Origin of the sequence: Mesorhizobium sp. M8A.F.Ca.ET.207.01.1.1, assembly GCF_004794715.1 — a bacterium.
GTDB lineage: Bacteria > Pseudomonadota > Alphaproteobacteria > Rhizobiales > Rhizobiaceae > Mesorhizobium.
This window is the reverse complement of sequence record NZ_SRUS01000005.1, coordinates 1-44,940: the sequence shown is the minus strand read 5'-3', so window position 1 is coordinate 44,940 and position 44,940 is coordinate 1. Positions and strand designations below refer to the sequence as shown.

36 protein-coding genes and 1 tRNA gene are annotated in these 44,940 nt (G+C 59.0%); 19 read left to right on the top strand and 18 right to left on the bottom strand.

All coding sequences use genetic code 11. The features are described from left to right. On the bottom strand, positions 1–2,106 hold a 2,106-nt coding region (locus EN850_RS36360; protein ID WP_210237989.1), incomplete at its 3' end, for an Ig-like domain-containing protein. Between the two features lie 323 nt (positions 2,107–2,429). Here EN850_RS36360 and EN850_RS15705 point away from each other — a divergent pair. After that, positions 2,430–3,383 carry a transglutaminase-like cysteine peptidase gene (locus EN850_RS15705; protein ID WP_136091732.1) on the top strand — a complete coding sequence of 318 codons (954 nt, stop codon included), beginning with the start codon at positions 2,430–2,432 and terminating at the stop codon, positions 3,381–3,383. A gap of 131 nt (positions 3,384–3,514) precedes the next feature. On the opposite strand, the gene EN850_RS15700 is transcribed toward EN850_RS15705, so the two are convergent. The 6 genes from EN850_RS15700 to EN850_RS15675 all read right to left on the bottom strand — a co-directional run bounded on the left by EN850_RS15700 (position 3,515) and on the right by EN850_RS15675 (position 9,996). Then, positions 3,515–4,156, bottom strand: a complete 642-nt coding sequence (locus tag EN850_RS15700; protein ID WP_127276192.1) for a ribbon-helix-helix domain-containing protein — start codon at positions 4,154–4,156, stop codon at positions 3,515–3,517. Continuing rightward, the gene (locus EN850_RS15695) at positions 4,146–5,435 is read right to left on the bottom strand and encodes an HlyD family type I secretion periplasmic adaptor subunit (RefSeq protein WP_127873135.1); all 1,290 of its coding nucleotides are present in this window, start codon (positions 5,433–5,435) and stop codon (positions 4,146–4,148) included. Before EN850_RS15695 ends, EN850_RS15700 begins: the two co-directional genes overlap by 11 nt. 50 nt (positions 5,436–5,485) lie before the next feature. Continuing rightward, a complete protein-coding gene (locus tag EN850_RS15690) occupies positions 5,486–7,618 on the bottom strand; it encodes a type I secretion system permease/ATPase (RefSeq protein ID WP_136091731.1) in 2,133 nt (710 codons plus the stop codon). A gap of 39 nt (positions 7,619–7,657) precedes the next feature. Beyond that, entirely contained in the window at positions 7,658–9,106 is a 1,449-nt protein-coding gene (locus tag EN850_RS15685; RefSeq protein ID WP_127276186.1) for a TolC family protein, read from the bottom strand. Between the two features lie 343 nt (positions 9,107–9,449). Then, positions 9,450–9,524: transfer RNA gene (locus EN850_RS15680), tRNA-Gln, on the bottom strand. Between the two features lie 127 nt (positions 9,525–9,651). Beyond that, positions 9,652–9,996: a VOC family protein gene (locus tag EN850_RS15675; protein WP_127276184.1), complete on the bottom strand. Its 345-nt coding sequence runs from the start codon at positions 9,994–9,996 to the stop codon at positions 9,652–9,654. A gap of 226 nt (positions 9,997–10,222) precedes the next feature. On the opposite strand from EN850_RS15675, the gene ppdK reads away from it, so the two are divergent. The 3 genes from ppdK (at position 10,223) to EN850_RS15660 (ending at position 15,020) form a co-directional block, all read left to right on the top strand. Then, on the top strand, positions 10,223–12,901 hold the full coding sequence (gene ppdK / locus EN850_RS15670; RefSeq protein WP_127873136.1) for a pyruvate, phosphate dikinase: 2,679 nt from the start codon (positions 10,223–10,225) through the stop codon (positions 12,899–12,901). A 118-nt stretch (positions 12,902–13,019) separates the two neighbouring features. After that, a complete protein-coding gene (locus EN850_RS15665; protein ID WP_136091730.1) occupies positions 13,020–14,123 on the top strand; it encodes a glycosyltransferase family 9 protein in 1,104 nt (367 codons plus the stop codon). Between the two features lie 156 nt (positions 14,124–14,279). Further along, positions 14,280–15,020 (top strand): polysaccharide deacetylase family protein, encoded by a 741-nt coding sequence (locus EN850_RS15660; RefSeq protein WP_135881501.1) that lies wholly within the window; start codon positions 14,280–14,282, stop codon positions 15,018–15,020. Positions 15,021–15,290: 270 nt separating this feature from the next. Here the strand turns inward: EN850_RS15660 and EN850_RS15655 are convergent, their stop codons facing one another. Continuing rightward, entirely contained in the window at positions 15,291–15,680 is a 390-nt protein-coding gene (locus EN850_RS15655) for a DUF427 domain-containing protein (RefSeq protein ID WP_127276175.1), read from the bottom strand. A gap of 127 nt (positions 15,681–15,807) precedes the next feature. Continuing rightward, complete coding sequence (locus EN850_RS15650; RefSeq protein ID WP_127276173.1) at positions 15,808–16,161, bottom strand: hypothetical protein; 354 nt, start codon at positions 16,159–16,161, stop codon at positions 15,808–15,810. Between the two features lie 334 nt (positions 16,162–16,495). On the opposite strand from EN850_RS15650, the gene EN850_RS15645 reads away from it, so the two are divergent. Together EN850_RS15645 and EN850_RS15640 are read left to right on the top strand one after the other, a co-directional pair. Then, entirely contained in the window at positions 16,496–18,124 is a 1,629-nt protein-coding gene (locus EN850_RS15645) for a fatty-acid--CoA ligase (RefSeq protein ID WP_136091729.1), read from the top strand. A 78-nt stretch (positions 18,125–18,202) separates the two neighbouring features. Beyond that, positions 18,203–18,988 carry a DUF1499 domain-containing protein gene (locus EN850_RS15640; protein ID WP_135881498.1) on the top strand — a complete coding sequence of 262 codons (786 nt, stop codon included), beginning with the start codon at positions 18,203–18,205 and terminating at the stop codon, positions 18,986–18,988. 58 nt (positions 18,989–19,046) lie between these two features. Here EN850_RS15640 and EN850_RS15635 read toward each other — a convergent pair whose 3' ends face one another. Continuing rightward, positions 19,047–19,955, bottom strand: coding sequence for an MBL fold metallo-hydrolase (locus tag EN850_RS15635; protein WP_136091728.1), 909 nt, complete (start codon positions 19,953–19,955; stop codon positions 19,047–19,049). Between the two features lie 115 nt (positions 19,956–20,070). On the opposite strand from EN850_RS15635, the gene EN850_RS15630 reads away from it, so the two are divergent. From EN850_RS15630 to rfbD, 7 genes are all read left to right on the top strand, one after another. Beyond that, entirely contained in the window at positions 20,071–20,661 is a 591-nt protein-coding gene (locus tag EN850_RS15630; protein WP_127281119.1) for a biotin transporter BioY, read from the top strand. Positions 20,662–20,755: 94 nt separating this feature from the next. Further along, positions 20,756–21,781 (top strand): NAD-dependent epimerase, encoded by a 1,026-nt coding sequence (locus EN850_RS15625; RefSeq protein ID WP_136091727.1) that lies wholly within the window; start codon positions 20,756–20,758, stop codon positions 21,779–21,781. A gap of 108 nt (positions 21,782–21,889) precedes the next feature. Beyond that, positions 21,890–22,702, top strand: coding sequence for a class I SAM-dependent methyltransferase (locus tag EN850_RS15620; RefSeq protein WP_136091726.1), 813 nt, complete (start codon positions 21,890–21,892; stop codon positions 22,700–22,702). A 206-nt stretch (positions 22,703–22,908) separates the two neighbouring features. Continuing rightward, entirely contained in the window at positions 22,909–23,790 is an 882-nt protein-coding gene (gene rfbA, locus EN850_RS15615; protein ID WP_127873144.1) for a glucose-1-phosphate thymidylyltransferase RfbA, read from the top strand. 1 nt (position 23,791) lies between these two features. After that, positions 23,792–24,346 carry a dTDP-4-dehydrorhamnose 3,5-epimerase gene (rfbC, locus tag EN850_RS15610; RefSeq protein ID WP_127281044.1) on the top strand — a complete coding sequence of 185 codons (555 nt, stop codon included), beginning with the start codon at positions 23,792–23,794 and terminating at the stop codon, positions 24,344–24,346. A gap of 29 nt (positions 24,347–24,375) precedes the next feature. Further along, positions 24,376–25,446 carry a dTDP-glucose 4,6-dehydratase gene (gene rfbB, locus EN850_RS15605; protein ID WP_135929890.1) on the top strand — a complete coding sequence of 357 codons (1,071 nt, stop codon included), beginning with the start codon at positions 24,376–24,378 and terminating at the stop codon, positions 25,444–25,446. Beyond that, positions 25,443–26,357 (top strand): dTDP-4-dehydrorhamnose reductase, encoded by a 915-nt coding sequence (gene rfbD, locus EN850_RS15600; RefSeq protein WP_136091725.1) that lies wholly within the window; start codon positions 25,443–25,445, stop codon positions 26,355–26,357. Before rfbB ends, rfbD begins: the two co-directional genes overlap by 4 nt. A 2-nt stretch (positions 26,358–26,359) precedes the next feature. On the opposite strand, the gene EN850_RS15595 is transcribed toward rfbD, so the two are convergent. The 6 genes from EN850_RS15595 to EN850_RS15570 all read right to left on the bottom strand — a co-directional run bounded on the left by EN850_RS15595 (position 26,360) and on the right by EN850_RS15570 (position 34,315). Continuing rightward, positions 26,360–27,088 carry a hypothetical protein gene (locus EN850_RS15595; RefSeq protein WP_135929863.1) on the bottom strand — a complete coding sequence of 243 codons (729 nt, stop codon included), beginning with the start codon at positions 27,086–27,088 and terminating at the stop codon, positions 26,360–26,362. Positions 27,089–27,269: 181 nt separating this feature from the next. Then, positions 27,270–28,634, bottom strand: a complete 1,365-nt coding sequence (locus tag EN850_RS15590) for a class I SAM-dependent methyltransferase (protein ID WP_136091724.1) — start codon at positions 28,632–28,634, stop codon at positions 27,270–27,272. A gap of 48 nt (positions 28,635–28,682) precedes the next feature. Beyond that, a complete protein-coding gene (locus EN850_RS15585) occupies positions 28,683–31,685 on the bottom strand; it encodes a glycosyltransferase (RefSeq protein WP_189591128.1) in 3,003 nt (1,000 codons plus the stop codon). Positions 31,686–31,705: 20 nt separating this feature from the next. Beyond that, a complete protein-coding gene (locus tag EN850_RS15580; RefSeq protein ID WP_189591126.1) occupies positions 31,706–32,647 on the bottom strand; it encodes an NAD-dependent epimerase/dehydratase family protein in 942 nt (313 codons plus the stop codon). Between the two features lie 104 nt (positions 32,648–32,751). Then, the gene (locus EN850_RS15575) at positions 32,752–33,495 is read right to left on the bottom strand and encodes an ABC transporter ATP-binding protein (RefSeq protein WP_135929891.1); all 744 of its coding nucleotides are present in this window, start codon (positions 33,493–33,495) and stop codon (positions 32,752–32,754) included. A gap of 4 nt (positions 33,496–33,499) precedes the next feature. Further along, positions 33,500–34,315 (bottom strand): ABC transporter permease, encoded by an 816-nt coding sequence (locus tag EN850_RS15570; protein ID WP_245511816.1) that lies wholly within the window; start codon positions 34,313–34,315, stop codon positions 33,500–33,502. A 454-nt stretch (positions 34,316–34,769) separates the two neighbouring features. Between EN850_RS15570 and EN850_RS15565 the strand changes: the two genes are divergently transcribed. From EN850_RS15565 to EN850_RS15550, 4 genes are all read left to right on the top strand, one after another. Then, complete coding sequence (locus tag EN850_RS15565; protein ID WP_189591123.1) at positions 34,770–36,920, top strand: rhamnan synthesis F family protein; 2,151 nt, start codon at positions 34,770–34,772, stop codon at positions 36,918–36,920. 259 nt (positions 36,921–37,179) lie between these two features. Continuing rightward, complete coding sequence (locus EN850_RS15560) at positions 37,180–39,168, top strand: nucleoside-diphosphate sugar epimerase/dehydratase (RefSeq protein WP_246689225.1); 1,989 nt, start codon at positions 37,180–37,182, stop codon at positions 39,166–39,168. A gap of 105 nt (positions 39,169–39,273) precedes the next feature. Further along, positions 39,274–40,206, top strand: a complete 933-nt coding sequence (locus tag EN850_RS15555) for a glycosyltransferase family 2 protein (RefSeq protein WP_136091720.1) — start codon at positions 39,274–39,276, stop codon at positions 40,204–40,206. Positions 40,207–40,326: 120 nt separating this feature from the next. Then, positions 40,327–40,866 (top strand): sugar transferase, encoded by a 540-nt coding sequence (locus EN850_RS15550; RefSeq protein ID WP_127279446.1) that lies wholly within the window; start codon positions 40,327–40,329, stop codon positions 40,864–40,866. Positions 40,867–40,908: 42 nt separating this feature from the next. On the opposite strand, the gene EN850_RS15545 is transcribed toward EN850_RS15550, so the two are convergent. Next, complete coding sequence (locus tag EN850_RS15545; RefSeq protein WP_136091719.1) at positions 40,909–41,856, bottom strand: NAD-dependent epimerase/dehydratase family protein; 948 nt, start codon at positions 41,854–41,856, stop codon at positions 40,909–40,911. 17 nt (positions 41,857–41,873) lie between these two features. After that, positions 41,874–43,175 (bottom strand): O-antigen ligase, encoded by a 1,302-nt coding sequence (locus EN850_RS15540; protein WP_136091718.1) that lies wholly within the window; start codon positions 43,173–43,175, stop codon positions 41,874–41,876. A 481-nt stretch (positions 43,176–43,656) separates the two neighbouring features. On the opposite strand from EN850_RS15540, the gene cysD reads away from it, so the two are divergent. Next, on the top strand, positions 43,657–44,562 hold the full coding sequence (cysD, locus tag EN850_RS15535) for a sulfate adenylyltransferase subunit CysD (RefSeq protein WP_127279443.1): 906 nt from the start codon (positions 43,657–43,659) through the stop codon (positions 44,560–44,562). A 2-nt stretch (positions 44,563–44,564) separates the two neighbouring features. After that, the coding region (locus EN850_RS15530) for a GTP-binding protein (protein ID WP_246689224.1) at positions 44,565–44,940 on the top strand (376 nt) is incomplete at its 3' end.

Genomic DNA, 44,940 nt, shown 5'->3' with positions numbered 1-44,940 from the left:
CACCGTTGCTCCCGAGATCGTCGTGTAGGTCGCGCCGGCGGCATTGGCTTCAAGGCCAAAATAGGCCCGCGTCACCGCACCGCCGACCGCTGCGCCGTCCGCGCCGATGGTGTCGGCATGATCGCCGGCGCTCGCACCGGCCGCGCCGAACACGTTGCCGTCCGTCGAATGGCCAAGCCCTTCCGTCACGCTGTTGGCATCGTTGGCCGCAACCGGGATGTCGTCAGTAACATTGACCTGAACCGTCGCGCTCGCCTGGTCGCCGTCCGAATCGGTAGCGACCACATTGATGCCGGTCAGGTTGATGACATTCTGTCCACCCGCGTCGGGATGCGGGAAATTGTCGAGCAGCGTCACATTGACTGTCGCCGAGCCGTTGGTGCCAGCCAGGATTGGCAGCGACGATGCGACCAGGTCGATATGGATGGCTTCGATCCCGTTGATCGAACCGACTATCTGAGTCGGCCCGGCCAGCGTCCAGACGATGTCGGCGCCGGCAACTCCGTTGACGTCCGCCGTGATCCCGGCGACCGATGTGAAGGCCACCCCGGTGATGTCGTCGGAACCGGCATGGAACGTCACCGTTCCGCTGCCATCCTCGACGTTGGTCGCGGGCGCGCTGCCGGTCGCATTGGCGGTGCCGAGCCCTTCCTCGTCCACCGCGATGACCGCGTTGGTGACCACCGACGGGTTGGCCCCGTCATTGATGGTGATAGTCAGCGTGGTCTGCGAGGTGTCGCCGTCGCCGTCCTTCAGCGTGTAGGTGAAGGTATCGGTCACTGGAGAGGCGTTGCTGATGTTGGAATTGGCCACGTAGCTATAGGTGCCGTCGGGGCTCAGTGTCAGCGTGCCGTACTGGCCGACGACATGGAAGTCGCCGCCCACCACCGTCGTTGCCCCAGAACCCGTCACGCCGCTCACCGCGGCGCCGTCGGCACCCTTGGTGTCGGCGCCGGCCGCATTGCCGTCGCTGCCGACGCCGGTAATCACGTTGCCGCTCGCCGTGCCGCCTTCCGTGACACTGTCCGTGTCGGCAACCGCCGTCGGCACGTCATCGATGATGGCAACGGCAAAGGTCGTGCTCGCGGTGTCGCCGTCGACATCCGTGACGGTGATGCTGAAAGTGTCGGGAACCGTGTCGTTGGCGTCGTATCCGGTCGTGTGAACGGGATGGGTAACCGACTCGGTGACCGTGTAGTCATACTGGATGGCACCCGTGCCAGGATCGAACGACAGGATCGTGATGTAGCCGAACTCGCCCGCGATTTGCTGGTTAACGCCGGTCACGGTGGTGCCGTTGATGACGATCGAGCCGATGCCATCGGGTGCGTCGATGCTGATCATGCCGACGCCGGAGGTTTCGGAGTTGCTTGGTGCGTCGCTGCCCGGCGATTGTTGCGAGCCGCCATCGAGGCCGGTTTCGCTGGCCGCCTGGCCAGGGTCGGTCAGGGACATGGCCACCACGGAGACGCCCCTGTCGACCAAGGAAGGAAACAGCTCGCGATGATCCAGCTGCCCAAAATGCAGGTCAGTCGGCGGCAGCAATGCCGAAAGGCCGAAGCCGTCGCCGATCCCGCCGGCAGGCTGTTCGAAATTGCCGCCGGCGCTCGAGGCCGAACCTCCCGGGCCCGCCGAGATGGAACCATCCGTGCCAAACGCGACATCGACATGGCTCGCTTCCAGCGCGGCGATCAAGGCCACGCGCGGCACTTCGACTTCGCCGATGATGAAGGTCGGCACATTCAGGGCGCCGTCCTTGATGACGATGACCGAGCCGTCCGCCTGCTCGAGCACGAGGTTGTGCCCGTCGACCTTGATGTTGTCGATCGAGACATTGGCGGGAAGTCTGACGACGTTGCTTGCGTCGGCGACGTATTCGTGTGGGGCATTTGCCGCTGGCGGAGCAGCCGCTGGCGCACCGCCGCCGACATCGACGGGCACGGGTTCGGCCGAAGCCGGCGCCGTTTGGGCCGGTGCCGCCGCCTGCTCGGCCGGTGCGGCCTGCGCCACCAACTGGATCGGCGCTGTCAGGTCCTGGTGATCGTTGGAGACGGAATGCTCGTCCCACGAGTTCGAAACGTTGTCCAATTCAATACTGGTCGCCATAGCTTAAACCCCTCCGGCATTTCCCGGAAAGAGACAGGTGGCGCCTCGACTTTGCAACGGTCCATCAATCCATTCTATATATTTGGATATGCCTGCGATAACTTTTTTTACGCTTGGTAAACTGTGAACATATAATCAGTTATATGTTGTCTTGGACGCATGGCGCTTCGCCGCGAGCGATGCGAACAATCCGGTAAATAGAAGTATAAATACGTGTAAAATTTTACTCAAATTAGCAAAACGATTATATAGGAAAGTTATCCACCTTCCTTTCCAGTAATTTGAGACAAGATTGGTAGCGTCCACGGTCAAAGGTGGGCGTCATGAAAAAACAAAAGAATGCTCCGGGGAAGAGCAAGCTCAAGCTGCTTCTGCTGGCAGTGGGGATGGCCGGCTCGGCGCAACCAGCCCTTGCCGGGCCGGTCGTCAGGGATTTCCTGCCCGAAACAGCGCTGCTTGGGACGGTCCAGGCGCCGCATGGTCTCGGCGGTATTTCGCTGCAAAGGTACCAGCCCTGGCAGCCGGCCGCCCCCTACCAGATCAGCCTTGTCCTGAACGGCTACAGTCCCGTTCCAGCGCAAGACGGCTCCAGCGCCTCGACCGCGCAAGAAGGCAGGGGGGTCGACCCGATGCAGACTGCGTCGATTATCCCGGGCGTGTTGGGGTCGGTTGCATTGTCCATGCGCAATTTTCCCGTTTCGGCGCGCTGGGCACCAGTCTACCAGGCCATAACCGGTTGCACCGCGGGCAGTCCCTGTGACCACAAGAGCCCGGCCTTCGCGGCTATGGTCTCGGCCGCCCAAGGCAAGGGCTTTGTCGAAAAACTGTCATTCATCAACAGCGGCATCAACCACCTGATCGCCTACAAGAAGGACAGCGTCGTTTACGGCAAGCTCGACTACTGGGCGAAACCTTCGGAAATCCTCGCCAATCGCGCCGGTGACTGCGAGGACTTCGCCATCCTCAAGATGACGGCGTTGCTGAGGGCCGGCATTCCGGCACGCAGCATGTCGCTCGTCGTTCTCCAGGACCGCAAGCGAGGTTTCTTCCACGCCGTGCTTTCGGTGAGCACTGCAGGCGGCGCTTACATTCTCGACAGTCTCAACAACACGGTGCTCAAGGACAGCGCGCTCCCGGACTACCAGCCACTGTATTCGTTCAGCACCGACCGGGCATGGATCCACGGGTCCAAACCGGGGGCCGCGCAGATGGCCGACGTCAAGGGCGGTTTCGAAACCGTCGCGCCTGGCGAAGGCGCGCTGCTGGAAGTCAAGTAAAGGCAAGGTGGTCGCTTCCTGTCCCGGCTCAATGCCCAGAGCAATTCCGGGAAAAGTGCGCAGCGCTTTGCCATTGGGAATTGCCGTGAAAACAAGGAGATGGAACGGTTTCCGCGAAAGGATGAGCCGCTCTATCCGTTGAAGACAAAAGCCATCAGCAATTCCAGGTCCTGCACCGGCGCGCGCACCACGTTCAGCTGGCCCCGGTAGCGGCGCTCGCCGGCACCGATCACAAATCCGCTCGCAACGGCAACGTCGCCATTGGTGTCAAGGCGCGCGAATATATCCGCCACGTTGAGATCCAGCGCCAGCTTCAGGTCCTGCCGCGTGTCCTGGTCGAATGCTGTCGGCAACTGCCGTTTGACCAGTTGCTGGAACGACGCATTAAACGTCACGATCTTCTTCGTCGATGCCAAGGCGAAAGCCGGCGACGGACAGGCAAGCAGAATGGCGTTTACCGTCCTGATCGACGCAAGCTTGCGCAGGTTCAGGTTCTCGTTCCCCGATTCGCGTATGCAGGCGACCCGAATTGCCGAGGTCAGGTTTCCTTTTTCCGCGTGACTTTCGGCGATCTCGTCGACCAGCATGCCGATCGTGCATTTGCGGCTCTCGGCCATCTGCTTCAGCGAAACCCAGAAAGCCCGCTCAAGACGGATGCCGCGCCTTACGCCGCCGCGCGCCACGACGCGGAACTCGAGCTCGAAATCTTCTGTCGGGAGCGGCAGAAGCAAACGGTCTTTCAAGGTCCGGGGAGAGATGGCGTTATCGCTCACTCATTGCCTCCTGACGTGCCTTGTTGATCGGCTTCAGCAGGTAGCTCAGGATCGTCTTGCGCCCGGTCTTGATATCCACGGAACAGATCATGCCGGGGATGATCGAATATGCCTTTCCGTCTCGCACCAGCGTCGATTTCTCGGTTGCAACACGCACCTGATAATAGGGTTCGCCCGTCTTCTGATCGACCAGGCTGTCCGCGGTAATGTTGGAAACCTTGCCTTCGATGCCGCCAAAGATCGAGAAGTCGTAAGCCGTGACTTTTATCAAGGCATCCTGATCGGGGCGGATAAAGGCGACATCGCGGGGCGAAACACGTGCTTCTACCAGCAATGTCTCGGAAGTAGGCACGATGCCGGCTACGACAGTACCGGGCTGGACGAAGGCGCCGACGGTGTTCAGTTCCATCGTGTTGACGATACCGTCCACCGGCGAGCGGATATCCGTTCGCGCGACCTTGTCGGTCGCGCCGCGAATGGTTTCGTCCACCACCGAAAGATCGGCCAAGGCCTGCGTCAGGTCATCGAGTGCTTCCTGCTTCAGTTGCAGCCCGAGTTCCTCGACCTGGAGCTGCGCCTCGGTGATCGCCGACTTGGCTTTCTTTATCGTCTCGCCGGCCAGGTTCAATTGGCCGTTGAGTTCGGTTTGCTCTTGCTCGACCTTGAGCTGCTCGGTCCTTGCCATCAGACCCTTCTTGACCATCGCCTCGACCAGCGTCGCCTGTTGGTCGCTCACGGCCAGGTTTTTTGTCAATCGGTCGAGATTGGCGTTCGCTTCGTCGAGTTCCTTTTCGCGCTGGTCGAGGCGCGACTTGAGCACCGACAGCTTGTTGTCGAAGTTTTCGCGTCGGGCAACGAGGAGATTTTGCTCGTTGTCGCAGATTTCCGGCGCCACCGCCTGAATGTCCTGCGGACATGGAAACGATCCGCTGATGCTGCCGCTCTGTTCGTATTTGAGCCTGGCGATGCGTGTCTGCAGGGCTCGCGCCTTGGCTTGCTGTTCGCCGAGGCTGGACGTGTTCAAAGTATTGTCGAGACGAATGATAAGGTCGTTCTTCCTGACGACCTGCCCCACCTTCACGGCGATTTCCTGAACGACGCCCGGCTCGCTGGCCTGGATGACCTGGGTCTTGGAGGCCGGTATGACCTTGCCATCGCCACGCGCGATCTCGTCGACCTCGGCGAATGATGACCAAGCGACAAAGGCGACGAAGAGCGCCGCTATGATGAATATGGACGCCGTCGCGAAAAGCGGCGGGCGGTCTTCTCTGGCAAGCATTTCCTACGCCCCGTTATTATATCGGGTTTAGCCCGATATAATTTGTTCATTCAGGAATTGGATCTCTGCAGCGCCTGAATGACTTGTTCTTTTGGCCCGTCAGCAACGATCCTTCCTTGTTCGACAACAATAAGGCGATCAGCCAGTTCGAGCATGCTGAAGCGATGCGTCGAGACGATCAGCGTCGTGTTGCGGTCAAAAGCGGTCTTCAGTTGCTTGATCAGCTGTCGTTCCGAAGCCAGGTCCATCGAGCCGGACGGTTCATCCAGAAAGACGATCTTCGGCTTGGTCAAAAGCAGCCGGGCAATCGCCACCGTCTGTCTCTGCCCGCCGGAAAGATTGGTGCCTCGCTCGCCGACATTCATGTCGTAGCCGCGTGGATGGCGAGAGACGAACTCGTCGACGCCGGCGGCTTTTGCAGCTTCGATGATCTGCTCGTCGGTCGCCTCCGGAGATGCCATGAGCAGGTTCTCCTTCACGGTGCCCGAAAACAGATCGCCAGCTTGCGCGACGATGCCGACGGCGGCGCGCACCTCCGACGGGTGATACTGGCGGATGTCGATGCCATCCAGCAGCAGCTCGCCCGAGCTCGGCAGGAAAAGCCTGCCGATCAGGCGTCCCATCGTCGTCTTGCCCGACCCGATGCGGCCGATGATGCCGATCCGTTCGCCCGGTTTCACCGAGAAGTTCAGGCCGGACAGAACCTCGTTTTCCGATCCGGGATAGACGAAGCCGACATTCTTGAACGTCATCGCTCCATTGCGGATCGGGCGATTGACAAAGCCCACCGTGTCCGGCCGGTCCTCCGGTTGGGACATGATGGAATTCACCATTCTCAAGGAGAGCATGGCCTGGCGAAATCTCGACAAGGTGATCGCGATCTGGCCGAGCGGAGCCACGGCCCGGCTCGCCAGCATCACCGTTCCGATAATGGCTCCCGTCGATACATGCCCTTCCGAAAAGGCATAGGCTCCGGCCACGACCAGGGCGACCGTCACAAGCTGCTGGATGGCCTGGGTGATGTTGCCGGCCGCGGCCGAGAGCTGCTTGATCTTCTCGGAGGTGTTGGCCGCATTCTTCGAATGCTCGCCCCACTTCCTCAGCAAATAGGCTTCGGCGCGCAGCGACTTGATTGTTTCCAGCGTGGAGATGGACTCGACCAGCAAGGCCTGGCGCTGGGATGCTTCGTTCATCGAGGCGGCGACCCGTTTGCCGATGCGATGTTGCGTGACGAGGCCGACGATTACCGACGCCACAAATGCCAGGGCCGGTATGATGACCAACCAATCGCCGATCGCGTAGATGACCAGCAGGAAGATGAAGACAAAGGCCGTGTCGATGAAGACGCTGATGGTGTTGGAGGTGAAAAACTCCCTGACGAACTCATACTGAGTGACACGGTTGGCATATTCGCCGGTCGAACCAGGGCGCGCGGACAAGGATGAATTCAGCACCTTCTCGAACAGCAGATACGATATCCGCAGGTCCGCCTTGCGCCCGGCATAGTCGATCAGCGAGGCCCGGGCCGTCTTCAGAAGCAGGTCGAAGAGAATGACGGCACCGATTCCGATCGCCAGCACCCAGAGCGTCGATATCGCCTTGTTCGGCAATATACGGTCATAGACGTTCATGGTGAAGATCGGCGAGGCGATGGCCAGCAGGTTGATGAAAATCGCCGACAGCACGACCTTCGAATAGGTGCGCCAGAAAGCGCCCATCGTTCCCGTCAGCCAATGGCGCCGTTCGATCTGCTGCGCCGACCCGACCTTCATGCCTTCGGTGGCGTTGGCATAGGTGATCGAGAACGATACGCCGCCACTGATGTAACTTGCGGCCAGCTCGGATTTGCCGATAGTCGTGCGCCCGTCTTCCTGCGGCGCCGTGAGATACCCGTCGCCATCGATTTCGGCCAGCAGGGCGATCGGCAACTGGCTGACACGGAAGATAATTGCCGGAAGATCGACGCGACCGCGCAGGAAGTCGCGATGATTGAATTCGTGGGTCTCAAGACCGATGCGTTCGGCAAGATGCCGGATCTCGGTGACCTCGATGCGCGTGTCCGAAATCGGCACCCCGGCAAACAGCACGGTCTCCGCACTCGGCCTGCCGAGATAGGCCGCAATCGCCGAAAAGCAGGCCTTGAACGCCTCCTTGGGCGACAGAATATGTGGCTGCTGATTCACGATCCGCCCGCCAGGACCCTCAACCTCCCTTACACCGGCTCACTTCTTCCTGACCGGGGCAAGGATGTCGAAGGGTATATCGTTCGTCTGTTCCGACGGGGTCCGTGCATAGGTTTCGGTGTCCGCGGTCTCCGGAACCGCAAATTCATCTTTGGCGTAGGCCGTAGCCTGCTTCGGCGGATGGATGTCCATCGTTTTCAGCAACTGCCCGGTCGCTGCCAGAAGCCGATATTGCGCAAAGAGCGATGCGTAGGACGCGGTGTCCGCCAGCGTCGCTGTGTTGAACCGCGTATTCTGCGCATCCAGCACATCGAGCAGCGAGCGCTGTCCGACCTTGAACTGCTCGCGATAAGAAGCAACCAGCTTCTCGTTGGTAGCGGCTTGCAGCTTCAGGGTCTTTGCCAGATCGGCTTGCCGGAAGCGGCGATCCCACGACGTGCGAACGGCTTCTTCGATCTCCCGCAGAACCTGATGCAGCCCAAGCCGCTGCTCGCTGGCGCGGCGGATCTGCTCCTGCTCATTGGCTTTGTCGATGCCGCCCCGGTACAGATTCCACCGCAGCACCACCCGTGCTTGCAGATCGGACGTGTCTCCATTGTCGCCGTCAATGTCGTATCCGGCCCGGGCAACGCCTTCGGCGACGACCGAAGGGCCGTATTTCGCCCGCGCGGCGTCAACCTGCGAGGCGGCGGCGGAAATATCGCTATTGGCCATGTGGACGCGCGGATTGTTCTCCCGCGCAATGCCCAGTGCGTCGTCCAGCGACCTTGGCAGCGCAGAGGAAACATCGCCTGGCCGCGATGCATTGGTCAGCGGTTTCCCAACGGTCTTGAAGAAGCGGATCCTCGAGGCCTCGAGTTCCTCGGCGGCTTCCTGCATGCGGGCCTTGGCCGCGAACAAGCGCTCCTCCGCCTGTTGCCGGTCGGCTTCGTTCAACCCGCCGCCTGCTATGCCTTCCCTGATGTCGTGGAGAATCGCTTGGTGAAAGCCCAGATTCTTCTTTGCCTCTGCCACGATCGAGGCCTGAAGCATGTATTCCAGGTAATCCTGGACAACCGACAGCCCGATGAACTCGGATCGCTCCAGCACGCGGAACGAGGCGCCATCGACCCGCGAGGCCTGACGGTTGAGTTCGGCTCGCCTTGCGCCACTATCATAAAGCGTTTGCGAAACTGTCAGGTCGGTCTCCGCGGGATAAAGCGCGTCGTGCTCGATGGAGAGCGCGCGGCGGGAGGAGTTGTCCAGACGGCGAGCACCAGCGGATGCCTCGACATCGACGCTTGGGAGATAAAGCCCTTTTGCCTGTCTCAGTTCGAACTCGATCGCCTCACGGTTTTCGATGGCCTGGCCGATTTCCGGATTGGATTCCACCGCAACCGCCATGGCCTCCTTGAGTGTCAGTGCATGCGCGCTCCAGCAACTCAGCATGGTAGCCGTCATCAAGAGACCAACGCTCATGACCTTGGTCGACAGACCTGTCGTCTTCATTTTCCCACCCACGTTTCCCCGCGCTTTGTTAAGAGCGCCCCAGCCGGGCTTGGCGCCTGGCCTTGTTGACTATCTTGCAAATTACCGTGAGCGTTTCATTATTAAGCTGTGACTAAATCACAGAATCCAGACAGACGGCCAAAGAATGTAGCAAAAATGGCACACATTTGAGACGCTGGTGGGGACCAAGTGCCGGTATTGAAACTTGAAACACCGAGACAGGATACGGAGATGGCCAACAGGACGCTTGTTCTGACAATATCCTGATGAGTACGCATGCCTGCAAATAAAGTGCGCTTGGCGCGGCGTTTTTGAGCAGGGCCGATTCGGTGCGTGCTGCGCTTGGCTGGGGCGCCAGGATTCGAACCTGGGAATGTCGGTACCAAAAACCGATGCCTTACCACTTGGCGACGCCCCAATAGCCGTCAGAGTCGCTGTGCGGCGCGTTATTAGCAGAGCAGCCGAAAAGCACAATGCTTATGAGCAGCCGCGAAGGCACTCGCCTGACCAGCAGTGCGATTGCCTCCAGATGATCCACAAACGGACTATACGGACCACACGGCCAACTCGTTGCCGGCTGGGTCGACGAAGTGGAAGCGTCGGCCGCCGGGGAATGGGAATATCGGCTTGACGATCGTTCCGCCGGCGCTTTCGACCGCGCGAAGGGTTTCTTCCAGATTCTCACTGTAAAGCACAGGCAGCGGCTTGGCCGGCGCTTCCCCTGCATCAGCCTGAAAACCTCCTTCCAGCCCCTCGGCAAAGGCCGAATAGGTTGGTCCATAGTCGGTGAACGACCATCCAAAGGCAGCGCTGTAGAAGCCCTTCAGCCGGTCCAGCGTGCCGCCGGTCGCCGGCATTTCCAGATAGTCCAGTTTTCCAGGCCGTTTCATGGGACACCTCTTTGTTCCCTTTATGTTCTAGACATCGAACATTGAGGTGGCAAGTCTTTTTGACGCATCCGGGGGCATGGCTTTTTCTTAATCGATTGTAGCGACCCGACGGCTTTGGCCGGCGCTTGCCTTTCGCACTGCAGCATCATATCGCTCCAAAGTCGGACACGGGCGGAGCTTTCCGTTTCGCCAATCTTTCCAATCTCCTGCAACCGGAGAGCAAAGCATGACCAAATGGGTTTTCACCTTTGGCGATGGTGCGGCGGAAGGCCGTGCCGGCGACAAGAATCTGCTGGGCGGCAAGGGCGCCAATCTGGCCGAGATGTGCAGCCTGGGCCTGCCGGTGCCGCCGGGTTTTACGATCACCACCGAGGTCTGCAATGCCTACTATGCCAATGGCCGTACCTACCCGGCGGGATTGGAAGCCGACGTCGCTGTCGCGCTCGACCATATCGGCCGGCTGACCGGCCGCCGGTTCGGCGACCCTTCGAAGCTGCTCCTGGTTTCGGTGCGTTCCGGCGCCCGGGCGTCGATGCCCGGCATGATGGACACGGTGCTCAATCTCGGATTGAACGACGAGACGGTCGAGGCCCTGGCCTCCGATTCCGGCGATGCGCGCTTTGCCTATGACAGCTACCGCCGTTTCATCCAGATGTATTCCGATGTCGTCATGGGCCTCGATCACGAGGTGTTCGAGGAAATCCTGGAAGACCAGAAAGCCAGCCTCGGCCATGAACTCGACACCGAGCTGACGGCCATCGAATGGCAAGGCGTCATCGCGCTCTACAAAGCCAAGGTTGAGGAAGAGCTCGGCCGGCCGTTCCCGCAGGATCCGCACGAGCAGCTCTGGGGCGCGATCGGCGCCGTGTTTTCGAGCTGGATGAACAACCGCGCCATCACCTACCGGCGCCTGCACGATATTCCCGAAAGCTGGGGCACGGCGGTCAATGTTCAGGCCATGGTGTTCGGCAATATGGGCGAGACCTCGGCCACCGGCGTTGCCTTCACCCGCAACCCGTCGACCGGCGAAAAGCAGCTCTATGGCGAGTTCCTGGTCAACGCGCAGGGCGAGGATGTCGTTGCCGGCATCCGCACGCCGCAGAACATCACCGAGGCGGCGCGCATCGCGGCGGGTTCCGACAAGCCGTCACTGCAGAAGCTGATGCCGGACGCCTTCCAGTCGTTCGTCACCATTTCCGACAGCCTGGAAAAGCACTATCGCGACATGCAGGATCTCGAATTCACCATCGAGCGCGGCAAGTTGTGGATGCTGCAGACCCGTTCCGGCAAGCGTACCGCCAAGGCGGCGCTCAGGATTGCCGTCGAAATGGCCAGGGACGGACTGATCACCAAGGAGGAAGCGGTCACGCGCATTGATCCGGCTTCGCTTGACCAGTTGCTGCACCCGACCATCGACCCGAAAGCCGCGCGCGACGTCATTGGCGTCGGCCTGCCGGCGTCCCCCGGGGCCGCCACCGGTGAGATCGTCTTTTCCTCCGGCGATGCCGAGGACCTGAAGACGCAAGGGCGCAAGGCGATCCTGGTGCGCATAGAGACCAGTCCGGAAGATATCCACGGCATGCACGCGGCCGAAGGTATCCTGACCACGCGCGGCGGCATGACCAGCCACGCGGCGGTTGTCGCGCGCGGCATGGGCAAGCCTTGTGTGTCCGGCGCCGGCTCGCTGCGCGTCGACTACAGGGCCGGCACGCTGCTCTCGATGGGCCAGACCTTCCGCAAGGGCGACATCATCACCATCGACGGCGGTAACGGCCAGGTGCTCAAGGGCTCCGTGGCGATGCTGCAGCCGGAATTGTCAGGCGATTTCGCGGCCATCATGGAGTGGGCGGACGCGGTTCGCCGCATGAAGGTGCGCACCAACGCCGAAACGCCTCTCGATGCCCGCATGGCGCGCTCCTTCGGCGCCGAAGGCATCGGGCTTTGCCGGACCGAACACATGTTCTTCGACGGCGCGCGCATCGTCGCCATGCGCGAGATGATCCTGGCCGACACCGAGAAGGACCGGCGCGCCGCGCTGGCCAAGCTTCTGCCCATGCAGCGCTCGGATTTTCTGGAACTGTTCGAAATCATGGCCGGCCTGCCGGTGACGATCCGCCTGCTCGATCCGCCGCTGCACGAATTCCTGCCCAAGACCGAAGCCGAACTCGCCGAGGTCGCGGTCGCCATGAACGTGTCGCCCGACAAGCTCCGGCAGCGCACCGAGGCGCTGCACGAATTCAATCCGATGCTCGGCCATCGCGGCTGTCGGCTCGCCGTCTCTTACCCGGAGATCGCCGAGATGCAGGCGCGCGCCATTTTCGAGGCCGCTGTCGAGGCCGGCAAGAAAGCCGGCGCGCTGGTGGTGCCCGAGATCATGGTGCCGCTGGTCGGCCTGGTGAAGGAACTCGATTATGTGAAGGCGCGCATCGATGCGGTCGCCAAGAGCGTCATGGATGAGAGCGGCGTCAAGATCGACTACCTCACTGGAACCATGATTGAGCTCCCCCGCGCGGCGATCCGCGCCCATGTCATCGCCGAGTCGGCCGAGTTCTTTTCCTTCGGCACCAACGACCTCACCCAGACCACCTTCGGCATCTCGCGCGACGATGCGGCGTCCTTCCTGGAAACCTACCGCCAGAAGGGCATCATCGAGCAGGATCCGTTCGTCTCGCTCGACATTGACGGTGTCGGTGAACTGGTACGCATGGCGGCGCAAAAGGGCAGGGCGACGCGGCCCGGCATCAAGCTTGGCATTTGCGGCGAGCATGGCGGTGATCCCTCGTCGATCCGCTTCTGCGAGGAGGTCGGGCTCGACTACGTCTCCTGCTCACCCTACCGCGTGCCGATCGCCAGGCTGGCGGCCGCGCAGGCCGCGGTGCATGCGGCGAAGACGGGGCGTGGATAGACTGGTACGGAGCTTAAGGTTTGTATGAAAATTCACGTGAACGTGCTGGCGACATAGCGTAATCTCGACACTGTTCTCGACCAATTTACGGATGACCGCCAATTGCTTCCGGAAACAGATGTTGCAGATATCACCCGCTCCGTTCCGCTCGATCCTGATCATTCAAACGAAGTTTGTAGGCGATATCGTCCTCGCCTCGACACTCGCCAGGAACCTGCGGCTCGAATTCCCTGACTCCCGGATCGTGTTCCTCTGCGAAGCGCATTTCGAGAGCTTCGTGGTTGCGCATGGCATCGCTTCCGAGGTGGTTGCGTTCAGGCGGGCCAGCATGCGGGGTACCCTGCTGCAACGCGCAAAAGAGCTCTATGCCGTGGTGCGGGCGCTGCGTGGCTTTCGCTTCGACCTGACGATCGACCTGACCGATTCCAAGACCTCTCGGCTTGTCAGCGGGTTCGTCAACGCCAGGACACGCGTCGGCTACAATCCTTCCGAGAGGCCGCTGAAGCTGTTGGAGCGGCAGCCCGCCAATGTGTTTGCCAAGCCATTCGGGTTTGGCGGCCAGCATTTTGTCTATCGCTATCTCTCCCCTCTTGAAGCACTCGGCATCGATCTGCACGCCACGGTACCGAGCATCAAGCCGCTGCCATTCGAGGCCGAGAAAGCCCTGGCGCTCCTGGGCAGGCACCATATCCACCCGAACGCCTTCATCGCCGTGCATGCGGGCGCCAGTTTCAAGGGCCGGCAATGGCAGCCCGAACGGTTCGCGGAGGCGATTGACGAGATCGCGGCCGAAACCGGACTGGGTGTCGTCCTGGTCGGGGGGCCAGACGAACGTGAAACCGCCGCGCGGATCGTCGCCGGGACGGCGACGCAGGTGGTCGACCTGGTTGGAGAGCTGTCGCTCGAGAGCCTGCTGGCGGTCCTGGAACAGGCCCGGATGTTTCTTGGCAACGAAAGCGGCCCGATGCACATGGCCGCTGCCGCGGGTACCCCGGTTGTCGGCCTTTTCGGCCTGACCAATCCGTCGCGCTGGGGACCTGTCGGCGTGCCCAGCATCGCGCTTCGGCCGTCAATGCCATGTGATTGCGTGGCCAAGGATCTGTGCCGCCGGACCGACCCCAGCAAGGCGTGCTGCGTTTGGCGCCTGGAGGTGAAGCCGGTCGTCGAAGCGGCGCGCGAGGTTCTGGCGCGCACCGAGATGAAACAGGAACGCGCTGTCTGAGCGGTGATCGATCGGCAAGGCTGTCGTCCAACAGCTCGTTCTCAGTCGGTCAAATTGCCGCGCCAGGCGTTTTTCTGCTATCCATCGTCCCGATTTCCGCCTTCATGCGGGTTTTGGGTTACCGGCTTGAAATCGCCGGTCAGGAATTCGGGTTCGATGCGTCTGCTGCAAAAAAATCTCTGCATGATCGCCATGTCGATGGCGCTGCTATCCAGCGCCCATGCCGCGCCGCTGGTCGAACCCACGCTGCACATCAAGCCGGCTGCAAGCGGAACCGGTCGCGTCGCGCTCACGCTCGATGCCTGCGGCGGCAAGACCGACACGCGCATTCTCTCGGCGCTGGTGGACAACAGGATACCGGCCACCATTTTCGTCACCGGCATCTGGCTGAAGCGCAACGCCGAGGCCGTCGCGATCATGCGGGCACATCCCGACCTGTTCGAACTGGAAAATCACGGCGGCCGCCATGTTCCGGCGGTCGACACGCCACAGAAAATCTATGGCATACGCAGCGCCGGCAGTCCCGAAGCGGTAGCGGCCGAGGTCGAGTCGGGCGCCGCCGCACTTGCCGGGACCGGCGAGCCGGCGCCGAAATGGTTCCGCGGCGCAACCGCCGAATATAGCCCCTCGGCCATTGCAATGATCCGCAAGCTCGGCTTCAAGATTGCCGGCTTCTCGATCAATGGCGATGGCGGCTCGCTGCTCGGCGCCAAGGAGACGGCCAAGCGTATCGCCGCGGCCAAGGATGGGGACGTCATCATCGCTCATATCAACCAGCCGACCCATGCCGCAGGCGAGGGCGTTGTCCAGGGCCTGCTGGCGCTCAAGGACAAGGGCATGACCTTCGTGCGGCTCGACGACGCCGACGGGACGGGCAATCACGGCACCACCGAGTAGAACGGTTCAAAACCGATCGAGAGCGGTTCAGTGTTCGATAGAATGTCTGACCCGCTCTAACTTCTTGTTTTTACGCAATTCCCGAGGGGAAGCGCTACGCGCTTCTCCCGGGAAAACCGCTGCGCACTTTTCCTGGAATTGCTTGTCTTATGACTTTCGTTGCCGAAGGGTCGAGAATGGACCGTCGGGAGAGGGTGCCAGCCCTCTCGTCGGCGGCGAGGGTCGGATCTGAACCTCAATGCACTCTCAAGTGCCTTCGGGCTGAAGCGTTCAGTCCGGCTTGGCTTCGATGGTGACCTTGCTGGCGTAGAACGCGCCGTGGTCGCGGATGTCGGTCATCTCGTCGAATGGTTGGCGGTAGGCCCACATCGCATCCTTGCCCGCTTCGCCCGCCGGCAGCACGCTCCAATAGCTGGCGTCACCCTTGTAGGGGCAGTGGGTCGAGTGGTCCGTTCGGCTGAGCTTGTCGAAATCGATGTCGGCGAACGGAATGTAGAAGGCGGCGGGGTAGGGGGCCTCCGTCAGCACCTTCGCCTTCGCGGACGAAGCGATGACCGTATCGCCGGCGCGGACCGTGACGGTGCCGGAATAGGGCTCTATCGTGATGATCTTGTCGGGATTGCGCTGAAAGCCGGGTGCCGGGTTGGCGATCTTGTCCATGCTGGTTCCTCTTGCCCCGACCTTAAGTGTGGTGGACGGCCGGATTGCGCAAGCCCGTAGTCGCAAACAAAACAGACGCCATGCGCTCGTGCGTGGCGCAAGATAGCCTTCGCGTTGCCGCGGAAATTCAGGCGGCGGTTTTGAAGGCGTCCATCAGCCCGGCATAGGCGGCCGCGATGCCCGCCACCGGGTTGCTGCTTCTCGAAATGGTCTCGACTTTCAGCGCCCCGCCGCCGGTTGGCAAGGTGAGCAGGAGGAACTGGCGATTGCCGCCATCGCCGACGGATGCCGCCGCGACGTGCTGGCCTTCCCCTTCGTTCTGGACGCACATCTTGAACAGCAGCGTGCCGCCGACCGCTTCGAGCGCGCCGCCGACAACTTCGACGAACTCGTCTTCGGAAACAGTCTTTTCGTCCGGCACCAGATCGGCCAGGCTTTCGGCAAGTGTACTCTCGAGAACCTTATCGTCGAGCGTGTCCATGCGAACCTCTTTCAGTCGCCAATCGCACCCCTTTGCCCGTTAACGAAACTTAACACCGACGATGGCCGGATTGTGGCGCTTTTTGCTGTCGGTCCGATCACCGGAGTTTACCTCGATGCAACGTATTTGAAGCCCCTGACATTCGAATGGCGGCAGGACCAACCAAATGGACCCAAAAAGCGTCCGGATTCAATCGTTTGCCAATACGGGTCGAACTCCGACTTTCGTCCGCTGCGCTCCTGGGTGGCTGGACAATTCCCGGGTTCGCTTCACAATGCGATCAAAAGGGTGAAGCGAAAAGCTCGGGGGCGAAAAGCGTGAGGGAGGGAACGGCATGCTGGGATTGATGCAGGAATGGCCGCTGCTGTGCCACAAGCTGATCGACAACGCTGAAAGGCAGCATGGTGTGCGCGAGATCGTGTCGCGTTCGATCGAGGGGCCGATCGTGCGCACCACCTACGCCGACATCCATCGTCGTTCCCTCAAGGTCGCCCAGCGCTTGGAGCGCGACGGTTTTGCCTTGGGCGACCGCATCGCGACGTTGGCCTGGAACACCGCCCGCCACATCGAGGCCTGGTATGGCATCATGGGCATCGGCGCTATCTACCACACCCTCAATCCGCGCCTGTTTCCCGATCAGATCGTCTGGATCATGAACCACGCCGAGGACAAGGCCGTTTTCGTCGACATCACCTTCATCCCGTTGCTCGAGAAGATCGCTGGTGCCGTCAAATCGCTGAAGAAGGTGATCGTGCTCACCGACAAGGCGCACATGCCGCAAACGACCTTGCCCGGTGTCGTAGCCTACGAGGACTGGCTCGATGAGGTCGATGGCGACTTCACCTGGAAGACCTTCGACGAAGGCACCGCCGCCGGCATGTGCTATACGTCCGGCACGACGGGTGACCCCAAGGGCGTCGTCTACAGCCATCGCTCGAACGTGCTTCATGCCATGATCGCGGCCATGCCCGACGCCATGGGCCTGTCGGCGCGTGACACGATCCTGCCGGTGGTGCCGATGTTCCACGCCAATGCCTGGGGCCTTGGCCAGAGCGGCCCGATGATGGGCTCCAAGCTGGTCATGCCTGGCTGCAAGATGGACGGTGCCTCGATCTATGAGTTGCTCGACCAGGAGAAGGTCACATTCAGCGCCGCCGTGCCGACCGTGTGGATGATGTTGCTCCAATATCTGGAGGAGACCGGCAAGACACTTCCCCATCTCAACAAGGTCGTGATCGGCGGCTCGTCGTGCCCGCGCGCGATCATGACGAAGTTCCAGAACAATTACGGTGTCCAGGTCATCCACGCCTGGGGCATGACCGAAATGTCGCCGCTCGGCACGCTGTGCACCTTGAAGCCGGACTATGCAGACCTTGACGGCGAGGCTCGGCTCGACGTCCAGAGCAAGCAGGGTTACCCGCCCTTCGGCGTCGAAATGAAGGTGACCGACGACGACGACAACGCGCAGCCCTGGGACGGCAAGACGTTTGGCCGGCTCAAGGTACGCGGTCCGGCAGTCGCTCGCGCCTATTATGGCGGTGTGGGCGCGGAGCAGTTCGATGAGGATGGCTGGTTCGATACCGGAGACGTCGCTCATATCGATGCCGGGGGCTACATGCAGATCACCGACCGCGCCAAGGACGTCATCAAGTCCGGCGGCGAATGGATTTCGACCATCGACCTGGAGAATCTGGCCGTCGGCCACCCCGATGTAGCGGAAGCGGCGGCCATCGGCGTCCAGCATTCGAAATGGGGCGAGCGGCCCTTGCTGGTCGTCGTCGCCAAGCCGGGCAAGGAACCGACCAAGGCCGAGATTCTCGATTTCATGGATGGCAAGGTGGCCAAATGGTGGATGCCGGACGACGTCGCTTTCGTCGGTGAGATACCGCACACCGCCACCGGCAAGATCCAGAAGATCACCTTGCGTCAGCAGTTCAGGGACTATCGCTTGCCGACGGATTGAGGGGATGTTGCGTGTTTCGGCTTCAAGCCGCCGCAAAAAGGCACTAAACCTCCGTCCGGGTTGGGGCAGCAGAGAATAATGGTTAGCATTCCCGAACGGCAAACGTCGAAGGCTGCCAGCTGGTCGCGGCGCACGGCCGCCTTTTCGGCGGTGCTTTTGCTGACGAACTTTGTCGGCCATCGCTTCGGCCTCGTTCAAACGCCGGTGTTCCTGTGGGTGTTGGGCATTGTCGCCCTGCTGGCGGCGCTGGCGCTGTTGTTTGCCGGCCTGGCCTTTGCGAGGCTGTGGAATTTTGGTGACCGTGGTGGCCGCGATCTCACCGTCGGCGCCGTGCTGGCGCTGCTGGTGCTCACCCCCTATGGCGTTGCCGCCTACTGGGCGACGATCTATCCGCCGCTGCGGGACATCTCGACCGATTTCGATGAACCGCCCGCGCTCGATGTCGGTGACCGGACCAAGGACATGAACGTGCTGTCTCCGCCGACGCCGGGTGAGCAGAGTTTGCAGACCGACAGCTATCCATTGGTCACCGCACGCAGCTACGACCTGCCATTTGAGACCATCGTCAACGCCGTTGAAACCGTGCTCGACCGGCGCGGCTGGGACCTTTCGGAGCCTTATCCCGAACTCGCCGGACAGACAGAGGTGACCATCACCGCCATTGCCTCGAGCTTCGTTCTCGGCCTTCCCGCCGACGTCGCCATTCGCGTCATGGATGACGGCGACACGGTCATCGTCGACATGCGCTCGGCCTCGCGTTACGGCCGCCATGACCTTGGCGACAATGCCGCGCGCATCACCGATTTCCTGGCGGAACTGGATCAGGAAGTCGCCGGCCAGGTCGGCGCGGCGCCGGCCGAGTAGCCATTTCCGCGCGAATTCGCGTCTGCGACGACGGTAGGGTGAACGCTTGGGGGCAGGCCTATCGGACCGGCGTGAAAATGCCATCTATGGCTGGGGCGGCGTTTGTCGCCACGACGCCGCGCGCCACCAAATCCTCCAGATGGGCAAGCACCGACAGGCCGGCGGCGCCGTGCAGCCGTGGATCGGTATCCCTGTAGATCGCCCTGACCATGTCGGGGATTGTCCTGTCGCCGGCTCTGATCCGCTCCAGTATGGCCCGTTCGCGCATCTTGCGATGCGTCTTCAGTCCGCGCATGTAAGCGCGCGGCGCAGTCACTGGTCCGCCATGGCCAGGCAGCAGCAGGCGATCGCCGCGCTCGATCAGCCGGTCGAGCGATGCCATGTAATCGGCCATTGCCCCGTCCGGCGGCGCGACGATGGAGGTTGCCCAGCTCATGACATGATCGGCTGAAAACAGGATTCCGGTGCCTTCCAGCGCGAATGCCGCGTGATTGGCGGTGTGGCCGGGCGTCAGCACCGTTCGGATCGTCCAGCCGTCGCCGCTGACCAGTTCGCCGTCCGGCAACGCGATGTCGGGGATGAAAGCGGTGTCGGCGCTGGCGTCGAGCGCATTGGTTTCGCCGATATGCAAGGGTCTCGCCGGCCGGTGCGGTCCCTCCGCCAGCACCTGGGCGCCGGTGCCCTCCTTCAACCGGGCCGCCAGCGGGGAATGGTCGCGATGCGTGTGGCTGACGAAAATGTGGCTGACCGGCCGTCCGGCGATCACGTCGAGCAAGGTCCGCAGATGCCCCTCGTCATCCGGTCCGGGATCGATCACCGCCAGCGTGTCACGTCCCACGACATAGCTGTTGGTGCCATGAAAGGTGAAGGGACTGGGATTGCGGGCGGTGACACGTTGCACGTCGGGGGCCACGCTTACGCCTTGGCCATAAGCGGGGTCGAAGCTGGCATCGAATTTGAGAGCCATGTCGGCACATTGTTCCCGGAACGGCAAAACCGATTGCCGCATAGCACGCAAGCCAATATAGGAAAACGCAAGACCGCGATTTCTGGTTCGCGGCAAGATTGAATTGGGGAAGATCATGACAACCGCAACGACGACGCGCCCGCTTGTTTTTCTGGCCTTGCCGCAAGATGGTGCCGCGCGGCTGGCGACGCAGTTTTTTCTGGCGATTGCCGGGACACTGCTGTTGACCCTTTCGGCCAAGACCAGGGTAGTGCTCGGGCCTGTCGATATCTCGATGCAGACGCTCGCCGTCTTCCTGATCGCCGCCGCCTTCGGCATGCGGCTCGGCGTCGCCACTTTGCTGCTCTACATGGCGGAAGGCGCGATGGGCTTCCCGGTCTTCCAGGGCACGCCGGAAAAAGGCGTCGGCATCGCCTATATGCTCGGTTCGACCGGCGGCTATCTCGCCGGCTTCGTGGTCATGGCGGCGATTGTCGGCTGGGCCGCCGACCGCGGCTGGGACCGTCATCCGATCAAGCTCTTCAACGCCATGCTGGTTGCCGAAGTGGTGATGATGGCAATGGGTTTTGCCTGGCTGGCGCTGCTCATCGGCCCGGAAAAATCCTGGCAGTTCGGCGTCGTGCCGTTCATCGTCGGCGACCTGATCAAGGTAGCTCTCGCGGCCAGCCTCGTGCCGGCCGTCTGGTCATTGCTGAAGCGCTCCTGATTTGAGAACATCCGGCCCGGATCACTTCGGGCCGGAGCTTGGCCTGCGATGAGCCGGGCCTGTTTCCCAGCCATGTCACGGACGGGCGTTTCTGATGAAGGTTCTGGTCACCGGCGCTGCCGGGTTCATAGGCTATCATGTCTCCAGGCGGCTCCTGGAGCGCGGTGACGAGGTTGTCGGCATCGACAGCATCAACGACTACTACGACCCTGAGATCAAGGAGGCGCGGCTGCGGCTGCTGGCCGAGGCGGGTCGCGGCACCAATGCCGGCTATCATTTGATCCATGGCAATCTCGCCGACCGCAGCGTGGTCGACGGCTGCTTTGCCGACCACGCCTTCGACCGGGTGATCCACCTGGCCGCGCAGGCAGGCGTGCGCTACAGCCTGGAAAACCCCCACGCCTATGTCGAAAGCAACATCGTTGCTTTCACCAACATGCTCGAGGCCTGCCGCGGCAGCCGTGTCGGGCACCTGACCTATGCCAGCACCTCCAGTGTCTATGGCGCCAACACCGACATGCCGTTTTCCGAGCATCGCCCGGCCGACCATCCCTTGCAGTTCTACGCCGCCACCAAGCGCGCCAACGAACTGATGGCGCACAGCTACAGCCATCTGTTCGGCCTGCCCACCACGGGGCTGCGTTTCTTCACCGTGTACGGTCCCTGGGGGCGCCCGGACATGGCGCTGTTCCTGTTCACCAGGAGCATCCTGGCCGGCGAGCCGATCAAGCTGTTCAACAACGGCAACCACACGCGCGACTTCACCTATGTCGAGGACATCGCCGAAGGCGTGATCCGCGCCAGCGACAGCCCCGCCGCGGCCAACCCGGCCTGGGATTCCAGCCATCCGGATTCGGCGACCAGCAGCGCGCCCTGGCGCATCTTCAACATCGGCAACAACAATCCGGTGAAGCTGACCGCCTATGTCGAGGCGCTGGAAAACGCGCTTGGCCGCAAGGCCGTGATCGAACTCCTGCCGCTGCAGGCCGGCGACGTGCCCGACACCTTCGCCGACACTTCGGCACTGCAAGCGGCGGTCGGCTACCGCCCCCGGACCTCCGTCACGGAGGGGGTAGGGCGGTTCGTCGAGTGGTACCTGGGTTATTTTGGGCCGCGTTGAGCGTGATGAACGCGTTCTTGGCCACGTAAAGACCTGCTCTCGGTCGAAAAAGACCAGGAACAAAAATATGTGCTAGTCTCCCCAAGTCATCAGACGGTGGGGATTGCCATGTTGGAAACGGACAAACTGTTCGCCGGCTCGATTCCTGAAAACTACGACCGTTACATGGTGCCTTTGATTTTCGAGCCGTTCGCCGCGGATATCGCGCGCCGAGCCGCGGCCCTGTCGCCGGGGGCTGTCCTGGAAATCGCCGCCGGCACCGGGGTCGTCACCCGCGCATTGGCGCCAAGACTGGCCCCTGGCGCAAGCTATGTCGTGACCGACCTGAACCAGCCGATGCTCGACTACGCCGCCTCGCGACAGACACCCGACAGCCGCATCACATGGCGCCAGGCGGATGCGATGGCGCTGCCGTTCGAGGATGCGGCCTTCGATCTCGTCTGTTGTCAGTTCGGTGCGATGTTCTTTCCAAACCGCGCCTCCGCCTACCGCGAAGCTAGGCGGGTCCTGAGGCCGGGAGGCCGGTTCCTGTTCAACGTATGGGATCGCATCGAGGAGAATGTGTTCGCCGATGACGTGACCAATGCCCTCGCGCGGATTTTTCCCGACGATCCGCCGCGCTTCCTGGCACGCACGCCGCACGGCTATCACGACAAGGCGCTGATCCGTCGCGACCTGGAGGACGCGGGTTTCTCCGATGTCGCGATCGAGACCAGAGCCGAGCAAAGCCGCGCATCCTCGCCACGGCTTCCGGCCGTCGCTTATTGTCAGGGCACCGTCCTTCGCACCGAAATCGAGGCCAGGGACGCTGGAAAACTGGACGCCGCGACCGACTACGCGGCATCAGCCATTGCCGACAGACATGGCAGCGGCGAAGTTGCCGCCAAAATCCAGGCACATGTGATCATGGCCGCGGCCTGAATGTTGGAACGTCCACCCTGCGCAATGGCCGCTGCCCCGTCCTCGACAAGACCGAAAGTGCGATCCGCGGTCAGGGCCTCGGCCTCGATGACCGGGTATCCACCATGGCCAACGCGTTTGTCGTGTGCCGCATTGACAAGCCAATGCATGAAACCTAAGCACAGGCACACAGGGCCGGGGGGCTTTGGCATGTCGAGGAGAGCTTCTTGAAAGGAATTATCCTTGCTGGAGGCAGTGGAACGCGTCTTTATCCACTAACATTAGCAGTCTCTAAGCAAATTCTTCCCATTTACGACAAGCCGATGATCTATTATCCGCTGAGCGTGCTGATGCTCGCGGGAATACGAGAGATTCTGATCATTTCGACGCCCCGTGATCTGCCGGCTTTTCGTGGTTTGCTCGGCGACGGGTCGGAGTTCGGGCTGGCCCTGTCTTACGCCGAGCAGCCGCAGCCCAATGGACTCGCGGAAGCCTTCATCATCGGCCGCGATTTCATCGGCAAGGACAGCGTGTCGATGATCCTGGGCGACAACATCTATTTTGGCGACGGGCTATCGCAGCTTTGCCGCGTCGCGGCATCGCGCCAGAGGGGTGCCTCGGTGTTCGCCTACCATGTCGAGGATCCCGAACGCTATGGCGTGGTGTCTTTCGATAAAGCGACCGGAACCGCGCTGACGATCGAGGAAAAGCCGCAAAAGCCGAAGTCCAACTGGGCCGTCACCGGTCTCTATTTCTACGACAATGACGTCGTCGACATCGCCCCGACCATCCGTCCTTCGGCGCGTGGCGAGATCGAGATCACGGCGGTCAACAATGTCTATCTCGAGCGCGGCCAGCTCCATGTTCACCGGCTGGGACGCGGCTATGCCTGGCTCGACACCGGTACGCATGACAGCCTGCACGAAGCCTCGTCCTTCGTGCGCACGATCGAGCATCGCCAGGGCATCAAGGTCGCCTGTCCGGAGGAAATCGCCTTCGAACAGGGATGGCTGACGGCGGACATGGTGCTGGAGCGCGCAAGCCGGCTGGGAAAGAACGAGTACGCCGCCTATCTGCGCCGGCGCGTCGTCGATCTTTCGGAGGGTTAAGATGCTGGAGGTGAGATCCCTGGGCATCGACGGGGTGCTGGAAATCGTCCCGAAGCGCCATGGTGACGCACGCGGTTTCTTCATGGAAACCTACAATGCCGAGCGCTTTTCGCAGGCCGGCATCGACCTGACTTTCGTGCAGGACAACCATTCCTATTCCGCTGCCCCGGGCGTCCTGCGCGGGCTTCACTACCAGCTTGCGCCGCGTGCCCAGGACAAGCTGCTGCGGGTCATCCGCGGCAGCATTCTCGACATCGCTGTCGATATCCGCCGCGCCTCGAAAACCTTCGGAAAATGGGTCGCCCTCGAAGTGTCGGCCGAAAAAGGCAACCAGATCCTGGTGCCGAAGGGCTTCGCGCATGGCTTCGTCACGCTCGTGCCCGACACCGAGGTGCTGTACAAGGTGACCGACACCTATTCGCCCGAGCATGATCGGTCGATCCGTTTCGACGATCCGGCCATCGGCATAGAATGGCCGTCGCTGGCCGACGGGTTCCAGCTTTCGGACAAGGACCTCAAGGCGCCGACGCTGGCTACGGCCGAGGTGTTCGCCTGATGGAGCATGTGGTGCATAAGGACGGCGGGATGAATTTTCTGGTGACGGGCGGTGCCGGCTTCATCGGTTCGGCGGTATGCCGGCATCTGTGCGCCAATCCGGCCTACCGGGTGACCAATCTCGACAAGCTCACCTATGCGGGCAACCTGGCCTCGCTGCGGCCGATCGAGAATGCCCACAATTACAGCTTCGCCCAGGCCGATATCTGTGACGAAAGGGCGGTGCTCGACATACTGCGCCGCGACGATATCGACATCGTCATGAACCTTGCCGCCGAGAGCCATGTCGACCGCTCGATCGATGGGCCGGGCGCCTTCATCGAGACCAACATCGTCGGCACCTACAAGATCCTCAACGCCGCGCTCGAATACTGGCGCGGCCTGTCCGACGACAGGAAAAGCCGCTTCCGCTTCCATCACGTCTCCACCGACGAGGTGTTCGGCGATCTGCCTTTCGACGGCGGCATGTTCGTCGAGGAGACGCCCTATGCGCCGTCCTCGCCCTATTCCGCCTCGAAAGCGGCTTCTGACCATCTGGTGCGCGCCTGGCACGAGACCTACGGCCTGCCGGTCGTGCTTTCCAACTGTTCGAACAATTACGGCCCCTATCATTTCCCCGAGAAGCTGATCCCGCTCGTCATCCTCAACGCGCTCGATGAAAAGCCGCTGCCGGTCTACGGCGCTGGCGCCAATGTGCGCGACTGGCTGTTCGTCGAGGATCACGCGCGCGCCCTGGAACTCGTCGCCACGAAGGGGCATCCGGGCGAGAGCTACAATGTCGGCGGCAATTCGGAACGCACCAACCTCGCCGTCGTCGAGACGATCTGCGACCTGCTCGACACCAGGCGTCCGCGCGCCGGCGGCAGGCGCTATCGCGAGCTGATCTCCTTCGTCACCGACCGTCCCGGCCACGACCGCCGCTACGCCATCGATGCCACCAAGATAAGCCGCGAACTCGGCTGGACGCCCAGGGAGAATTTCGACAGCGGCCTTGCCAGGACCGTGGATTGGTTCCTCGACAACAAATGGTGGTGGGGACCGATCCGCGAGCAGCGCTATGCCGGCGAAAGACTGGGCGAAGCGCGCAAGGTGGGCGCGTGAGGCTCCTCGTCACCGGACGCGACGGCCAGGTCGCGGCGAGCCTGCTCGAGGCCGGCCAGGCGCGCGCGGGCGTCGAGGTCGTCGCCATCGGCCGCCCGGAGCTCGACCTGGCAAGACCCGACACCGTCATCGATGCCATCACCGCCGCCAAGCCTGACATCGTCGTGTCGGCCGCCGCTTACACGGCCGTCGACCAGGCCGAGGACGAGCCCGATCTGGCCTTTGCGGTGAACGCGACCGGCGCCGGCAAGGTGGCCGAGGCCGCGGCGCGGCTTGGTATTCCAATCATCCATCTTTCGACCGACTATGTCTTCGACGGCAGCGCTCCCCACGCCTATGTCGAGACCGACCCGACGGCGCCGCTCGGTGTCTACGGCGCCTCCAAGCTCGCCGGCGAGCAGGCGGTGGCCGCTGCCAATCCACGCCACATGATCCTGCGCACCGCCTGGGTCTACAGCCCGTTCGGAAAAAATTTCGTGAAAACCATGCTGAGGCTCGCCGCCGACCGCGACGAGATTCCGGTGGTATCAGATCAATGGGGAAATCCCACATCCGCGCTCGACATCGCCGACGCGATCCTGCATGCGGCCACCACGCTGCACCGCAACAACGACGTCGCCGCGTTCGGCACCTATCATCTGGCCGGCACGGGCGAGACCAACTGGAGCGGCTTTGCCCGTCATATCCTCGACACAAGCCTGAAGTCTGGTGGTCCCTGGGCGCGGGTACGGGATATCACGACGATGGACTACCCGACCAAGGCGCGCCGCCCCGCCAATTCCCGGCTATCGAGCGCGAAATTCGCGGGCGTTTTTGCATGGACGGCGCCGGACTGGCGGCAGTCGGCGGAAGAGGTGGTGTGCAACATTTGCGAGCCAGATAGCGCATCAAGGTCGGTTTTTGGTATTTAAAGCTACTTTAAATACATCTCAAACTTGTGGTTTTTCAGAACCTTCACAAGTTCATCGTAGTTATCCAGGGCCATTGAAAGGTCATCCAGAGTATTCTTCGTTGTCTTGCTGAATGATTGGAACTCTGGAATCGATAAGAAGCGCGCTAAGTTTTTTAAGACAAAATCTTCCCTATATAGAAGGTCTTCGTACTCTATTTGTAGGGTCTGATTCTTCCAGCGATCTAGGGTGGATAATAGGTTAGTCCTGACCTCGTCGCATATCTCTGCAATTTCAATTATTTCCAAAGGGTCAATGGTAATCGAAGAGATCGTATCTCCGCCTACGGGAGCGTTATAGAGGCCGATCTTGTTCCAAAGCTTAAGCCCTGTCGATCGGGACACTGCTTGCTTGATGATATTTCTTCTGGTCAAAAGAATTAGCTTAAATCCCATCTCTTCAAGCTTGTCCAGCGTCCGGCTGCTGGGCAGATCGTAAGGTTTGGCCTTGAAACCAACGCACATCGCCTCCTTTTCTGGATCCACAGATCCATAGTCATCCAAAACCCAAGGATTTAGATTGTGGAGCGGGGCTTCGGCTTCTAGCGCATGAAGCAGCTGATCACATACGTCGAGTGACTGGCCTGCAAATATCTCCGAATAACAGATCACGTTCGGTGACGAATTGAGCAGAGAAACCAAGTGCGATGATCCGCTCCTAGCTTCGAAAAGGATGAAGAATCTGTCCCGCATTTTGTCTTTCGTTCCAAGCCAATTAGGCTACCATATTCAGAGCTGGTATCCTAGGACGCTGTTTGCGTCGTTGCCTCTAATAATTTCAAACCTGCGCTCAACTGAAGAGTTCCAATATCTGGCTATGTCCGTTCGACGGCCGGAGTAGGTAAGCGTTGGGGTGCGCTTAACGCGTTACTCATCACCGGCTTTCAGAATGTCTAAATGCGGGAGGACGTCGACGAGTGGGTCTCTGGCTTTTCACTGAGACGAAGGCGCCGTTAAACTGAACCGATCCACTCAGGCAGCGAACCCGGATGTGTGTGAGTGGCTTGTCCACTTTGTAGGCGACGGAAAACGAATTGTGCCAACGCGTCGGTCTTGCCTTGGTCAAATTTACAAGCTCAAACCGGTCTGACGTACAATCCTTGATCTCTATGGCAATCTCCGCTGTTTCGCCTGTGAAGCAGAAGGCGATTTCGGAAGCGCCTTCAATATTCGGTTCGGCTTCCCACTGGGCAGACTGGCTTGAAAGTGTTTTTGAAGGAGATTGCCAAAAGATCGGGGGCTCCTCATGGACCAGCCATAGAGGCCAAAAAGGCGATAGATATCGAACGTCTGATGTTTCCGACCCATGTCCACCTATGATCGTGTCAATCCATGCTCTTGCAAAGCTAGCATTAGGCTTCCCTGGAACGTTGCGTGACAGATAGCCTAGCAGATTTATCTCTTGGTGCTGAATCGGTTCCATATTAAGTGTTTCGCAGCAAAACGAATGCATCGGAAAGCTATAATCAACCAGGTCCGACGAAAATACCTGCTCTAGGTCATGGAAGCTGACGCCGCGTCCGATCCGGTAAAGTTGCTCCGTTGATCGTTCCCCGGACCAACTGTCAAACTCGGCAACGATCTCGCTTCGTTTTGCTTCTGTCTTCGCGAATTCAAACGCCAATCTATCAGGTAACCAATTAAAAAAATGTGCTTCGGTCGTATGGGAGTCAAATGGCAGTAATCTATTGGGCGATTCCATGATCAATACGTGGCCGCCGCGTCCAATGACATCGTCGGCCAAAGCAAGGACGTCCGCGCGTTCGGTAGGGGTCAAGTGCTCAATGACCGCATATAGAACCAACAAGTCGATTTCATCGGGAATTCCAAACGCACTTGGATTTTTTAGGACCCGAACTGCATTCTCGGCCACAAAAAACAAATTCTCTTGTCGTAGACTTCTTGCCCGCCGATTTGCCTCGTGTATCTGATCTTTTAGAAGATCGATACCAATATATCGCCCGAATAGATCGTTGATAGATAGAGATTTATTGCCAGTGCCGCAGCCAATCTCAACGGCGGTTTTATCTTGGCCGGTCATTCCATGCCGGATGAGCATCGTGCGCAAGTAAAAAATCGCAGTGGTTATGCGATCCAGATCATATGGCGGCAAGCCTGAGAGTTCCATAGCAGAATAAAATGACTGGTATTTCTCCAAAGCGGTTTTGTTCGCGCGAGCTATATCGAAGTCCCACTTCGAGCCGCGAAAGAACTGTGACTGGTCAAACAACTTATACATAGACAATCTTCTCGATTAATATCCGTCAGACACTGGCCCTATAACGACTCAACGCCTGCGCCTGTCTGTCGCGCGCAGACACTTTGCTCCAATGCTACACGCGATCCTAAAACCACCCAGAATGGCCTTGGAAAGCATCGGAAACCGGCCGATTCTCAGTGCGACAGCGTCTGTGATCCGGACGGCTCTCCTCGTACGATGAGCCGCCAGTGTGCCAAGCAGGAAGTCGCGCTCCTGGTTCAGGGCGGCAACTTGTGCGTTAAGAGAGTTGAGCTCCGAACTGAGAGCTTCTCGTTGATTTCTTTCGTTAAGGTAGCCGTACGCTTGGGCTTCAATACGAAAGGCGTCGAATCGCGGGATGCCCTGAATATTACGGGCAATACGGCGAAGCCCAGGCCACGTTGCATAGGTTCTGACCATCGATGAGCTGCGAATCCTGTATAGGCAGCCAACGCGCGGAACAATCGCGATCTGCTCCCCACTCGAGATCAGCCGCATATAAAGCGCCCAGTCTTCATATTTTGACTTATCCGTGTCATCCCAGCCACCCATCGCTCTGATCCGGTCGACGCGGAATCCAGAGTTGGCATGGCCAAGAATATTGTCCGTTAGGGCTGCAATAAGGCCGTCTCCGAGCGGCCGGTAGACGTAACTCTCTGATCGTTGGAGCTCAAACTTCGTTCCATCTTCAAAGGCCTGCAAGAAAGGAACAGCAGCTGCAGCGTTAGGATTGTTATTAAAACAGTCGGCCAAGTCCCTGATAAAGTTATTCAAAGGAATATCGTCTGAATCGACATTAATTAACAAAGCCGTATTGGCTGCCGCAAGGGCAGAATTCCTAGCTCCGGCCAATCCTTTATTTGTCTTGTGCCTAATAATTGACCAATCAAGTTTGACCTCTTTTTTGAGAAATGCCAACAGTGCCTCGTAATTGCTTTTGTCGGAACAGTCATCGACAAAAATCACCTTATCTGGCGGCAGGCTCTGGTTCTCAAGCGACCAGGTTAAATCTTTAATGTACTGAATGTCGGTATTGAAATATGGAATCACCACGGTAGTCGTTAACAGTCCTTGGCTCCCTTGTGTTCCCTTACTCTTCGGCCGGCATACGTCCGACAGAGAACGTCTAACATCCGCTTGATGCTGGATAACGCCGGCCTTTAATCTCTGCGCAAGTGTCGTTCTTTTCTTGGACGTGGTATTAACAACATGAAGAATTCGGTGGCTGAGCGCCTCTGAGGTAGGTTTGGAAAGGACATGCGCTGCCCATTGATGCGGAAGCATCTCTGGAACTCCGCCTGCATCCATCAATATCGGCAGCGCTCCAGCATCAATTATGTCAAATACCGTAAGTGGTTGATTGTCGGCTAGGTAAGGTAGGACGAACAGCGCACTTCGAGCGTGTTCATTCGCGAACAAAAGCAAATCGTCACGATGAAAATCGGTATGTTCATCCACGAAAAAGTGCGCTCGAACCTGATCCAGTAAGGGTGACGCCAGCCCTTCTTCTCCAGCCTTCGGGCCGATGATCACGATAGATCTCACTCCCGCTTCGAGAAGCTCAGCAGACGACGAAACAATCGTCTGCAAGAAAAGGTGAAAGCCTTTCATGCTTATCCGTTTGCCGACGAATACGAGCTTATCAACTGAGCCGATCACGCTATGGTCGACAGCCGAAAAGCTATAGGGATATCCAATCACTCGGATGTCCTGATGCAAGGACGCTATCCCAGCCTCTTCGTATAGCCTTTTCAGGAATTTGCTGGGGAAAACGATCGTGTCGGAATATTCTATCGCTATCTTCTCACGAACCGCACTGAGATCGGCCGAAGCTCCGATCCACGTCTGCATTCCATTCTCAAGATAGTGCACCGCTCCGTGGCAATGGACGACCGTTCTCAATTGTGGTGGGAAGAGCGCGGCCCGCCCCGCTTGGGCAACCCGAAGGCCGATTCCCTGATATTCCTGATACTGAACAGTCTCTAAGTCAGGAAAGAAGAATAACAGTTGTTGGATGGCCTCAAGAGCCAAATCTTCTGTAGGCAGTCTTAAAGTGGAGTCGTCGGCAAATAGGTGCCTCGGAGTAGTCAGCTGCTTTCTGCGATGTAAGCTGTGCAACGGGGTATGTGGGCCCACGTAGACTACTAAGGTAGTTTCGGGCCCATACGCCTGTCGCTGTTGTTCGACAACCGTGCCTATTCCGCCCGAAGCACCAACTCCCTGAAATTCCGACGTTATAAGTATGTGGTGCGGTTCGCGCTTGTGATAGATCAACCCAGCATCAAGGAGCCAGTCAAGATAATGCGTGGTCGAAAATGAAAGCTCTAGATATGACGTAGAGAACGACTCGTCAAACTGGTTCATTCTTGTCCAGCCACAGCGATCAACACAAAAACCGGCAGAAATGAAAAACGCGATAAGCTCCTCCAGATTCCATTCTCTTACGTGAGCGCGGTTGTTCGGCAGGTCTTCGATTTCGGTTTTTTCCAATCTTGATCGGTCTGGCGTCGACACAACCAAGCGGCTTCGCTCATTGCGCCGCATCAAGGTTCGCATTCCACTAACCAAAGGTCTCACATCCACAAGATGCTCGATTACGTCACTCAAGATGATGACCGCGGGTAGATGTTCCGAAAGCGATTCGAAAACTTGGCGTATGTCTGTGTATTGGGTGATATCGCACTCGACCCACCTGCGATCCAGGTGCCTCCCTTTCGCGACTAACAGTGAACTGAGAAAATCAACGCCGATCGTATTAAACGACTCCCTTGGAAAATAATGAGCTAGCTTATCTCCATTTCCGCATCCAATGTCGATAATATTCGAAATATTATGCGCTTCAGCTAGCCGCCGCGCGTGATGGTACACATCAGCTTGCCAAATCACGGTTGACTTAGCTGTGTCGCCAAAAATTTCGCAGACGCGTCGAGCTGCGGAATGGCAGCCAAAATTCGCACCGAGCGTGGCAATAGTAACATCTGGAGTAATATCGTCCCCGACGAATGGAGCGACTTCAATGTCGCGATTAGAAAAATTGAACAACTTATTCATCGAGTTCTTCAAGCCACGCATCAGATTTCAAGGTCTTTAGTTAGCCATTCGACGGTGTGCCCAACGCCTTCCTGAAAGTCCACTTCAGGACGCCATCGTAGAATCGTCTGTGCTCTAGAGATATCGAGAACCACAGCGGGCGCATCATCAACCCGGCCTGGACGATATTGCACCTGTGGCGTCTTTCCTATATTCGTTTCTAGCGCTTGAAGTACGTCTTTCAAGCTGTGCCCCAAGCCGGATCCTATATTGAAGATGCGATCGCCGCCCGTGTGCCCAGCGAGCAGAATCATCGCTTCGATAGCATCCGAGACATAGAGGAAATCACGAACAACATTTCCGTCCCCCCAAATTTCAATTGTCTCGTCCAGCAGCATTTTCTTTGCGAATGCGGCGATGACACCTTGGTTCTTTTCGGCGGTTTGGAATGGGCCAAAAGGATTTGCCAACCGCGCTATCCGATAGTCCACTTGATGGAGACGCTCATATAGAGAAAAGTATTTTTCGGACGCAAGTTTGTTGATCCCGTAGGACGTTATCGGGTTCTCCGGGTGATCTTCAGCCATTGGAAGCGTTAATGGAAGACCATACACGGTGCCGCCAGACGAAGCGAATATAATTCTTCCAATATTGAATTCTTTACATTGCTCAAGCAGATTCAGTGTAGGTAAAAGACTTGTCTTTACGTCTATTGTCTTATTAAAATTGGACGCATGCGGAGTATTTGAATTTGCCAAGTGAAAAACGACGTCAACGTCAAATAAGGTGTTAGCAAGGACGGACTGATCAGAAATATCGCCCTGACGCCACTCCACCTGTTCCAGTGCCTTAGGAAAAGCTGCCCTGCGGCCAATGGCTCGTACCTTAGCACCCAGTTCGTTGAGTCTTAGGCAAAGATTAGTGCCGAGAAATCCGCCTGCGCCAACAACCGCGCAAACCTTTCCGTTTACAAAAGACGTCACTGATCTATTTCCATTTAGTTTCCTACGGATAGCTTGTACATAGAACTACTGATCGTGCTGGGGTAATGTAGTGTCTAGGTAAGATTCTCGCGTTCGATATCTGCTCAGTTTCCGAAGTATTGTGTCGCAACATCTTGAGCTGCTCCATCCAGCCGAATTCTGCCATGCTCCAGCCAAACAATCCGACTGCAGTTCTGGAGCAGCAATTCTCTGGAATGACTCGCCAGAACCAGAATCTTTGTCGAACTTACAATCTCTCGCAATCGGCGATTAGCGCGCTCCTTAAAGTCTTCATCGCCGGTCGAAAGCCACTCATCCATGATGAGAATCTCCGGCCGAATCGAGGTTGAGGTTGCGAACGCCAATCTCAGTTGCATGCCAGATGAGTATGTACGGAAAGGCATATCGAGAAAATCCCCAAGCCCGGAAAACTCAGTTATTTCATCCAACCTTTCTCGCAATTCAGATGGGGTGAGTCCCATCATCGCGGCGCGCAAGCGAATGTTTTCCCGACCGGTCGCCTCGGGGTCTATGCCAAGACTGATATTGATGAGCGACACGCACTCGCCGTCAACGGCGGCGTTCCCAGAGGTCGGCGAATAAATTCCGGAAAGGACACGCAGCAGCGTGGTTTTACCCGAGCCATTGTGTCCAATGAGACCGACTCGCTCCCCTTCTTTGATCTCGAGATTGATGTTCTCCAAACCCTTCACGACGATGTTTCCGTCGTGATGGCGCTCGATGGCTCCCCCCGTTGCAACGCTCAGGACGCGGTTTTTGAAAGATCGACTCGCCGCATTGTAGACGGGAAATGCAACGGAGACGTTGTTGAGACAGACGTGAGACATTTTTTCAAAGCCAATAGGGAACGCGTCGACGATACCGATCAAAAAACCAGATGGCAAAAATCCAACCAAGCGCCGACATGACAAGGGCAACCCCCCAGCTCAATGCCGCTGGCTCCTGGCCTAGCAACGGTTCGCGCACGATCGTCATCAAATGGTAAAATGGGTTGAGATCGAATAGATAACGAGAGGCACCTTCCGGAAGGGTTTTCGGCTGCCACATAATTGGCGTAACGTAGAACAGAACCTGTAAAAGATTTTGCAATACCTGAGTAAGGTCGCGATATCTTGCGCACACAAGGCCAAGAATTAACATCATCCACAGCAGATTGAGTACGACCAAAAGAAACCCCGGAACGGCCAGCGGAATGGCTGCAGAAACTGGCGCTCCTACAAGGACAATCAGAACAGGGAAAATGAGCAGATTGTGAGCGAAAATGATCGCATTCCTCAACATCGTTCTTAACACGTGTGTGAACAATGGCATTCGCACCTGGAGAATGATTCCCTCGGCGCTAATGAAACTCGTGCAACCCTCATTCAGGCAGGAGGAGATGAACCCCCATGCGATCATTCCGCTGCAGATGAACGGGAGGTACTCCTGCATAGGCGTTCTAAACAGGGTTCCAAACACAACGCCCAAAGCGCCAATCAGCACACCCATGTTGATCGTCAGCCAAAAGGCCCCAACACGTGATCTACGGTAGCGCTGGGCTATATCCTGCCATGCGAATGTCGTGGCAAGATGATGCTTTTCCAGCGCTTCGGCAATGTCACGCAGTGCATTTTGGGTCGTTGACTTGATTTTGGTCGCTCGAACCAAGGGAGTCCTCATTTCGATGTTCAGCGAGCAGCGAATAGATCATTTGACCAGGATTAGGAAGCCAAACCGCCAGCTAGACCCCGCGACCAATGTGCACTGCGCCGCACGCGCGGCGATTACGGCAACATGCTGCGGTTTCGGTGGTGATCAACCCGTAAATCCCATGTCGGCCCTTGATCTTGCGGATGGAATGCTGCATTCGGCAGCGAAACTGTATGGCAAAGCGATTTTGTCGGCTGCGTTGGCTGTCATCGGGGATCGGTGAGGCCGACTGGAGCGGCGTCGCGCCATCAATTGCACGCTAGCCGAGTGCTTAGTTGGCCCATGCCGTCGTGAAGGACTATCCACGCGACATCCAGGTTAACCTCCATGAGAAGGTACAAAAATGCGCAGAGCGCTCTCATTGGTAAGGCACGGTGTCTTTGTCGTTAGGACTGAAGGGGTGCGGTCCGCCGTGGTGAAGACGCGTCGCTTTCTCGCGGAAAGGCGTTCTCGCACCTCCTCGTTTTCCTTTTTCAGCAATGACGGCGCCGTGAGCGCCCGGCGCCCTTTGCCAGAGAGCGATATTGCCCTTCAGATACCGTTGCCGGTCGCCCCTAACGCAGTGGTGCAGAACGATATCGCGGTAATTGTTCATGTATATTATACAGATGTTTTTAAAGAAATTCTGCTGCAGCTTAAAAATATCGAATCAGGGTTTCGTCTTTATGTGTCAACAACAGATGATGAAAAACGAAAATCGATACAGGGCATCTGTACAGAGTGTGGAATTGGAGGCGCGGAGGTCCGCGTTTTTGAAAACAGAGGCCGGGACATTGCGCCGAAGATTGTTGGGTTCAGCGACGTATACAAAAAGCATGAATTATTCCTTCATTTGCACACGAAGAAATCTCCGCATCTGTCGTCATTAGATGGGTGGCGTGAATATTTGATTCAAAATCTTATTGGATCTAAGGAGATAGTTAGATCTATTCTACTACTTTTCGCATCCGACGAGAAACTTGGCGTGGTATACCCTCAGCATTTTTATCCGATACGTGAAATGCTCAATTGGGGGTTTGATTTTGAAACGGCAAAGGCTCTTCTGGGGCGGGCCCATTGGGAGCTCAGCAAAGATAGCGTCCTGGAATTTCCTTCAGGCTCTATGTTCTGGGGTCGGTCTGCGGCTTTGGCGCCGCTCCTCGATCTGGGCCTGACATTCGAAGACTTCCCAAGCGAGGCTGGGCAGGTAGACGGTACATTGGCGCATGCGATAGAACGCAGCTATTTGCATTTTGCAGAATGCGCTGGGTTTCATTGGTTCAAAGTACAGACCGGTGTTGGAGTTGGTTCAGCTCGGTCGGGAGCGCTTCTCAAGGTCGAAAAGGCTGAAGATCCCAGCATCGTAGAAAAGGTATACCTGCCCCTTTTTGAAGAGCCAGGACGATCAGATCTCTTAATGGGCCGACAATATGGCGAACTCCGCCCACTAAGGATATCGAAGTCCAATAAGCTCAAGCCGAGAATCAACTTGCTGCTGCCCACGATAGATCCCCGGCACATTTTTGGAGGAATATCGACAGCCATAAAAATATTCGATGAGATTTGTCTTGAGTTGGTCGACTTCGATAAGAGAATTATCGTCCTCGATTCGCCCGTGGAAGAGGGCCACCTACATGGACTCCGAGAATACGCGTTAAATTCGAGCGATGGCCCCGCTGTTATTTTTGAGGCATTCGATCGAAGGCGCCGGCTGGACGTCCGTAAAGATGACTTCTACATGTCGACTGCTTGGTGGTCCGAATATCTAAGAACCTCGTCCATTGCGCGGTTCCAGAAGAAGGCTTTTGGGCGACGAGCTAGGGCACTATACTTCATGCAGGATTACGAGTCGAATTTTGTGCAGTGGTCCTCACGTTGGGCGATTGCCGAATCGACTTATGACCTGGACGAAAGTGTCATCCCTCTTGTCAATTCGGAAGAGCTTTCCTCATTTATAAATCATAGATTTGGTCGCGCCGATCAAATCGTGGTTCCGTTTCGCGTAAACGATACGATTAGGAATAGGATAAGGATGGTCCCGAAGGAGAGGATCATTCTCTGTTACGGTAGGCCGGCAGCGGCCAGAAATTGCTTCGAAATAATTGTAGATGGGCTTTCTCTGTGGCAGCAAAGAAATCCGATCGAGGCGAGCAAATGGCGAGTCGTGTTCTTGGGGGAGGACTTTGACGAAAGCAAGATGTGGCCGGTGCAGAATGGTGCTGTTCCTGGGAAAGTTTCGCTTGAAGCGTATGCAGAATACCTAAGCCGTGCAAGCGTTGGAGTATCTCTGATGATTTCGCCACATCCCAGCTATCCGCCGTTAGAGATGGCTCACGCCGGCTTAATTACTGTATCGAACAACTATGACACAAAGAGGATTTCCGACCGAAGCGGTAATCTACTGAGCCTTGACTTTGTTACGCCGGACTCCGTTGCCAGGGCCGTGGGACAGGCCGTATCGATGGCAGAAGAAAACGTTGGTATCACGATGGCGCAAACCGAAATCCGTGAGCTTCCATTCGTTGGAACAAAATATGATCCTAGGAAGATTGCAGCGCTTCTTAAGGATGGAACTGCAGGGTAGCTGGTGATTCCACTAGGAAATTAACAGCAGCTACGTGAACCTACGCAGATCGTCTAGTGGACATCGGCACCAGATGCCAAAGGGCTTGGTGACGACTCTCCCCCCCAAAAAAACATCTGGCTATGGCCCGCGGCCCGCAGTATGCGATACAGCAGGCGGGGGCCGGAGATGCTACTTGTAAGTGTGACGGTCGCGAATGATTCTCGTGCTCACACTTTGCTGGTGGTCATGCCGACAGCCTGGAGTTTAGTACTGCCTAATGAATACTTCCCTGGAAACTGTGTTCGGGCTCAGGCCACAGGTGCGGCGCGCCTTCATCATGGTTCAGGACGTGGTCATGGTCCTGGTCGCCGTGGCGCTCAGCCTTGTCCTGTCGCGGTCGGATCTTTCGTTCGGGGCGCTCTCCACTGAGGGCCTTGTCACCTGGGCCGGCATCGTTCTCATCAGCCATCTTCTGTTCAGATATTGCGGCCTCTACACCACGGTCTGGCGCTTCGCCTCGACGCCTGATTTCTTCAACATCCTGAAGAGCTGCGCGATCCTCACATTCGTGCTTTACGCCGTCTCGCTGGTCGTGCGCTTCTTCCAGCCTGTCGCGGGCCTCAACGAGCGCCAGTTCATCGTCTTCCTGCTCGTCTCCTTCACCATCATCTCGGCGCCCCGGCTGTTCTACCGCTTCCTGCGCGACGGCGCGAGCTGGGGCGTCCTGAACGGCAAGGCCGACACGGCGCGCGCCAAACAGGCCCTGTTCGTCGGGCGGCTGAGCGAGGCCGACCTGATCATTCGTTTCACGCGCACGGCGCAGCCCGCCGACCATTCCATCGTCGGCATCATGGCCACCGAGCACGGCGCACCGCTCGGCACGCGCATTCAAGGGGTTCCCGTGGTGGCGACCCGGCCGCGCCTGATCGATGTGCTGGAGGATTATGCGACCGGCACCAAGAGCCTCGATCTCCTGATCTTCGGCAGCGGCGCCGAGCATGAGATCGAGGAATATTCGGAGCTTGTCCGCGTCGCGCGTCACGGCGACATCGGGGTCGTGCAGTTCGCGGGGCTTTCGCAGCTGGGCCAGGAGGGAAAGCTCGTTCTCGACGCCGTCGAGATGGAGACGATCCTGCGCCGCCCGACGGTGGCGTCCGACATCGAGCGCATCGGCGCCTTCGTCGGCGGCAAGCGCGTCCTGGTCACGGGAGGCGCCGGCTCCATCGGCCGAACGCTGGTCAAGCGGTCGCTGGAGCTTGGGGCCGACGCCGTGCTGGTCGCCGACAATTCCGAATTCGGCATCTTCCAGTTGAGCCAGTATATCGACGAGAAGCACCATGACCGCCTCAAGGTCCGCATCGTCGATGTCGCGGACCGGCGTCAGATGACGCGTGTCGTCACCGAGTTCAAACCCGACATCCTCTTCCATGCCGCCGCGTTGAAGCATGTTCCGCTGCTGGAGGAGAACTGGGAATCGGCTATCCAGACCAATGTCTTCGGCACGCTTGTCTGCGCCGAAGTCGCCGCCAGGTGCGGCGTGGCGCAATTCGTCATGGTCTCGAGCGACAAGGCCGTCGATCCGACGTCCGTGCTTGGCATGACCAAGCGAGCCGCCGAACAGATCGTCAGCGCCTTGCATGGGACACCGGCCGGCGAACCGGGCGGGCGCCGCCCCGCCACCAAGTTCATCGCGGTGCGCTTCGGCAACGTCTTCGGCAGCAATGGCTCGGTGGCGACCATATTCCAGGCCCAGATCGAGGCCGGCGGGCCGGTCACCATAACCGACCGGCGCATGACGCGCTATTTCATGACGGTCGCCGAGGCCGTCGATCTCGTCATCATGTCGGCCGCCGATGCCGCGTCGCGGCCGGCCGGCCAGGACTACGCCGTCTACATGCTCGACATGGGCAAGCCCGTGCCGATCCTCGAAGTGGCCGAAACGATGATCCGCATGGCGGGAAAAAGCCCCTATACGGACATCCCGATCCGCTTCACGGGCATCCGGCCGGGTGAAAAGCTGCACGAGACCCTTCACGGCGAAGACGAGGAACTGGTCGAGCTCAGCATCGCCAAGATTTTTGGCCTGAGCACCGATGTCGCGCAGTGGTCGGATGTCCAGGCAGCGCTTGCAGCGCTGCAGCAATCCATGAAGAGCCAGGACAAGGCGGCCTCGCTCACCATCCTGGCCGATCTCGACCGCACGACGAAGACAAGGGCGAACGCGCAGCACGACGCGGTCCCGAAGACGGCCGGGCAGGCGAGCTAAAGCAATTCCAGCGGTTTTCCGTCCGGAATTGCGTGAAGGCAAACATGAGCAATTCCAGGAAAAGTGCGTTGCGGTTTTCCTCGCGCGGTAAGGCGTTTGACATCAGTGAGTAAGACAGATCTGCGCATTGCCGTCCTGATGGCCACGAAGGATGGCGCCGCCTTCATCGACGAGCAGCTGCGGTCGCTGCTCGCGCAGTCGCATCCTCTGATCGACCTTTGGATATCCGACGACGGCTCCGTCGATGGCACAGTTGCCATCATCGAAGCCTGGAAGCCTCGTTGGACAAAAGGCCGGATAAATCTGGTGGAGGGGCCGCGGCAGGGCTTTGCCGCCAATTTCCGGTCGATGATCCTCGACCCGCGCATCGATGCGGATTGCTACGCCTTCAGCGACCAGGACGATGTCTGGGAGCCCGACAGGCTGGAAAGCGCCCTTGGCTGGATGCAGTCATTTGACGCGGCGCAACCGCTGATGTCCTGCTCGCGAACCGCGACCATGACCGAAACCGGAAGCCTGGTCGGCCATTCGCCGCTGTTTAGCCGTCCGCCGTCCTTCCGCAACGCGCTCGTCCAGAGCATTGCCGGCGGCAACACCATCCTGCTCAACCGCGCCGCGCGCGATCTGTTGGCCAGGGCCTCCACCGGGACCGGCTTCGTCAGCCACGATTGGTGGGCCTATCTGATTGTCACTGGTGCCGGCGGTGTCGTCCGCTACGATCCGCGGCCACTGGTACGCTACCGCCAGCATGCGGCGAATCTGGTCGGCGCCAATGTATCGTGGCGGGCACGGATCTCGCGGCTCGGCCGCCTGTTCAAGGGCCAGTTCGCGGACTGGACCGATCTCAATCTTGCCGGCCTCGCCGTCAATCGCGATCTCCTTACGAAGGACGCGCTGGCATGCCTCGACCTGTTCGCGAACGGTCGGCAAGGTAGCCTTTTCCAACGCCTGGGCGCGCTGCGCAAAAGCCGCGTCTATCGACAGACTTTTGCCGGGAGCCTTGGGCTCTATCTCGCCTTTGTGCTGGGTCGTATCTGAATATCGGGAGACCGCTTGGCGCGCTTGGTCAGCAAGGCGACCTCATGCTACGTCGACCGGATTGATGGGCTCGCTCGCGGTTGCCGCGTGAAGCCCTGGCAGGGAGCCCATCGGCCACTCATGACGACAGCCAAGAAAATCTTCGATCTCGCCGGTGCGGCTGTGCTGCTGGTGGCAACCTCTCCCATCCTGTTGCTCGCCATTCTTGCCGTCCGCGCATCGTCGCCCGGTCCGGTGATTTTTTCCCAAACGCGGATTGGCCGCGAAGGCGCGCTTTTTCGCTGCCACAAATTAAGGACGATGTACCAGGGGACGCCATCCTTGCCCTCGCACGAAACCCCCGCGAGCGCCGTGACATCGGTTGGAAAGAGCTTGCGGAAATTCAAGCTCGACGAATTGCCGCAGCTCTGGAACGTCCTTTGCGGCGAAATGAGCCTGGTCGGGCCGCGTCCCTGCCTGCCGACCCAGACGGAACTGATCGAATGCCGCAGGCGGCTGGGGGTTTTGCAGGCTCTGCCCGGAATGACGGGCTTGGCCCAGATCAGGGGCATCGACATGTCGAACCCGCGACTTCTGGCCGACACCGATGCCATCTATCTCAGGACCGCGTCGTTCTGGCTCGACCTTCGCATCCTGTTTGGGACACTCTATCGCGGCTGAGCAGGCCTGCTCCGGAAGCAGAGGCCGGTCCTTGGATCAGGGTCAGACAGGAAGCCGGGGCCTTCGGAGCCGCGCCATCTCGGCCAGCCGCTCCAATGTCTCGGTTTCAGGCGCCCAGCCTTCCGAGGCAAGGAGCGAAGGGTCGCATATCTGGGTCGCGGTCAGGCTGTCCCAGAACGTCCGCTTGCCGAGCAGTATGGCGGCCGCCCGCATCGGTCCGGCCGGCATTGTCACCAGGCGCTTCGGTCTGCCGAAACCGCGGCGAAAGGCACCGATGATGGCAGCGACGGAAACCGGCGGCACGTCGCTGGCGGTATAGATCGGACGAAGCGGCTGCGAATGGCAAAGCAGATGCCACACCGCCCCCGCCGCCGATTGCGATGACAGCAGCGAGCGGTTTGCCGTCAGCGCGCCTGTCGGCATTGGCAGAGCCGTATCGGCGAGCCGCATCAGCGTCGCCAGGTTTCCTTTCATGCCGCTCCCGTAGACCGGAGGCAGCCGCAATATGGCGGCGTCGGCACGGCCGTGCGAGGCATAGGCGCCCAATACGGCAATTTCTGCTTCGCGTTTCGAGCGCCCGTAGGCGTCCTGCGGTTCGGGGACTGTGTCTTCGTCGATCGTTGCGCTGGCACGCGCACCGATCACGGCCCGGATCGAGGAAAGATGGATGAACCGTCCGCTTGCCTGCGCGGCGGCGGCATGCGCCAGGCGCGCGCTCAATTGCGCATTGGCTGCCAGAAAGTCGCCTTCGGTGGCGTTGCCCTGGTCATTGTTCAGACCCGCGCAATGGACGATATCCGTAACATCCCTGGTCAGCGCCAGGAAAGCCGGGGCAGGTGCATCGAACGCCGGCATCGGCATGGCGTCGGAGCCCGCATCAAGTCTCTCCGGCTGGCGGGAGGCGAGGCGAAGCTCGACACCGGCCTGACGAAGCCGATGGACCACCTGGCGGCCGATGAAGCCCGTCGCGCCCGTGACCAGGACTTTCATTGCCTTGCCCGCACCGGCTACTGGACGACTGGCGGGGGGGCCAGGCTTTCCACCGCTGGTGGAAGGGCTTGGTCTTCCACCAACGCAGCTTGGCGGCCACAGGCAAGATATGTTCCCGACACCAGGAAGATCATAAAAACCGAGTCCAGAATGTCATGGCCGATCAGGATGCCCGTCATTCCGGCGGTCAGATAGGTGATCACGAGGGCGACGATCATGGTGGCGCCGAACCGCTCGACCGGATCGGCGCTGTCGCGAAGGACCCGGGCGGCATTTCTGGCGGCAACCACGAAGATCGCCGCCAGCGTCACCGCACCCAGGATTCCCGCTTGCACCAAGGCGGTCAGGAAGCCGTTGTGGAAATGATTGAAACCTTCATCCATCCCGAACTGATCCTGAAAACCCTGCTTGATCAAGAGCCGGGTGGCACCCACGCCATGTCCGAAAAATGGCATCTCCCGAAATGCCTTCAGCCCGATATCCCAAAGGGCGACGCGCGATCCCAAAGCTGTCGTGTGGTCACCATGGGTCAGCGCATCCCAGTCCGAGTGCAGAAATGCGACACGCCCCGCTATCGTCTGGGACCCGAAAACCGCGATCGTGGCTGCGAGCGCGGCCAGCAGCAAAAGCACGCGAACGGCATTTCTCCCTCTCAGCTTCTGCTGGTTGATCAGCAGAACCGCGATACCGGTAATCAGCAGCGCCAGCCAGACGATGCGGGTACCGGAGTAGATGATCGCGATCGTTCCGCCGAGTGCAGCGCAGATAAGGGCGATCCTGTATCTCTCTATGCCGGACAGGGCAGCGGCCACGCAGGTCACCACTGCAAGACAGAGGACCTCAGCGAACACGATCGCATTCCCGGCCCCGCCCTCGGCGCGTATGCCAAGCCGATATTGCTGATAGACCGCCAGCAGCAGCGCTCCAAAACAGGCAGCCATGCTGGCCACCACAATGATGCGGACGAGCGTTGTCTTTTGCGTAATGCTCCAGGTCGAATAGGAGATGGGAAAAAACAGAAAGGTGATCAGCGGAACAAGATGCCGCGCGTCCGTGACGATCGCGTGGTTGACGAGGGACGCCAGGACGTTGCTTGCGCAATAGGCATAAATCGCGATCGTCAGCGCCATCATCGCCCGGTCGACATTGAAGCGTCTTCTCTTCAAGGCGATCAACAGGACGGACCACAGGCCACCGCCATTGAACACGAAGCTGACCACCGACCCCAGGACCGGGGGAGAAAAGAAACAGAGAATGGAGAAGTAGATATTGATCCGCGAAGGCGTGAACTGCTGCCTTATGAATGAAAGCCGGTTCAATTTTCGGACCTGCTATTCTTGAGAAATTTTATGCGGCACATCATGTTTGGTGAAACCGAATGTGCTCGCTTCGAAATTGCCCATGCTCCATCACGCACTTGCCCGCTCTCGAAAAGCGTATAGCGGCTGGGTCGCTGTTTCGATAGTGCGCCCGGATCGATCGCCGCCGAAATCCGGCAGTTGGGGACCGTTGACTCCTGCAGCGTCCCCGCACAACTCTCTCACAGGCAATATTTTTCCTGCCTTTTCCCGACCGGAGGCCGTACAAGCAGAAATTTCCGGGTTTTGCCACAAGCATGGAAAATTCATTCCCGAACGAACCGCTGCCGGGCTCCTCCTGCATTGTTCTGGGCCGTTACGATCTGCTAGAACGCCCGCACGAAACACTTTGTCCAGAAGCGAAGCTTGAACCGGGCGTAAAAAGCTCGATGTTTTGACGTAGGATCTTCTGTTGCAAGGCACGAAAGAACGCTCACGGTCCATGATATCAGCGCTTACGCATCTGCAGCGGCTTGAAGCCGAGTCCATCCACATATTCCGCGAGGTCGCGGCTGCCTTCACCAAGCCGGTCATGCTTTATTCCGTCGGCAAGGATTCGTCGGTGCTGATGCATCTGGCGATGAAGGCGTTCTATCCGGCCAAGCCGCCATTCCCCTTTCTTCACGTCGACACCACCTGGAAATTTCGCGAGATGATCGCATTTCGCGATCAGATGGCCCAGAAGCTGGGTTTTGACCTTCTGGTTCACGTCAACGAAGACGGCGTGCGCGACAACATCAATCCGTTCGATCACGGTTCGAACACCCACACCCATGTGATGAAGACCGTGGCGTTGCGCCAGGCGCTCGACAAATACGGCTTCGATGCCGCCTTTGGCGGCGCCCGTCGCGACGAGGAAAAGTCGCGCGCCAAGGAGCGCATCTTCTCCTTCCGCAATGCCCAGCATGTGTGGGATCCGAAGAACCAGCGGCCCGAAATGTGGAAGATTTTCAACACGCGTATCGCGCAGGGTGAATCGATCCGCGTCTTCCCCTTGTCGAATTGGACCGAGCTCGACATCTGGCAGTACATTTTGCAGGAAAACATTCCGATCGTGCCGCTCTATTTCGCCAAGCGGCGGCCGGTCGTCGAACGCAATGGCATGTTGATCCTCAAGGACGATGATCGCATGAAGCTGCTCCCCGGCGAGGTCGTGGAGGACCGCCTGGTGCGGTTCCGTACGCTTGGCTGTTATCCGCTGACCGGCGCCATCGAATCCGACGCCGACACACTCGAAGCCATCGTTGGCGAGATGCTGACGGCACGCACGTCCGAACGGCAGGGTCGGCTGATCGACCGCGATGAAGCCGGTTCGATGGAGAAGAAGAAGCGCGAGGGGTATTTCTGACCATGCGCCACATCATGGCAAAGAGCCTCGCTCCAACGGACGGCGTCCGCGACTATCTGGCGGCGCAAGAGAAGAAGTCGCTGCTGCGCTTCCTGACCTGCGGTTCGGTCGATGATGGTAAGTCGACGTTGATCGGTCGGCTTTTGTCCGACACCAAGCAGATTTTCGAGGACCAACTCGCCGCGCTCGAACGCGATTCGCGAAAGCATGGCACGACGGGCGACGACATCGACTTCGCGCTGCTGGTTGATGGCCTCGAGGCCGAGCGCGAGCAAGGCATCACAATCGACGTCGCCTACCGCTTCTTCGCCACGCCGAAGCGCAAGTTCATCGTCGCCGACACGCCCGGCCACGAACAATATACCCGCAACATGGCGA

Excerpts from the sequence above, each read along its gene's own strand:
- EN850_RS15705 (WP_136091732.1), top strand. The coding sequence starts at position 2,430 with ATGAAAAAACAAAAGAATGCTCCGGGGAAGAGCAAGCTCAAGCTGCTT.
- EN850_RS15695 (WP_127873135.1), bottom strand. The coding sequence starts at position 5,435 with ATGCTTGCCAGAGAAGACCGCCCGCCGCTTTTCGCGACGGCGTCCATA.
- EN850_RS15685 (WP_127276186.1), bottom strand. The coding sequence starts at position 9,106 with ATGAAGACGACAGGTCTGTCGACCAAGGTCATGAGCGTTGGTCTCTTG.
- EN850_RS15675 (WP_127276184.1), bottom strand. The coding sequence starts at position 9,996 with ATGAAACGGCCTGGAAAACTGGACTATCTGGAAATGCCGGCGACCGGC.
- ppdK (WP_127873136.1), top strand. The coding sequence starts at position 10,223 with ATGACCAAATGGGTTTTCACCTTTGGCGATGGTGCGGCGGAAGGCCGT.
- EN850_RS15665 (WP_136091730.1), top strand. The coding sequence starts at position 13,020 with ATGTTGCAGATATCACCCGCTCCGTTCCGCTCGATCCTGATCATTCAA.
- EN850_RS15660 (WP_135881501.1), top strand. The coding sequence starts at position 14,280 with ATGCGTCTGCTGCAAAAAAATCTCTGCATGATCGCCATGTCGATGGCG.
- EN850_RS15655 (WP_127276175.1), bottom strand. The coding sequence starts at position 15,680 with ATGGACAAGATCGCCAACCCGGCACCCGGCTTTCAGCGCAATCCCGAC.
- EN850_RS15650 (WP_127276173.1), bottom strand. The coding sequence starts at position 16,161 with ATGGACACGCTCGACGATAAGGTTCTCGAGAGTACACTTGCCGAAAGC.
- EN850_RS15645 (WP_136091729.1), top strand. The coding sequence starts at position 16,496 with ATGCTGGGATTGATGCAGGAATGGCCGCTGCTGTGCCACAAGCTGATC.
- EN850_RS15640 (WP_135881498.1), top strand. The coding sequence starts at position 18,203 with ATGGTTAGCATTCCCGAACGGCAAACGTCGAAGGCTGCCAGCTGGTCG.
- EN850_RS15635 (WP_136091728.1), bottom strand. The coding sequence starts at position 19,955 with ATGGCTCTCAAATTCGATGCCAGCTTCGACCCCGCTTATGGCCAAGGC.
- EN850_RS15630 (WP_127281119.1), top strand. The coding sequence starts at position 20,071 with ATGACAACCGCAACGACGACGCGCCCGCTTGTTTTTCTGGCCTTGCCG.
- EN850_RS15625 (WP_136091727.1), top strand. The coding sequence starts at position 20,756 with ATGAAGGTTCTGGTCACCGGCGCTGCCGGGTTCATAGGCTATCATGTC.
- EN850_RS15620 (WP_136091726.1), top strand. The coding sequence starts at position 21,890 with ATGTTGGAAACGGACAAACTGTTCGCCGGCTCGATTCCTGAAAACTAC.
- rfbC (WP_127281044.1), top strand. The coding sequence starts at position 23,792 with ATGCTGGAGGTGAGATCCCTGGGCATCGACGGGGTGCTGGAAATCGTC.
- rfbB (WP_135929890.1), top strand. The coding sequence starts at position 24,376 with ATGAATTTTCTGGTGACGGGCGGTGCCGGCTTCATCGGTTCGGCGGTA.
- EN850_RS15595 (WP_135929863.1), bottom strand. The coding sequence starts at position 27,088 with ATGCGGGACAGATTCTTCATCCTTTTCGAAGCTAGGAGCGGATCATCG.
- EN850_RS15590 (WP_136091724.1), bottom strand. The coding sequence starts at position 28,634 with ATGTATAAGTTGTTTGACCAGTCACAGTTCTTTCGCGGCTCGAAGTGG.
- EN850_RS15585 (WP_189591128.1), bottom strand. The coding sequence starts at position 31,685 with ATGAATAAGTTGTTCAATTTTTCTAATCGCGACATTGAAGTCGCTCCA.
- EN850_RS15575 (WP_135929891.1), bottom strand. The coding sequence starts at position 33,495 with ATGTCTCACGTCTGTCTCAACAACGTCTCCGTTGCATTTCCCGTCTAC.
- EN850_RS15560 (WP_246689225.1), top strand. The coding sequence starts at position 37,180 with ATGAATACTTCCCTGGAAACTGTGTTCGGGCTCAGGCCACAGGTGCGG.
- EN850_RS15550 (WP_127279446.1), top strand. The coding sequence starts at position 40,327 with ATGACGACAGCCAAGAAAATCTTCGATCTCGCCGGTGCGGCTGTGCTG.
- EN850_RS15545 (WP_136091719.1), bottom strand. The coding sequence starts at position 41,856 with ATGAAAGTCCTGGTCACGGGCGCGACGGGCTTCATCGGCCGCCAGGTG.
- cysD (WP_127279443.1), top strand. The coding sequence starts at position 43,657 with ATGATATCAGCGCTTACGCATCTGCAGCGGCTTGAAGCCGAGTCCATC.